Source organism: Cupriavidus sp. WGlv3 (assembly GCF_023952475.1).
Taxonomy (GTDB): domain Bacteria; phylum Pseudomonadota; class Gammaproteobacteria; order Burkholderiales; family Burkholderiaceae; genus Cupriavidus; species Cupriavidus phytorum.
In genome coordinates, this window is sequence record NZ_JALHRX010000012.1 from 55638 (window position 1) to 111317 (window position 55680).

Genomic DNA, 55680 nt, shown 5'->3' on the forward strand with positions numbered 1-55680 from the left:
GCGCTGCTGCCGTTCGTGCGGCTGCTGTACCTGGGCGCGACCGAACAGTACGGCGCCAACCCGCTCGAATTCGTCACGCGTTCGACCGGCACCTGGACCCTGGTGATGCTGTGCCTGACGCTGGCCATCACGCCGCTGCGCCGCCTCACCGGCTGGAACTGGCTGATCCGGATGCGCCGCATGCTGGGCCTGTTCGCGTTCTTCTACGGCCTGCAGCACTTCCTGCTATGGATCGGCGTGGACCGCGGCTTTGATCTGGCCTACATGATCAAGGACGTGTACAAGCGGCCCTTCATCACGGTCGGCTTTACCGCCTTCATGCTGATGGTGCCGCTGGCGCTGACCTCGACCAACGGCATGGTGCGCCGCCTCGGCGGCAAGCGCTGGCAGGCGCTGCACCGGCTGGTCTATGCCATCGCCGTGCTGGCCATCTTGCACTACTGGTGGCACAAGGCCGGCAAGAACGACTTCGGCGAGGTCTCGATCTACGCCGCGGTGGTGTTCGTGCTGCTGGGGATGCGGGTATGGTGGCGGCTGCGCAAACCAGCCGCGGGGACGCGCCAGCCCGCCGCGTAAGCAGCGGCGGGCCGGGCCTGTGGTGACTCAGTCCTGCAGCAGGCGCTCGTCGCGGAACAGGTCTTCGACCAGCTCGCGCTCGCGCACCAGGTGCACCTTGCTGCCGTCGACCATCACTTCGGCGGCGCGCGGGCGGGTGTTGTAGTTGGAACTCATGGTGAAGCCGTAGGCGCCGGCCGACATCACCGCCAGCAGGTCCCCGGGCTGCACCGCCAGGGCGCGGTCGCGGCCCAGCCAGTCACCCGATTCGCACACCGGGCCGACGATGTCGTAGGTCACGGCCGCGCCGTCGCGCAGCGCCACCGGCTCGATGCGGTGGTAGGCCTCGTACATGGCCGGGCGCGCCAGGTCATTCATGGCGGCGTCGACGATGCAGAAGTTCTTGGCCGCGCCCGGCTTGAGGAATTCCACTTGCGTCAGCAGCACGCCGGCGTTGCCCACCAGCGAGCGGCCCGGCTCGAACAGCACCTCGCGGTGGCCATGGCCGCGCGCGGCGACGCGCTCCAGCAGCGTGGTGGCGAAGCCGGTAATGTCCGGCGGGTTCTCGTCGGTGTAGGTAATGCCCAGGCCGCCGCCCACGTCGATGTGCTCCAGGCTGATGCCTTCGCGTTCGAGCGCCTCGACCACGTCCAGCACCTTGTCCAGCGCTTCCAGGTAGGGCTCGACCTCGGTGATCTGCGAACCGATATGGCAGTCGATGCCGGTTACTGCAAGGTGTGGCAGCGCGGCGGCGGCGCGGTAGGTCGGCAGCACGTCTTCGAAGGCGATGCCGAACTTGTTGCCCTTCAGGCCGGTGGAGATATAGGGATGGGTCTTGGCGTCGACGTCGGGGTTGATGCGCAGCGACACGCGCGCACGCTTGCCGACGCGGCCCGCCACTTCGTTGAGGCGATCGAGTTCGGGAATCGACTCGACGTTGAAGCAGCGCACGTCCTGCGCCAGCGCCAGTTCCATTTCGGCCGCGCTCTTGCCCACGCCCGAGAACACCACCTTGCGCGGATCGCCGCCGGCGGCCAGCACGCGCTTGAGCTCGCCGCCCGAGACGATGTCGAAACCCGCGCCCAGCCTGGCGAACACCTGCAGCACCGCCAGGTTGGAATTCGCCTTCATCGCGTACTGGACCTGCGCCTTGCGTCCCGCGCAGGCGGCGGCGTAGGCCTGGTACGCGGCGGTCAGCGCCGCGCGCGAATACACATAGGTCGGCGTGCCGAACTCGGCGGCGATGCGCGCCAGCGGCACCTGCTCGACGGCAAGCGCGCCGTCCTGGCGATGGAAGAATGCAGTCATGGTTATCGGGTGGTGGGGGCGGCGGGAGACGATGCCGGTGCGGGCGCGGCCGGTGCAGGCTGCACGGCATCGGCACGGCCCAGGCCCGGATCCGGCACGGTCGGCGGGGCTGGCTCGGCCGGCACCCGGGGCAGGGTCAGCGGCCCGCGGATACCGCATCCGCCCAGCAGGGGCATCGCAAGGGCGGCGGCAAACGCCGATACAATCGCAACACGACGCAGCATCGGGTCGTCCTTTTGGCTTGTTGGCAAGGCGTTGGATGGCCCGGCGCGATGGCCAGTCATCCGTAGGATTCTTAACAAAAAAAGCCGTTCGCGCCACGTACGCCCGGTCCGGGCAGCGGCGGCAACGGCGGTCTCGGAGTTTAGCATGCCCCCCTTGAGCGAAAGCGAGTTCCTGGCCCTGGCCACGCGCGAGCTGGACCGCATCGAAGCCGCGGTCGAGGCGGCCGCCGACGCAGCCGATGCCGACATTGAAATCAGCCGCACCGGCAATGTGATGGAACTGGAATTCGAGAACGGTTCCAAGATCATCATCAACAGCCAGGCGCCGATGCAGGAACTGTGGGTGGCTGCACGCGCGGGCGGTTTCCACTTCCGCCGCGAGGGCGAGCGCTGGGTCGATACGCGCAACGGCAGCGAACTGTACGCGGCGCTGTCGGGCTATGTCAGCGAGCAGGCGGGCGCCAGCCTCAGTCTGACCTGACGTCGGCATCCCTGGGCGCGCCCCCGAGCGCAAAAGGAAAAGCCGGCCTTGCGGCCGGCTTTGTGCTGTCTGGCGAGCGCGCTCAGGCGCCGCCGAACATTTCCAGGATCTTGCGTTTCTCGCTCTCGGTATCGACCGACGGGGTGGTGGATTCCTCCGGCTTGCCCGGCCACGGATCGCCCAGGCCCACCGACGCCACGCCGGCGCCGCCGGCGTTCTCTTCGAAGGTCCAGTCGCCGCCCACCATCAGCACGCCCTCGGGTGCGGGCCGTTCCGGAGATTCCGGCACGCCCTTGAGCGCCTTGCTCATGTAGCCGACCCAGATCGGCAGCGCCAGGCCGCCGCCGGTCTCGCGCACGCCCAGGCTCTTGGGCTGGTCATAGCCCATCCAGGCGATCGCCACCAGGTTGGGCGTGTAGCCGGCGAACCAGGCATCGACCGCGTCGTTGGTGGTGCCGGTCTTGCCAGCCAGGTCGTTGCGGCCCAGGCGCTGCTTGGCGCTGTTGGCGGTGCCGTAGCGGACCACGTCGCGCAGCATGGTGTCGGCGATAAAGGCGGTGCGGGCGTCGAGCACGCGCACGGCGTCGGTGCCGGCGCGTTGCGGACGGGTTTCAGAGATCACGTTGCCGCGCGCGTCGACCACCTTCTGGATCAGGTAGGGGTTGACGCGGTAGCCGCCGTTTGCAAATACCGAGTAGGCACCGGCCATCTGCAGCGGCGTCACCGCGCCGGAGCCCAGCGCCATCGGCAGGTAAGCGGGGTGCTTGTCGGCCTCGAAGCCGAAGCGGGTGATGTAGTCCTGCGCGTACTGCGTGCCGATCGCACGCAGGATCCGCACCGAGACCAGGTTCTTGGACTTGGCCAGCGCGCGGCGCATGGTCATCGGGCCCTCGAAGCGGCCGTCGTAGTTCTTGGGTTCCCACACCTGGCCGCCGGTATCGGGGCCGATCGTCAGCGGCGCGTCATTGATCACCGTGGCCGGTGAGAAGCCCTTTTCCAGCGCAGCCGAGTAGATGAAAGGCTTGAAGCTGGACCCCGGTTGACGCCAGGCCTGGGTCACGCGGTTGAACTTGTTGCGGTTGAAGTCGAAGCCGCCCACCATCGAGCGGATCTCGCCATCCTGCGGGTTGATCGACACGAACGCCGCCGCCACTTCCGGCAGCTGCGTCACCGACCAGTTGTTTTTCTCGTCTTGCGTCACGCGGATCACCGCGCCGGGGCGCATCTTCATCTTGGGCTGCGCGTTGGCCGACAGCGACGGCGAGATAAAGCGCAGCGCCGTGCCTTCGATGGTCGCCACTTCGCCGGACAGCAGCGTTGCCTTGACCTGCTTGGACGACACGCTGGTGACCACCGCCGAGCGCAGGTCGCCGCTGCCCGGGTGCTCGACCAGCGCATCGTCGATGGCCTGCTCGCGCTCGGCCGGGTCGGAAGGCAGGTCGATGAAGGCCTCGGGGCCGCGGTAGCCGTGCTTGCGCTCGTAGTTCATGATGCCGGTGCGCACGGCTTCGTAGGCGGCGTCCTGGTCGGTCTTGGTCAGCGTGGTGTAGACCGTCAGGCCGCGCGTGTAGGTTTCCTCGCGGTACTGCGCGTACATCAGCTGGCGCACGATCTCGGCGACGTATTCGGCGTGCGTGGAGAACTCGTTGCCTTCGGTGCGCACCTTCAGCTCCCCTTGCACGGCCTCGTCGTACTGCTCGGGCGTGATGTAGCGCAGGTCGCGCATGCGCTGCAGGATGTATTCCTGGCGCACCTTGGCGCGGCGCGGGTTGACCACCGGGTTGTACGCCGACGGCGCCTTCGGCAGCCCGGCGAGCATCGCCGCCTCGGCCGGCGTCACATCGCGCACCGACTTGCCGAAGTACACGCGCGCGGCGCTGTCGAAACCGTAGGCGCGCTGGCCCAGGTAGATCTGGTTCATGTACAGCTCGAGGATCTGGTCCTTGCTCAGGTTGGCCTCGATCTTGTACGCCAGCAGCATCTCGTAGATCTTGCGGGTGTAGGTCTTCTCGCTGGACAGGAAGAAGTTGCGCGCCACCTGCATGGTGATGGTGGAGGCACCCTGCGACAGCCCGCCGCGCAGGTTGGCCAGGCCGGCACGCATCACGCCGACGAAGTCGACGCCGCCGTGCTCGTAGAAGCGGTCGTCCTCGATCGCCAGCACTGCCTTTTTCATCACGTCCGGGATTTCGGCGATAGGCACGAAGTTGCGCCGCTCCTCGCCGAATTCACCGATCAGCACATTGTCCGCGGTGTAGATCCGCAGCGGAATCTTGGGCCGGTAGTCGGTGATGGTGTCCAGCGACGGCAGGTTGGGCGCGGCCACCAGCAGCGCGTAGCCAAGCAGCAGCGCAATCACGACGGCACCGGCGACAACCAGTCCGACCGCCCAGAACATGAGCCGCGTCCAGATCGAACGACGGGCAGGGTGGGGCGGCTTGTGTTGTGCTGTGGCCATAAGGGAAATACCTAGTCAGGGGTGCCCGCGATTATATCTTCCGGCATCGGCCCGCCCGGGCGCACAGTGGCGGGGGCGCCGCTATCGCGCTGTTACAAGATGTAAGGCCGCGGATGCCGGCGCGCAGGGCGACGTTGGCGGTGACTACGGGGGGAAGCGCGCGGCACAGGCAGGCATGGAAGGGAACCCGACGACCGTGGGGTTTTGGCAACGGATTGATGAGGGCCTTCTCAAAAACAAGTTTGGCCCAGTTCGGCACGTTGCCACCGATGCTGGATTTTGTGAGAATCGGCCAACATAAAAAGCAGACGTTTCATTCAAGAAACTAGGCTCGCCCGATTAGAGCGTTCACGCCAGGGGCGAGTTCAAAAGTCAGGGGGTCACCTTGCGTCGGGGCATTTTGTCGGGGCTTCTGCGCCGGACTACGGTCGGCGTGGATATCGGGTCGTCCAGTGTCAAGGTAGTCGAGCTCTCGGTGGGGGGCAGCAGGCAAGACTACCGGCTGGAAAAATGCGCCAGCGAACTGCTGGACCGCAATGCCGTTGCCGATGGCAACGTCATCAACATCGAGGCAGTCGGGATCGCGCTCAGGCGTGCGCTCGGCAAGGCCGGCATCCGCTCCAAGGACGTGGTGCTGGGCGTTCCCTCCATGCTGACCGAATCGCAGACGGTCAGCCTGCCGGACAACCTGTCCGAAGACGAACTCTATTCCCAGGTCGAATCCGAGGCGCATCGGCTCTATCCCCCGTCGCAGGCGGTCAACTTCGATTTCGCCGTGATCGGTCCCAGCGAGACCGAGGGCGGCATCGGCGTGCGCGTCACCGCGGCGAACAGCGATCGCGTGCAGGAGCGCGTGACCGCGGCTGAAATGGCCGGCCTCAAGCCCCAGGTGATGGATGTCGAGGAATACGCGGTGCAGCGCTCGATCGTGCAGATGCTGGGCGTACCGCAGGAGATGTCCGAAGCCGACGCGCGCGCGCTGCCGGTGGTCGCGGTGGTCCACCTGGGCGGCAGCCGCTCCAAGGCCATCTTCTACCAGGGCTGGAAAGAACTCTATGAGCAGCCGCTGAACAGCTACGGCGACCAGCTCACGCAAAGCGCGGCGCGCATGTTCACGCTCGACGCGCTCAAGGCCGAGATCAAGAAGCGCAAGAACACGCTGCCCGAGGCCTGGCGCGCGCAGTTGCTCAAGCCGTCGCTCGATGCCCTGGCCATGGAGGTGCAGTCCGCGATCGGCAACTTCATCGCCAGTTCCAGCCTCGGCCGGGTCGACGAGATTCTGCTGTCCGGCGGGCACGCATCGCTGTTCGGCGTGCAGGCAGCGATCCAGCACCAGACCAAGATCACCACCACGCTGGCGAATCCGTTCGCCAACATGGCGACCAACGCCAAGGTCAATGAGCGCTACCTGCAGCGCGACCTGCCGGCGTATATCGTCAGTGTCGGCCTGGCCCTGCGCGGCCTGCAATAACGTACCGGAGGCAAGAGATGTCAACGAACACACTGCCTTCGGTCAACCTGCTGCCCTACCACGAAGCCCGCAAGGCGGCGCGGCGCAAGAAGGTCTACACCATGCTGGGTGCAGCGGCCGCCGCCGGCGCGGCCGTGGTGCTGCTGGGCGGCCTCTATATCGACGGGCGCATCGCGTCCGTGGTGGCACTCAACCAGGTGCTGAGCGCGGAAAACGCGAGGCTCGACGGCCAGATCCGCGAGGTCAACAGCCTGAAGAAGGACATTGACGCGCTGCTGCAGCGCCAGAAGGCCGTCGAAAGCCTGCAGACCGAGCGCAACCGCCCGGTGCAGCTGCTCGAGGAACTGGTGCGACAGGTGCCCGAAGGCGTCTACCTGACCAGCCTGAAGCAGGCCGGCGAGGCCTTCACCATCGCCGGTGTGGCGCAGTCCAACGAACGTATTTCGGAACTGCTGCGCAACCTGGGCGGAGTGGCCTGGCTCGACAAGGCCGAGCTGGTCGAGTCCAAGGCGGTCACCATGACCAACAACCTGCGCGAGCAGCGCCGGCTGTTCGATTTCTCGATGCGCTTTGCGTACCGCGCGCCCGAGGCCCCGGCCGACGGCAAGAAGGCTGCCGCGGGCGCTTCGGCGCCATCCGCCGCCCCCGCACCTGCACCCGCCCCCGCGGCCGGAAAGGCCTGACCATGGCGCTCAATACCGAAATCAACCTGGCTGACCTGACCAGCCAGTTCCGCGGGCTCAACCTGAACGAGCCGGAGACTTGGCCGGCCGCGCCGCGCGTGCTGTTCGCGATCCTGGCCGCGGCGGTGGTGCTGCTGCTGGGCTGGCAGTTCTACTGGAGCGCAAAGTTCGACGAACTCGAGCGCCAGCGCCAGGAGCAGGAAAACCTGAAGCAGGCGTACCAGTCCAAGGTGGCGCAGGTGGCCAACCTCGAGGCGCTGCGCGAGCAGAAAAAACAGGTCGAGCAGCGCGTGGCGCTGCTGGAGCGGCAGCTGCCCAACAAGACGGAAATGGACGCGCTGCTGGCCGACGTCAACCATGCCGGCGTGGCGCGCGGGCTGCAATTCGAGCTGTTCAAGCCGCAGGCGGCGGTGATCAAGCCCTACTTCGCCGAGATCCCGGTGAACCTGCGCGTGACCGGGCGCTATCACGAGGTGGCGCAGTTCAACGCGGATGTCGCGGCGCTGTCGCGGATCGTGTCGATGCAGAACCTGCAGCTTGCCAATACCAAGGATGGCGGGCTGTCGATGGAAGCGGTGGCGATGGCCTACCGCGCGCTCGACGCCGAAGAACAGGCGGCGCAACGCAAGGCCGCCGCGGCTGCGGCCGCGGCCAAGGCAGGAGGCGCGAAATGAGCCGCACCGTTCGAACCCGCGCCCTGGCATGGAGCGCGTCGCGGCGCACGCTCGCGGCGGCGCTGGCGCTCGGCCTGCTGGGCGCCTGCGGCGCCAGCGACGAGGACGCGCTGCGCCAGTGGATGGATACCACCCGCAGCGCCCGCGCCAAGCCGCCCGAGCCCGTGCCCGACGCCCGCCCCTACGTGCCGCGCGAATACGCCGCGGCCAGTGCGCCCGAGCCCTTCGCGCAGGCCAAGATCGGCGAACTGAACAAGACCCTGGCCGATTCGCCCGAAGCCGGCCGGCGCCGCGAGCCGCTGGAGGACTATCCGCTCGAAAACTTCAAGATGCTAGGGATGATGAAGAAGCAGGGGGAAACCTTCGGCATCGTCCGTGTTGATAACAAGATCCACCATGTGAAGGTGGGTCAGTATCTCGGCCAGAGCTATGGCCGGGTGGTCCGCATCACCGATCAGGAGATCGTGCTGCGCGAATTGGTCCGGGAGGGGGTATCCGAGTGGAAAGAGAAAATGACCAGCCTGAAGCTGGACGCGGCGGCATGACCCCCGCGCGCTGGTATCGTGCGCGCGCGGGCGCCGCGATGAGGACCATGGCCACGGCGCTGGCGCTATGGCTTGCGCTGGCCGCACCGGAGGCGCTGGCACAAGGCAACCGGATCAAGTCGGTCGACGTCAGCACGACCGGGGAGCAGACCGTGCTGGTGGTCGAACTGGAACGGCCGCTGGCGCAGAAGCCGGCGGACTTCACCACGCAGAACCCGGCACGGCTCGCGATCGATTTCTTCGATACCGGCTTTGCCGAGCGCCGCGCGCAATATGAATATGGCGGCAAGCTGGTCAAGGCCGCCAATGTGATGCAGATCGGCGACCGCACGCGCGTGATCCTCGACCTGACGCGCAGCGCCACCTATCGTACCGACCAGCGCGGCAATGTCTTCGTGGTGTCGCTCGATAACGTGGCGCCGGCGGCCAAGAGCGCCGCGCCGACCTTCGCCCCGGCCGCGACGGCGGCTGGCGCCGCGGCGGGACGCCCGTTCGTGCGCGGTATCGACTTCCGGCGGGGCGCCGACGGCGCCGGTCGCGTGGTGGTCGACCTGTCCTCGCGCGAGTCGGGCATCAATATCGCGCAACAGGGCAAGAACGTGGTGGTCGATTTCCTCGGCACCACGCTGCCGGAGAACCTGCGGCGGCACTTCGACGTCAGCGACTATGGCTCGCCGGTGCAGGGCATGCGCGCCTCCGATGCCAACGGCAACGCGCGCCTGACCATCGAACCGCGTGGCAACTGGGAATACAGCTCGTACCAGACCGACACCCAGTTCGTGGTCGAGGTCCGGCCGGTCAAGGAAGACCCGACCAAGCTGATCAGCGGGCCGGGCTACCGCGGCGAGCGCCTGTCGCTGAACTTCCAGAACATCGACATCCGCTCGCTGCTGCAGGTGTTTGCCGACTTCACCAACCTGAACATCATCACCAGCGAAAGCGTGCAGGGCAACATCACGCTGCGGCTCAAGGACGTGCCGTGGGACCAGGCGCTGCAGATCGTGATGGATGCGAAGGGACTGGCCTCGCGCCGCAACGGCAATGTGCTGTGGGTGGCGCCCAAGGCCGAGCTGCAGACCAAGGAGAAGCTGGAGCTCGAGTCGCAGCAGCAGATCAACGACCTCGAGCCGATCCGCAGCCAGGTGTTCCAGCTCAATTACCAGCGTGCCGAGGACGTGCGCAGGATGCTGCTGGGCATGGGCGCCGGCGGCGGCGCGGCGGCCCCCATCGGCAGCGCGGGGGCGGCGGGCGCCAGCACGCGCATGCTGTCCAAGCGCGGATCGCTGACCGCAGATGCGCGCACCAACCAGCTCTTTGTCTCGGATATCGCCTCCAAGCTGGAAGAGGTGCAGAGCTTTATCGGCAAGATCGACATTCCGGTGCGCCAGGTCATCATCGAGGCGCGCATCGTCGAGGCCACCGATACCTTCAGCCGCAACCTGGGCGTCAAGCTGGGCTTCGCCGGGCAGTACAACAATGCCCGCGTCGGCAACACCTACAACAACGTGCTGCCGGGCGCGACCTCCGACAACGGCCCGTTCCTGAGCCTGCCGGCCGGCTCCATCAACGGCACCAACCCGGCCAATATCGCGGTGAGCCTGTTCAACAGCGCCGCCACGCGCTTCCTGGCGCTGGAGCTGTCGGCGCTCGAGGCGGACGGCAAGGGCAAGATCATCTCCAGCCCGCGCGTGGTCACGGCCAACAACATCAAGGCGCTGATCGAGCAGGGCACCGAGCTGCCTTACCAGGCGGCCACGTCCAGCGGCGCCACCTCGGTGCAGTTCCGCAAGGCCAACCTGAAGCTCGAGGTGACGCCGCAGATCACGCCCGAAGGCAATGTGCTGCTGGACGTCGACGTGAACAAGGACAGCGTGGGGATCCAGACCACCTCCGGCTTTGCCATCGACACCAAGCACGTGCAGACCCAGGTGCTGGTCGAGAACGGCGGCACCGTGGTGATCGGCGGCATCTACACCCAGACCGAATCCAACGATGTCGACAAGGTGCCGCTGCTGGGCGATATCCCGGTGCTGGGCTATCTGTTCAAGAGCAATGCCAAGGTCCGCAACCGGACCGAGTTGCTGGTGTTCCTGACCCCGCGCATCCTTAACGAAAGCGTGTCGCTCAGGTAGGGCCGGGGCGCCGGATACAGTAGACTGGCAGGCCGCGTCGACAGATGCGGCCTTTTTTTTTGCGCCGCGCGCCCGGCCCGGAATGCCGGCGCAACGGCAAGAAATGCGGCCTATGCCGCATTCTGCACTTGCCGGCCGCGCCACAACATAAGAAGATGATGCAGTTCCCAACCGGGGAGGACGGCCCACATGCCGCGCTCCCGAACCACAGTCCCGTGACAGCCTCAGCGACAGGGCCGGCGGCGCAGCGCCAGGCGCCGGATCGGCTCGAAGCCGAACGATCCGATGCCGACCGCCCGGAATCCGATCGACCCAACCTCTTTTTCGTCGGCCTGATGGGCGCCGGCAAGACCACCGTGGGCCGCACGGTGGCGCGGCGCCTGCACTATCCGTTTTTCGATTCCGACCACGAGCTGGAGGCGCACTGCGGCGTGCGCATCCCGGTGATCTTCGAACTCGAGGGCGAGGCCGGCTTCCGCGACCGCGAGGCCGCGATGATCCGCGAGCTGGCGCAGCGCCAGGGCATCGTGCTGGCCACCGGCGGCGGCGCGGTGCTGCGCGCCGAGAACCGCGAGGTGCTGAAGGCCCGCGGCACGGTCGTGTACCTGCGCGCCAGCCCGCACGACCTGTGGCTGCGCACCCGGCACGACCGCAACCGGCCGCTGCTGCAGACCGAGGATCCCAAGGGCAAGCTCGAGGCGTTGTACGCCGAGCGCGATCCGCTGTACCGGGAAGTCGCCGACTTCATCATCGAAACCGGCAAGCCCGCGGTGGCGCAGCTTGCTAATATGGTGTTGATGCAACTTGAAATGGCCGGTTTCCGGATCGATCCCCCGCAGCCGGCGTCCCCGCCCGCGGGCGATGGTGAGCCGCCGGCGCAGGATCCCAATCCATGATTACCCTTGAAGTCGACCTGGGCGAGCGCAGCTACCCCATCCATATCGGTACCGGCCTGCTCGACAACGCCGAGCTGCTGCGCCCGCACGTGCGCGGCCAGCACGCCGTCATCGTCACCAATGAAACCGTCGGCCCGCTCTATGCGGCGCGCGTCGAGGCCACCCTGGCCGCGCTGGGCAAGACCGTGCGCATCGTCACGCTGCCCGACGGCGAGGCCTTCAAGCACTGGGAAACGCTGAACCGGATCTTCGACGCGCTGCTGCAGGCCGGCGCCGACCGCAAGACCACGCTGGTGGCGCTGGGCGGCGGCGTGGTCGGCGACATGACCGGGTTTGCCGCCGCCTGCTACATGCGCGGCGTGCCCTTCGTCCAGATGCCGACCACGCTGCTGGCGCAGGTCGATTCGTCGGTGGGCGGCAAGACCGGCATCAACCACCCGCTGGGCAAGAACATGATCGGCGCGTTCCACCAGCCCAACGCGGTGATCGCCGACATCGACACGCTGCGCACGCTGCCCCCGCGCGAACTGGCCGCCGGCATGGCCGAAGTGATCAAGCACGGCGCCATTGCCGACGCCGATTACTTCGGCTGGATCGAGCGCAACATCCAGGCGCTGAATGCCTGCGACCCGGAGCTGATGGCGGTTGCCGTGCAGCGCTCGTGCGAGATCAAGGCGGGCGTGGTGGCGCAGGACGAGCGCGAGGGCGGGCTGCGTGCCATCCTCAATTTCGGCCATACCTTTGGCCACGCGATCGAGGCCGGCATGGGCTACGGCGCCTGGCTGCACGGCGAAGCCGTGGGCTGCGGCATGGTGATGGCCGCCGACCTGTCGCACCGGCTGGGCTTTATCGATATCGAGACGCTGGCGCGCGTGCGCACGCTGACGCAGGCGGCGATGCTGCCGGTGGTGGCGCCGGAACTGGGCGCCGACCGCTATATCGAACTGATGAAGGTCGACAAGAAGGCCGAGGCCGGCAGCATCAAGTTCATCCTGCTGAAGAAGCTCGGCGAGGCCTTCATCACCAGCGTGCCGGACGCGGATCTGCGCGCGACGCTGACCCACGCCGTCCTGAAACCTCCCACCGAGGCACCGGTCGCCTGACCGATCGGTTATGCCTCGCCATCCCGACCCAGCCACCGGACGCGCTGCATGACCGACTTTGAAAGCCACCTCGCCCCGTACGCCGCCCGCTCCGCCCAGACGCGCGGGCGCGTGCACGCCGAACCCGCGTCGCTGTCGCGCAGCGAATTCCAGCGCGACCGCGACCGCGTAATCCACAGCACGGCGTTCCGGCGGCTCGAGTACAAGACCCAGGTCTTCGTCAACCATGAGGGCGACCTGTTCCGCACGCGCCTGACGCACAGCCTGGAGGTAGCGCAGATCGCTCGTTCGATCGCGCGCAACCTGCGCCTGAACGAGGACCTGGTCGAGGCGATCTCGCTGGCGCACGACCTGGGCCACACGCCCTTCGGCCACGCCGGCCAGGACGCGCTGAACCAGTGCATGAAGAACCACGGCGGCTTCGAGCACAACCTGCAGAGCCTGCTGGTGGTGGACGAGCTGGAAGAGCGCTACGGCGGCTTCAACGGGCTGAACCTGACCTTCGAGACGCGCGAGGGCATCCTCAAGCATTGCTCGCGCGTCAATGCGTCGGGGCTGGGCGAGCTGGGCCGGCGCTTCCTGGAAGGCACGCAACCGTCGCTGGAGGCCCAGCTGGCCAACCTCGCCGACGAGATTGCCTACAACAACCACGATATCGACGATGGCCTGCGCTCCGGGCTGCTGACGCTGGAGCAGCTCGACGAGGTGCCGATGTGGGGCCGCCACCGGGCCGAGGTGGCCGAGGCCTTCCCCGGCATCAACGGCCGGCGCGCCATCAACGAAACGGTCCGGCGCATGATCAACACGCTGATCGTCGACCTGATCGAAACCACCAGCCGCAATATCGCCGACGCCAACCCGCGCAATATCGACGCGGTGCGTGCCGCCGGCCCGCTGGTCGGCTTCAGTGCGCAGATCCATGAGGAAGCCGCAGCGCTCAAGCGCTTCCTGTTCCGGCACCTGTACCGGCATTACCTGGTGATGCGCATGTCGGCCAAGGCCCAGCGCATCGTCGGCGACCTGTTCCAGGCCTTCATGTCCGATCCGCGCCTGCTGCCGCCTCAGTACCAGGCCAGCCATGGCGGCGACCAGTCGCGGCTGATCGCCCATTACATTGCCGGCATGACTGACCGCTACGCCATTCGCGAGCATCGCCGCATCTTTGCGGTCAGCGAGGGCACCGCCCCCTGAAAATTAGGGACGGATCAGGCTATGATGCGGGCATTGCAGCCCGCACGACCCTGTCATGGCCCGCCTTCCCCGTTTTTCCCCCACCGGACTGCCCGCGCTGGTGTTGCAGCGCGGCAACAATCGCCAAGCCGTGTTCCTCGGCACCGACGACTACCTGCATTACCTCGATTGCCTGCGCATGGCCGCGCGCGAGCACGACCTCGCCGTCCACGCCTATGCGCTGCGGCCCAATCATGTGCATCTGGTGGCAACGCCGAAAAGTGAGGACGCGCTTAGCCTGACCATGCAGGCGGTCGGGCGCCGCTACGCGCGCTATTTCAACCGCGTGGCGGGGCGCACCGGTACCTTGTGGGAGGGGCGCTTCCGCTCGGCCGTGTTCGATCCGGCTCAGTGGCTACTGCCGGCCATGCTCTACGTCGAGGGCAACGCGGTGCGCGCGGGAGAGGTCAACATCCCCGAGGCCGACCGCTGGAGCAGCTATCGCCATCACGCCGGCATCGAGGCCAGCCCCTTTGTCAGCGACCACGCCGCCTACTGGGAATTGGGCAATACCCCATTCGAGCGGCAATCGAACTACCGCATGCTTAGCGCCGAGGGCCTGTCCGGCAAGACTCTGGACGTCTTGCGCGCCCATGCGCATAGCGGCTGGCCCCTCGGAGACGAGGCGTTCCTGGCGCAACTGGAGCGACAGGGCACGCGGCGGGTTCAGCGGCTGCCGAAGGGGCGCCCCAAAAAGGTGCGGATCTCGGGTGAAAATGAGGTGAAAGCGCCATAAAAGTGATATGTCCCCATTTAAACTATTCACCGAAACGGTGCGTTATTTAATGTAATGCGACCCCATTTAATTTTTTTGCGAGCCGCAGGCGATTCCCATATAGTTGCTCCACCCACAGTCATTGTGCGGCGCGTCACGCTTGTGTACGCCGCTGCGGCCCGCTGACAGCTTCGTCCCCATTTCCCTTCCCGCCGGTCCACCGGTTTGGGTGGATTTCAGAAAGCGCGCGGTCCCCGTTCCGGTAGTCCAGCAGTTCGCGCAGCCTTCACCGGAATTCAGCCCGTGGACCAAATGAAGAACCCTTCGGCCCAAGCGCAGACCAGCGAGCAAATCAGCGAGTCTTCCTCCGCCCTCGACCTGCACGCACTGCGTCCGCAGGCGCAAGGCATGTACGACCCGAGCAACGAGCATGACGCCTGCGGCGTCGGCATGGTCGCGCATATCAAGGGCAAGAAGTCGCACGAGATCATTTCCCAGGGCCTGAAGATCCTGGAGAACCTGGACCACCGCGGCGCGGTCGGCGCCGACCCGCTGATGGGTGACGGTGCCGGCATCCTGATCCAGATCCCGGACCAGTTCTACCGCGAAGAAATGGCCGCGCAGGGCGTGAGCCTGCCGCCCGCCGGCGAATACGGCGTGGGCATGATCTTCCTGCCGAAGGAACACGCCTCGCGCCTGGCCTGCGAGCAGGAGCTGGAACGCACGGTCCGCCTGGAAGGCCAGGTCGTGCTGGGCTGGCGCGACGTGCCGGTCGACGCCGCCATGCCGATGTCCCCCACGGTGCGCAAGACCGAGCCGGTGATCCGCCAGATCTTCATCGGCCGCGGCCGCGACATCATGACCACGGACGCGCTGGAACGTAAGCTCTACGTGATCCGCAAGACCGCCAGCCACGCCATCCAGGCGCTCAAGCTCAAGCACGGCAAGGAATACTTCGTGCCGTCGATGTCGGCCCGTACCGTGGTGTACAAGGGCCTGCTGCTGGCCAACCAGGTCGGCGAGTACTACCTGGACCTGCAGGATCCCCGCGCCGTGTCGGCCCTCGCGCTGGTGCACCAGCGCTTCTCGACCAACACCTTCCCGGCCTGGGAACTGGCCCACCCGTACCGCATGGTCGCCCACAACGGCGAAATCAACACGGTCAAGGGCAACGTCAACTGGATCAACGCGCGTACCGGCGCGATCTCGTCGCCGGTGCTGGGCGATGACCTGCCCAAGCTGTGGCCGCTGATCTACCCGGGCCAGTCCGATACGGCATCGTTCGACAACTGCCTCGAACTGCTGACGATGGCCGGCTACCCGCTCGTCCACGCGATGATGATGATGATCCCGGAAGCCTGGGAACAGCACACGCTGATGGACGACAACCGTCGCGCCTTCTACGAATACCACGCCGCCATGATGGAGCCGTGGGACGGCCCCGCCGCGATCTGCTTCACCGACGGCCGCCAGATCGGCGCCACGCTGGACCGCAACGGCCTGCGCCCGGCACGTTTCTACGTGACCGAGGACGACGTCGTGGTGCTGGCCTCGGAAGCCGGCGTGCTGCCGTTCCCCGAGTCGCGCATCGTTGAGAAGTGGCGCCTGCAGCCGGGCAAGATGTTCCTGATCGACATGGAGCAGGGCCGCATCATCGACGACAAGGAACTGAAGGACAACCTGGCCAACGCCAAGCCGTACAAGAGCTGGATCGACGCTGTCCGCATCAAGCTGGACGAGATCGACGCCAAGCCGGAAGACGTCGCCGCCGAGAAGAAGCCGGTGGCCAAGCTGCTGGACCGCCAGCAGGCCTTCGGCTACACCCAGGAAGACGTCAAGTTCCTGATGGCGCCGATGGCGCTGGCCGGCGAGGAAGCCACCGGCTCGATGGGCAACGACTCGCCGCTGGCGATCCTGTCGTCCAAGAACAAGACGCTGTACCACTACTTCAAGCAGCTGTTCGCCCAGGTCACCAACCCGCCGATCGACCCGATCCGCGAGAACATGGTGATGTCGCTGGTGTCGTTCATCGGCCCGAAGCCGAACCTGCTCGAGCTGAACAACATCAACCCGCCGATGCGCCTCGAAGTGTCCCAGCCGGTGCTGGACTTCAAGGACATCGCCAAGATCCGCAACATCGAGCACTACACCGGCGGCAAGTTCCGTTCGTATGAACTGAACATCTGCTACCCGACCGCGTGGGGCAAGGAAGGCATCGAAGCGCGCCTGGCCTCGCTGTGCGCCGAAGCCGTGGATGCGGTGCGTTCGGGCTACAACATCCTGATCGTGACCGACCGCCCGGTGGATGCCGACCATGTCGCCATCCCCGCGCTGCTGGCCACCTCCGCGATCCACCACCACCTGGTGGAGAAGGGCCTGCGCACCTCCACCGGCCTGGTGGTCGAGACCGGCACCGCGCGTGAAGTGCACCACTTCGCGCTGCTGGCCGGCTACGGCGCCGAAGCCGTGCACCCGTACCTGGCGATGGAAACCCTGGCCGACATGGCCAGCGGCCTGTCGGGCGACCTGTCGCCGGAAAAGGCGGTCAAGAACTTCGTCAAGGCGGTCGGCAAGGGCCTGTTCAAGGTGATGTCCAAGATGGGCATCTCGACCTACATGTCGTACACCGGCGCGCAGATCTTCGAAGCCATCGGCCTGTCGCGCGAGCTGGTGCAGAAGTACTTCCACGGCACGCCGTCGAACGTCGAAGGCATCGGCATCTTCGAGGTCGCCGAGGAAGCGCTGCGCCTGCACAAGGACGCCTTCGGCAACAACCCGGTGCTCGAGAACATGCTGGACGCCGGCGGCGAGTACGCCTTCCGCATCCGCGGCGAAGAGCACATGTGGACCCCGGACTCGATCGCCAAGCTGCAGCACTCGGTGCGCGCCGACGACGGCAAGGGCGCCTACCAGACGTACAAGGAATACGCCAACATCATCAACGACCAGAGCAAGCGCCACATGACGCTGCGCGGCCTGTTCGAGTTCAAGGTCGATCCGGCCAAGGCGATTCCGCTGGAAGAAGTCGAGCCCGCCAAGGAAATCGTCAAGCGCTTCGCCACCGGCGCGATGTCGCTCGGCTCGATCTCGAGCGAGGCCCACACCACGCTGGCGCTGGCGATGAACCGCATCGGCGGCAAGTCCAACACCGGCGAAGGCGGCGAGGACGAGAAACGCTACCGCAACGAACTGCGCGGCATCCCCATCAAGCAGGGCGATACGCTCAAGGGCGTGCTCGGCGACGGCGTGATCGAGAAGGACCTGGAGCTGCAGGCCGGCGACTCGCTGCGCTCGAAGATCAAGCAGGTGGCGTCGGGCCGTTTCGGCGTGACCGCCGAATACCTGGCCTCGGCCGACCAGATCCAGATCAAGATGGCGCAGGGCGCCAAGCCGGGCGAAGGCGGCCAGCTGCCGGGCCACAAGGTCTCGGACTACATCGGCAAGCTGCGTTACTCGGTGCCGGGCGTGGGCCTGATCTCGCCGCCTCCGCACCACGACATCTACTCGATCGAGGATCTGGCACAGCTGATCCACGATCTGAAGAACGTCAACCCGTCGTCGGATATCTCGGTCAAGCTGGTGTCCGAAGTGGGCGTCGGTACCGTGGCCGCTGGTGTGTCGAAGGCCAAGGCCGACCACGTCGTGATCGCCGGCCATGACGGCGGCACCGGCGCCTCGCCGTGGTCGTCGATCAAGCACGCCGGCACGCCGTGGGAGCTGGGCCTGGCCGAAACGCAGCAGACGCTGCTGCTCAACGGCCTGCGCAACCGCATCCGCGTGCAGGCCGACGGCCAGATGAAGACCGGCCGCGACGTCGTCATCGGCGCGCTGCTGGGCGCCGACGAATTCGGCTTCGCCACGGCACCGCTGGTTGCCGAGGGCTGCATCATGATGCGCAAGTGCCACCTGAACACCTGCCCGGTGGGCGTGGCCACGCAGGATCCGCAGCTGCGCAAGAAGTTCCAGGGCAAGCCGGAACACGTGGTCAACTTCTTCTTCTTCGTTGCGGAAGAGGCCCGCGAGATCATGGCCCAGCTGGGCATCCGCACCTTCGACGAGCTGATCGGCCGCGCCGACCTGCTCGACACCAAGGCTGGCATCGAGCACTGGAAGGCGCGCGGCCTGGACTTCAGCCGCATCTTCCACCAGGTGCAGCTGGGCGCGGACGTGCCGCTGTACCACACCGACGTGCAGGACCACGGCCTGTCGGCCGAGGCCGGCAAGGCGCTGGACCACGTGCTGATCGCCAAGGCTCGTCCGGCGATCGAGAAGGGCGAACGCGTGTCGTTCATCCAGCCGGTCAAGAACGTCAACCGTACGGTGGGCGCGATGCTGTCCGGCGTGGTCGCCAAGCAGTACGGCCATGAGGGCCTGCCTGACGACACCATCCACATCCAGCTGCAAGGCACCGCCGGCCAGTCGTTCGGCGCGTTCCTGGCGCACGGCATCACGCTGGACCTGGTGGGCGACGGCAACGACTACGTTGGCAAGGGCCTGTCGGGCGGACGCGTGATCGTGCGCGCCCCGCACGAGTTCCGCGGCGATCCGACCCGCAACATCATCGTCGGCAATACCGTGCTGTACGGTGCCATCGCCGGTGAAGCGTTCTTCAACGGCGTCGCCGGCGAGCGCTTCGCGGTGCGCAACTCGGGCGCCGTGGCAGTGGTGGAAGGCACCGGCGACCATGGTTGCGAGTACATGACCGGCGGCACGGTGGTGGTGCTGGGCGGCACCGGCCGCAACTTCGCGGCCGGCATGTCGGGCGGCGTGGCCTACGTCTACGACGAGGACGGCCTGTTCGACAAGCGCTGCAACACCTCGATGGTGGCGCTGGAAGCGGTGCTGGCCTCGGCCGACCAGGAGAAGGGCCAGCCCCAGGCTTCGTGGCACAAGGTCGACGGCAAGCGCGTGCTCGATGAAACCATCCTGCGCAGCCTGATCGAGCAGCACTTCCGCTACACCGGTTCCGAGCGCGCCAAGGCGCTGCTGGCTGACTGGACCACGGCACGCCGCAAGTTCGTCAAGGTCTTCCCGACCGAGTACAAGCGCGCGCTGGGCGAGATGTACGCCAAGGAACAGGCCGCCCGTGACAGCGACCGCGAAGCCATCGCGGCCTGAGCGAGACGAGCGCAGCAAACCAACGTAGCGAAGGGCCGCGGCAAGCCGCCGCGGTCCCGACAAGATACTGACCCCACCGCAGGGCCGGCGACGCCGCCGGTCCCGCGCAGCATGACCAAGGACGCAACATGGGTAAGGCGACTGGCTTTCTCGAATTTCCGCGCCAGAATGAGGGCTACGAACCGGTAGTCAAGCGCGTGAAGCACTACAAGGAATTCGTGTTCGCGCTGTCCGACAGCGAAGCGAAGCTCCAGGGTGCGCGCTGCATGGACTGCGGCATCCCGTTCTGCAACAACGGCTGCCCGGTCAACAACATCATCCCTGACTTCAACGACCTGGTGTACCGCCAGGACTGGAAGTCGGCGATCGAGGTGCTGCACCAGACCAACAACTTCCCTGAATTTACCGGCCGCATCTGCCCGGCACCGTGCGAGGCTGCCTGCACGCTGGGCATCAACGAGCTGCCGGTGGGCATCAAGTCGCTCGAGCACGCCATCATCGACAAGGCCTGGGAAGAGGGCTGGGTCAAGCCGCAGCTGCCGCGCCACAAGACCGGCAAGACCGTCGCCGTGGTCGGCTCGGGCCCCGCCGGCATGGCCGCCGCGCAGCAGCTGGCACGCGCCGGCCATGACGTGACCGTGTTCGAGAAGAACGACCGCATCGGCGGCCTGCTGCGCTACGGCATCCCCGACTTCAAGATGGAGAAGTCGCTGATCGATCGCCGCATCGAACAGATGCAGGCCGAAGGCGTGACCTTCCGCGCCGGCGTGATGGTGACCGACGGCGACCTGCCGGCCGGCATCAAGAACTATGCGCGCGAAACCATCTCGGCCCAGGCCCTGATGGAACAGTTCGACGCCGTGGTGCTGGCGGGCGGCTCGGAAGTGCCGCGCGACCTGCCGGTGCCGGGCCGCGACCTGGCCGGCATCCACTTCGCGCTGGAATTCCTGATCCCGCAGAACAAGGAAGTTGCTGGCGACGGCGTCAACGAGATCCGCGCCGAGGGCAAGAACGTGATCGTGATCGGCGGCGGCGATACCGGCTCCGACTGCGTCGGCACGTCCAACCGCCACGGCGCCACCTCGGTGACCCAGTTCGAACTGCTGCCGCAGCCGCCGGAAGAAGAGAACAAGCCGCTGGTGTGGCCGTACTGGCCGATCAAGCTGCGCACCTCGTCGTCGCACGACGAAGGCTGCGAGCGCGACTGGTCGGTCGCCACCAAGGAATTCATCGGCGAGAACGGCAAGGTCACCGCGCTGAAGGCGTGCCGGGTCGAATGGAAGGACGGCCGCATGCAGGAAGTCGAAGGCAGCGAGTTCATCCTGCCGGCCGACCTGGTGCTGCTGGCGATGGGCTTTACCAACCCGGTGGGCTCGATGCTGGAAGCCTTCGGCGTCGACACCGACGCGCGCAAGAACGCCAAGGCCCCGACCGAAGGCGAGCGCGCCTACCACACCAACGTGCCCAAGGTGTTCGCCGCCGGCGACGTGCGCCGCGGCCAGTCGCTGGTGGTGTGGGCGATCCGCGAAGGCCGCCAGGCCGCGCGTTCGGTCGATGCGTTCCTGATGGGGCATAGCGACCTGCCGCGCTGACCGGCGTCAGCGCCGCAACAAAAAGCCCGCCTGCGCAAGCCGGCGGGCTTTTTTTGTGTGCGCGATTGCGGCGTTCAGCCGGCCAGCGTCCGCTCCATCAGCACCGCGCTGGCGCCGTATGCGGCCAGCTTGCCGGCATGCCGCGCCGCCGTCTGCGCCGGCACCGGGGCGTACCCAAGCCTGCGCCACCACGGCGCCGCGGACTGCACCGCGATCAGCCGCGAGCGCCGCAGCCCGGCGGCGTGCGCGGCCGCCTGCGCCGCCGCGTACAGGCGCGGCGCCAGGCCGGCGCCGCGGCCGCCGGGGGCCACGGCCATGTCATGCACGAACCAGGTCAGGGTGTCCGGCGCGGTATGCGGGCGCCAGCCATCGTCGAGCACGCCGTCCAGCGGCGGCAGGCTGTCTTCGGGCCAGGCGTGGGTGAACAGGTAGGCGGCGAGGGTACCGCGCTGCGCGGGCCCGTGCGCGACCCAGCAGGTGGCCGGCGACAGCGCCAGCCGGCTGGCCAGCGCCGACTCGCCTTCGAGCAGCACTTCGGTATAGCAGCTGGCCTGCACCGCCAGCACGGCCGGCAGGTCGGACAAGACCATGGGCCGCACGGTGAAATTGGTCATCGGCGGATTATAGCCACGCCTCCCGCCGCGCCCCTCCGGGGCGTATTTGGCAAGGCGCAGCAAGGCTTTCAGGGTTCTCCCGGCTATGGTTTACGTGCCTGTGGCGGCCTGGACATTGTCCTTACAATTTTCAAAAACAAATAACGGAAACTGCCTCGCCAATCCTTTTTCCCCAGAACCAGTTTGCCGTCTTCTCAGGAGACGGGCCGGAGGAAAACGATGTCCGAAGTGCGCAACTTGTCGCGGCTTTGGCGAGGTAAAGCGAAAATCGCGCCGCGCCTGCCCGCGGCCGCTGCCCGGCGCTGGCTCCCGCCCGTGCTGTGCCTGGTCGCCCTGGGATGCGCCACGCTGGCGTTCGCCGTGCCAGCCAGGCCCGCGCATGCCGGCACCCAGCCGCTTGCGCGCAGTATCTCGTTCCCGGATCGTCCGATGCGCCTGATCGTGCCGTTCCCGGCCGGCGGCGTCGCCGACGCGGTGGCGCGGATGCTGGCCGAGCACCTGTCGGCCCGGCTCGGCGTGCCGGTCGAGGTCGATAACCGTCCGGGCAGCGCCGGCACCATCGCCGGCGATGTCGTCGCCAAGGCCAGCTCCGACGGCCATACGCTGCTGTTCCACCAGGCCAACATGCTGATCCAGCCGGGGCTGGAGCCGGTGCCCTACGACGTCGTGCGCGATTTCACGCCGGTGGCGCGCGTCGCCACCACGCCACTGTTCCTGGTGATCGACGCCCGGCTGCCGATGCGCACGCCGGAGCAATGGATGACCGCGGTCAGGTCGAGTCCCGGTTCCTACAGCTACGGCTACGGTCAGCCCGGCAGCCCTTCGCACCTGTACGCCGAGTACGCGGTGCGCGGCCTGCGCGGCGGTGTGCCGCTGGTCACGGGAAAGGGCGAGGCCGCGGTGGTGCAGGAGATGCTGGCCGGCCGTATCAGCGCCTGCTTCTGTTCGTTCGCGGCAGTCCAGAGCCAGGTCAAGAACGGCGGGCTGCGGCTGGTCGGCGTGACCGGCGTGGCGCGTTCCCCGCTGGCACCGCTGGTGCCGACGCTGCAGGAATCGGGGCAGGACGGCTACGCCGCGGCGGCCTGGTTTGGCGTGATGGCGCCGGCCAAGACGCCGCGCGCCATCGTCGCGCGGCTGGCGGGCGAGCTGGACGGGGTGATGGCCGAGCGCGAGGTGCGCTCGCGCCTGCAGGCCGCCGGCCTGACGCCGCTGCGCGACTCGCCGGAGGCGTTCGCCACCGCGATCCGCTCGGAATCGATCCAATGGCAGGTCATCCTGAAAGACGTGCCGATCGCGCAGGAGCCCTGAGCGGCACTGCGGCGTGGCGGGACACGGGCCGGTTTCCAGCGGAAACCGGCCAGATTGCCTCGCAGTCAGGAGGATTCTGAGGCACCACAGGCGCGCTTCATGTGGCGCGCGACACACGGGTACCAGCAGGGCTAGGTAGTACACCTTATAATGCGCCCCTGTCCCGACCGGTGCCAACGTGACCGATTCTGCTCAAAACCTTGTCGAACTGACTGCAGTGGATTTCGCCTACGCGGACCACGGCAAGCCGATCCTGTCCGGCCTGACCATGCAATTCCCGCGCGGCAAGGTGATCGCGGTGATGGGCGGTTCGGGCTGCGGCAAGACCACGGTGCTGCGGCTGATCGGCGGCCAGGTGCGGCCGCAGGCAGGGGCGGTGCGCTTTGCCGGCACGGACATCCACCAGCTCGACACCGCCGGCCTGTACGCCGTGCGCCGCCAGATGGGCATGCTGTTCCAGTTCGGCGCACTGTTTACCGACCTGTCGGTGTTCGACAATGTCGCCTTTCCGCTGCGCGAGCACACCGATCTGCCCGAGTCGATGATCCGCGACCTGGTGCTGATGAAGCTCAACGCGGTCGGCCTGCGCGGCGCGCGCGACCTGATGCCGTCGCAGATCTCCGGCGGCATGGCGCGGCGCGTGGCGCTGGCGCGCGCGATCGCGCTGGATCCGGCGCTGCTGATGTATGACGAGCCCTTCGCCGGCCTGGATCCGATCTCGCTGGGGCTGACCGCGCGGCTGATCCGCAGCCTCAACGACGCGCTCGGCGCCACCACCATCATCGTCTCGCACGACGTGCACGAGACCTTCCAGATCGCCGACTACGTCTATTTCATTGCCGACGGGCGCATCGCCGCCGAAGGCACGCCCGAGGCCCTGCGCGCCTCCACCGATCCGTTCGTGCACCAGTTCGTCCACGCCGAGGCCGACGGCCCGGTGCCATTCCACTATGCCGGACCGTCGCTGGCCGAGGATTTCGCCGGAGGGGCGCGATGACCGGCTTCCTGACGGGCTTCTTCAGCGCCATCGGCGCGGCCGTGCGCCGCAGCATTGCCGGGCTGGGCCACGCCACGCGCATGTTCCTGGCCGTGCTGGCACTGTCGCCGGCGCTGCTGCGCCGCTTCCGGCTGGTGACCGACCAGGTCTTCTTTGTCGGCAACTTGTCGCTGGTGATCATCGCGGTGTCGGGCCTGTTCGTCGGCTTCGTGCTCGGGCTGCAGGGCTACTACACGCTCAACCGCTACGGCTCCGAACAGGCGCTGGGGCTGCTGGTGGCGTTGTCGCTGGTGCGGGAACTGGGCCCGGTGGTGACCGCGCTGCTGTTCGCCGGCCGCGCCGGCACGTCGCTGACCGCCGAGATCGGGCTGATGAAGGCTGGCGAGCAGCTCACCGCGATGGAAATGATGGCGGTGAACCCGCTGCAGCGCGTGGTCGCGCCGCGCTTCTGGGCGGGCGTGATCGCCATGCCGGTTCTGGCCGCGATCTTCAGCGCGGTGGGCATCCTGGGCGGCTACGTGGTCGGGGTGCAACTGATCGGCGTCGACGCCGGTGCCTTCTGGTCGCAGATGCAGGGCGGCGTCGATGTGCGCGCCGACGTGCTCAATGGCGTGATCAAGAGCTTTATCTTTGGCATCGCGGTGACGTTCATTGCGCTGTACCAGGGGTTCGAGGCCAAGCCGACGCCGGAAGGCGTCTCGCGCGCGACCACCCGCACCGTGGTGATCGCGTCGCTGGCGGTGCTGGGACTGGATTTCCTGCTGACGGCGCTGATGTTCAGCAACTGAGGCGGATGCCCGCCGCAACAATGCGGGCGCTACGATAACAAGACGGCAGCGACAGACACTACGGGGTTGAAGAAAGAGATTCCAATGAAAAAGAACACACTCGATTTCTGGGTGGGGCTGTTTGTGGCGGCTGGCTTCGTCGCCTTGCTCTTCCTGGCCCTCAAGGCGGGCAACATGAGCGCCTTCAGCTTCCAGGACACCTATAGCGTGCAGGCCCGCTTCGACAATATCGGCGGGCTCAAGCCGCGCGCGCCGGTCAAGAGCGCGGGCGTGGTGGTCGGCCGGGTCGCGGCGATCCGCTTCGACGACAAGACCTACCAGGCCACCGTCGAGATGAGCCTGGAGACCCGCTACCAGTTTCCCAAGGACACCTCGGCCAAGATCCTGACCTCGGGCCTGCTGGGCGAGCAGTACATCGGCCTGGAAGCCGGCGGCGACACCGCCATGCTGGCCAACGGCGCGCGCATCACCATGACGCAGTCCGCGGTGGTGCTCGAAAACCTGATCGGGCAGTTCCTGTACAACAAGGCCGCCGATGCCGGCGGCGGCTCGTCCACCGGCGCCAGCGCGCCGGCCCCGGCCGGAGATCTCAAGTGAACGCCGCCCGTCCCATCCGCAACCTCTTGGCCATGGCTGCTGCCGCCGCGGCGCTTGCCGGTTGCGCCACCGGCCCCACCGCGAATCCGAAAGACCCGCTCGAGCCGTTCAACCGCGAAGTCTCGAAGATCAATGAGGACTTCGACAAGGGCATCCTGCGCCCGGTGGCGGAACTCTATGCCGACTACACGCCGACGCCGGTGCAGCGCGCGGTGGAGAATTTCTTTTCCAATGTCAGCGACGTCTATTCGGCGGTGAACAACCTGCTGCAGGGCAAGCCGACGCGCGCCGCCGAAGACACCATGCGCGTGGCCATGAACACCGTGCTGGGCATCGGCGGCCTGATCGACATCGCGACCCCGGCCGGCCTGCCCAAGTACAAGGAAGACTTCGGCCAGACGCTGGGCGTGTGGGGCGTGCCGGCCGGCCCGTACCTGGTGCTGCCCCTGTTCGGTCCGAGCACCTTCCGCGACACCGCCGGCATGCTGGTCGACCGCCAGGCGGATCCGTCGGCATACTTCTACCCGGTTTCGCTGCGCAATTCGCTGGTCGGGGTGCGCATCGTCGCCGGCCGCGCCCAGCTGCTGGGCGCCAGCAATCTGCTGGAGCAGGCGGCACTGGACAAGTACTCGTTCCTGCGTGATTCCTACCTGCAGCGGCGCCAGTACCTGATCTACGACGGCAATCCGCCGGGTGCCGACGACGAAGCCGAGGCCGAGGCCGAGGCCGAAGGGGCAGCGCCGCCGCCAGCCGCGACTGACGCGGGTGCCGCGCCGGCACCGGCTCCGGCAGCGGAGGGCGCTTCGGCACCCGCCGCCGAGGCGCCCAAGCCGGGTGCCGCCGGCGAGACCCAGCCCGAGGGTCAGAGCATGCCGCTGCCGCCGGTGCTGCCGGGCGGCCTGCCGGGTATTCGCTTCCGCTGAGGCGGAGAAGACGTCACTGACCGCTGTGAATGCGCTGTGACCGCTGAAACAAATTGTTTGTAGGTGGCGTCGGGTGCGCTTTTGATGGCAACGCGCGCGGCGCCGCTATGTTCCAATCAGCAAGGATCCGCAGTCTCCTGGCATCTATGTAGCGCCGGCTTGCGGGTCCCGACCTCTTTGATAAAGAAGGAAATCTCACATGCTCAAGCGACTGTTGCTCCCCCTCCTGACGGCGGTTGCCTTCGCGGGGACCGCGCAGGCCCAGGTATCGGCTCAGGACACGGCCACCCCGGACGGGCTGGTCAAGGCCGTGGTCAATGACGTGATGTCGACCGTGAAGTCCGACAAGGACATGCAGGCCGGCAATATCGGCAAGATCACCGCGCTGGTCGAACAGAAGATCATCCCGAACGCCAACTTCCAGAAGACCACGCAGATCGCCATGGGCCGCAACTGGTCCAAGGCCACGCCGGAGCAGCAGAAGCAGATCACCGAGGAATTCAAGACCCTGCTGATCCGCACCTACGCCGGCGCCATCGCGCAGATCCGCGACCAGACCGTGCAATACCGCCCGTACCGCGGCACCGCTGACGATACCGATGCCACCATCCGCACCCAGGTCATCAACAAGGGCGAGCCGATCCAGATGGACTACCGCCTGGAAAAGACCGCGCAGGGCTGGAAGGTCTATGACATCAACGTGCTGGGCGCATGGCTGACCGAGGCCTACAAGGGCAGCTTCAACACCATCGTCGGCCAGCAGGGCGTCGAGGGCGTGATCAAGACGCTGCAGGACCGCAACCGCCAGCTCGCCAACGCCAAGAGCTGACGGAGCATGCTCGCGGTGCGCCGCTGCGATGCAGCACGGCGCGCCGAAGTTGCACTACAATGGCCGTTCGCGACACAGGCTCCCGCCCCGCGCGGGAGTCTTCGTTTCAAATCCCTTTTCTTCTTTCCGCATCCAGGCCACTGACGCCATGCTTTCGCCGGGTAACTCGCTGACCAACCAGAATGCCGCCGCGGTGCTGCGCGACGGGCTGGCACGCGTGGCGCAGGGAGACGTCGAAGTGGACTGCACGGGCCTGGCGCAGGTGGACTCCTCAGCCGTCGCCGTGCTGCTGGCATGGCACCGGGCCGCCGTGGCGCGCGGCCAGGCGCTGGTGCTACGCGGCGTGCCGGCGCAGCTGGCGCAACTGGCCAGCCTGTACGGCGTCGACGGCCTGCTTGGCCTGGCGCCCGCCGCCATCCCACCGGCACACCATCACCGACATTGATCCGGCATCGCCGGTCGCCAGCCAGGCGGCCGCACGCGATGCCGCGGCGACCGCTGGCGCGGCCGCCGAGCCCCCGGGGCGGATCCGGCGGGGATCAAGCGGGACCGACCCCGCATCCCCTATAATTCCGGGTTGTTCGCCCATCCCCCCGCCTGTCGCCGGCCCAAACCATGCCGGAGCAGGATATCCGGGCACGCTTTGCTCCCCATTTCCTGGCGGCCGGCGCCGAAAGAGCCGGACCCGCCACAAACAATCGGCCATGAAAGCCATTGAAATCCACGACGTTCGCAAGCGCTACCGCAACCTGCAGGCGCTCAAGGGCGTCAGCTTCACCGTCGAACGCGGCGAATTCTTCGGCCTGCTCGGGCCCAACGGCGCCGGCAAGACCACGCTGATCTCTATCCTCGCCGGCCTGAACCGGGCCGATTCCGGCCGCGTCAGTGTGCTGGGGCACGATGTCGTCGCCGATTACCGGATGGCGCGGCGTATGCTGGGCGTGGTGCCGCAGGAGCTGGTGTTCGATCCGTTCTTCACGGTGCGCGAGACGCTGCGGCTGCAGTCCGGCTATTTCGGCCTGACCCGCAACGACGACTGGATCGACGAAATCATGGCCAACCTGGACCTGACCGGGAAAGCCGATGCCAATATGCGCCAGCTGTCCGGCGGCATGAAGCGGCGCGTGCTGGTGGCACAGGCGCTGGTGCACCGCCCGCCGGTGATCGTGCTCGACGAGCCCACCGCCGGCGTCGATGTTGAGCTGCGGCAAACGCTGTGGAAGTTCATCTCGCGCCTGAACCGCGAAGGGCACACCATCATCCTGACCACGCATTACCTCGAAGAGGCCGAGGCCCTGTGCGACCGCATCGCCATGCTCAAGTTCGGCGAAGTGGTGGCGCTGGACCGCACCAGCAACCTGCTGACGCAGTTTGCCGGGCTGCAGCTGGTGCTGACCTTCGCGCGCGGCAGCCTGCCGGCCACGCTGGAGCCGCTGCGCATGCCGGCCAACCCCGGCGAGCGCGCGGTGCGGCTGCGGCTGTCGGGCTACCAGGCGGTCGAGCCGATCCTGGCCGCCTGCCGCGAAGCGGGCTGTGACATCGAAGACATGGAAATCAACAAGGCCGACCTCGAGGACGTATTCGTGCAGATCATGCGCCGCGAGGGGCATATGCCCGGTGCGCTGCCCGACCCGGCGATGGAGGCCGCGGCATGAAGCAGCCTGGCGACATCGAAATCCTCGACGACACCCGCCTCGGCCCGATGGCCGTCGGCGGCCTGGTGGGCTTCCGCACGCTGCTGTACAAGGAAGTGCTGCGCTTCTGGAAGGTAAGCTTCCAGACCGTGGCCGCGCCGGTGCTGACCGCGGTGCTGTACCTGCTGATCTTCGGCCATGTGCTGGAAGACCGGGTCAAGGTCTATGACCAGATCAGCTACACCGCCTTCCTGGTGCCCGGCCTGGTGATGATGAGCGTGCTGCAGAACGCGTTCGCCAACAGTTCCTCGTCGCTGATCCAGTCCAAGATCACCGGCAACCTGGTGTTCGTGCTGCTGCCGCCGTTGTCCCACTGGGAGATGTTCGGCGCCTACGTGGTGGCCTCGGTGATCCGCGGCCTGACCGTCGGCCTGGGCGTGCTGCTGGTGACGGCTTGGTTCGCCAACCTGCATTTCGCCAACGTCGGCTGGATCCTGGTATTTGCGCTGCTGGGCGCGGGCATCCTGGGCACGCTCGGCCTGATCGCCGGCATCTGGGCCGAGAAGTTCGACCAGCTCGCCGCGTTCCAGAACTTCCTGATCATGCCGGCGACCTTCCTGTCCGGCGTGTTCTATTCGATCCATTCGCTGCCGGCCTTCTGGCAGGCGGTGTCCCATGCCAATCCGTTCTTCTACATGATCGACGGCTTCCGCTATGGCTTCTTCGGCGTCTCGGACGTGTCGCCGCTGTTCAGTCTGGCGGTGGTCGGATCGGCGTTCGTGGTGCTGGCCGCGCTGGCGCTGCGCCTGTTGAAGTCCGGATACAAGCTGCGCCACTGAGCGGCGGCCGGCACCTGTTGAATCAAGCTGAATCACGCTGAAGAGAACCCCATGCTGCCTACACCGGAACAAGTCAGGGACTACATTGCCCAAGGACTGCCCTGCGAACACCTGCAAGTCGAGGGCGATGGCCAGCATTTCTTTGCCACCATCGTCAGCAACGAATTCGAAGGCAAGCGGCTGATCCAGCGCCACCAGCGTGTCTACGCGGCGCTGGGCGACCGCATGCGCGCCGAGATCCATGCGCTGTCGATGAAGACCCTGACGCCCGCGGAGTGGCAGGCGGACGCAGGCAAGTAGAGCACCAAGAACGCACCATGCGCCGCGCGCCTGCGCGGCTCCAGAACAATGATGCCGGGCGCGCGCCCGGAACGAACCATAGAACATGGACAAATTCCAGATTCACGGCAACGGCCCGCTCAAGGGTGAAATCCGCGTCTCGGGCGCCAAGAACGCCGCCCTGCCGATCCTGTGCGCGGGCCTGCTGACGGCCGACACCGTCGCGCTGGACAACGTGCCCAACCTGCAGGACGTGCGCACCACGCTCAAGCTGCTGCGCCTGATGGGGATGCAGGCCGAGTTCGACGGCGCGCGCGTGACCCTGAACGGCGCCGACGTCAATGTGCTCGAGGCCCCGTACGAGCTGGTCAAGACCATGCGCGCCTCGATCCTGGTGCTGGGTCCGCTGGTGGCACGCTTTGGCGAGGCCCGTGTGTCGCTGCCGGGCGGTTGCGGCATCGGCGCGCGCCCGGTCGACCAGCACATCAAGGGCCTGCAGGCGATGGGCGCCGAGATCACCATCGAGCATGGCTTTATCCATGCCCGCGCCAAGCGCCTGAAGGGCGCGCGCGTGGTCACCGACATGATCACCGTGACCGGCACCGAGAACCTGCTGATGGCGGCGACGCTGGCCGAGGGCGAAACCGTGCTGGAAAACGCCGCGCGCGAGCCCGAGGTGACCGACCTGGCCCAGCTGCTGGTCAAGATGGGGGCGAAGATCGACGGCATCGGCACCGACCGGCTGGTGGTGCACGGTGTCGAGCGCCTGCACGGCGCCAGCCACAGCGTCATCGCCGACCGCATCGAGGCCGGGACCTTCCTGTGCGCCGCGGCCGCGACGCTGGGCGACCTGGTGCTGCGCGGCGTGCAGCCCGAGATCCTCGACACCGTGCTCGACAAGCTGCGCGAAGCCGGCGCCAGCATCGAGACCGGCGCCGACTGGATCCGCCTGGCGATGCCGCACCGGGCCCGCGCGGTGAGCTTCCGCACCTCCGAATACCCCGCCTTCCCGACCGACATGCAGGCCCAGTTCATGGCCCTGAACGCGGTCGCCGAAGGCACCGCGCGCGTGACCGAGACCATCTTCGAAAACCGTTTCATGCACGTGCAGGAACTGAACCGCCTGGGCGCCGACATCACCGTCGAAGGCAACACCGCGGTGGTCAACGGCGTGCCGCGGCTGTCGGGCGCCAACGTGATGGCGACCGACCTGCGCGCCTCGGCCAGCCTGGTGATCGCCGCCCTGGTGGCCGAGGGCGAAACCGTGATCGACCGCATTTACCACCTGGACCGCGGCTACGACCGCATGGAAGACAAGCTGTCGGCAGTGGGCGCGAAGATCCGCCGCACTGCCTGAGCACCAAGGACTGAAGCCCGATGAGCCCCGCTTTCAACGCATCGCCCAACCAGCTGACGCTGGCTTTGTCCAAGGGCCGCATCTTCACCGAGACGCTGCCGCTGCTGGAAGCGGCCGGCATCCGCGTCACCGAGGATCCCGAGACCTCGCGCAAGCTGATCCTGCCGACTTCCGATCCGGCGGTGCGCGTGGTGATCGTGCGCGCCTCCGACGTGCCGACCTACGTGCAGTACGGCGCGGCCGATTTCGGCGTGGCCGGCAAGGACGTGCTGATGGAAAGCGGCATGGCCGGCCTGTATGCGCCGATCGACCTGAACATCGCGCGCTGCCGCATGTCGGTGGCGGTGCCGGCCGGATTTGACTACGCCAAGGCCGTGCGCCAGGGCGCGCGCCTGGCCGTGGCCACCAAGTACGTGCAGACCGCGCGCGAGCATTTTGCGAAAAAGGGCGTTCACGTCGACCTGATCAAGCTGTACGGTTCGATGGAGCTTGGCCCGCTGGTGGGCCTGTCCGACGCCATCGTCGACCTGGTCAGCACCGGCAGCACGCTGCGCGCCAACAATCTTGTGGAAGTGGAAGAGATCGTGCAGATCTCGTCGCGGCTGGTGGTGAACCAGGCCGCGCTCAAACTCAAGCGCGAGCGGCTGGCACCGATCCTCGACGCCTTCGAACGCGCTTCTGCGGCGCTGGCCTGAGGCCGGGTCGCCGCCTGACAGGAACAGAAGTCATGAACCCAACCGAAATGGAAAGCCTGCCGATCCGCCGGCTCGATTCCAGCGAGCCGGGCTTTGCCGAGGCACTGCGTCAGGTGCTGGCCTTCGAGGCCGGCGAGGACGAGGCCATCGATCGCGCCGCCGCGCAGATCCTGGCCGACGTGAAGTCGCGCGGCGATGCCGCGGTGCTGGAATACACCCGGCGCTTCGACCGCGTCGAGGCGGCGTCGATGGGCGCGCTCGAGGTGTCGCAGCAGCAGCTCGAAGCCGCGCTCGAAGACCTCGAGCCCAAGCGCCGCGCCGCGCTGGAGGCCGCCGCCGCGCGCGTGCGCGCCTACCACGAGAAGCAGAAGATCGAATGCGGCAGCCACAGCTGGGAATACACCGAGGCCGACGGCACCATGCTGGGCCAGAAGGTGACCCCGCTGGACCGCGTCGGCATCTATGTGCCGGGCGGCAAGGCCGCCTACCCGTCGTCGGTGCTGATGAATGCGATTCCGGCGCGCGTGGCGGGCGTCAAGGAAATCATCATGGTCGTGCCCACGCCCGGCGGCGTGCGCAATGAACTGGTGCTGGCCGCGGCGCAGATCGCCGGCGTCGACCGCGTGTTCACCATCGGCGGCGCCCAGGCGGTCGGCGCGCTTGCCTACGGCACCGCGACACTGCCGCAGGTCGACAAGATCGTCGGCCCGGGCAATGCCTACGTGGCCGCGGCCAAGCGCCGGGTGTTCGGCACCGTCGGCATCGACATGATCGCCGGCCCGTCTGAGATCCTGGTGATCTGCGACGGCACCACCGACCCCGACTGGGTGGCGATGGACCTGTTCTCGCAGGCCGAGCACGACGAACTGGCGCAGTCGATCCTGCTGTGCCCGGACTCGGACTACATCGCCCGCGTCGACGCCAGCATCCAGCGCCAGCTTGGCACCATGCCGCGCCGCGACGTGATCGCCGCTTCGATTTCCGGCCGCGGTGCGCTGGTCAAGGTGCGCGACATGGAAGAGGCCTGCGAGATCGCCAACGCAATCGCGCCGGAACACCTCGAGATCTCGACCGAGAACCCGCGCCAGTGGAGCGAGAAGATCCGCCACGCCGGCGCCATCTTCCTCGGCCGCTATACCAGCGAGTCGCTGGGCGACTACTGCGCCGGCCCCAACCACGTGCTGCCGACCTCGCGCACCGCGCGCTTCTCGTCGCCGCTGGGCGTCTATGACTTCCAGAAGCGCTCCAGCCTGATCGAGGTGAGCGAGGGCGGCGCGCAGATGCTGGGCCAGATCGCCGCCGAGCTGGCGTATGGCGAAGGCCTGCAGGCCCACGCCCGCAGCGCGGAATACCGTTTCAAGCGCAGTTGAGCTACTGAACCAACGCAGTCAAACCTGGAGTTCCCATGTCAGCCGTAGAGCCCTCCCTGATCGAACGCATCATCCGTGACGACGTGCGCGCCATGGGCGCCTACCACGTGCCGGATTCGCACGGTCTGGTCAAGCTCGACGCGATGGAGAACCCGTACCGCCTGCCGCCCGCGCTGCGCCAGCAACTGGCCGAGCGCCTGGGCGAAGTCGCGCTGAACCGCTATCCGGTGCCGAGCAGCGAAGCGCTGCGCGCCGCGCTCAAGCGCGTGATGCAGGTGCCGGCCGGCATGGACGTGCTGCTCGGCAACGGCTCGGACGAGCTTATCAGCATGCTGGCGCTGGCCGCGGCCAGGCCGGGCGCGAAGGTGATGGCGCCGGTGCCGGGCTTCGTCATGTATGCGATGTCCGCGCAGTTTGCCGGCCTGCAGTTCGTCGGCGTGCCGCTGCGCGCCGACTTCACGCTGGACCGCGCCGCGATGCTGGCGGCGATGGCCGCGCAGCAGCCCGCCATCATCTATCTGGCCTACCCGAACAACCCTACCGGCAACCTGTTCGACGCCGAAGACATGGCGGCCATCATCCGCGCCGCCCAGGGCGAGGTCTGCAACAGCCTGGTGGTGGTCGACGAAGCCTACCAGCCGTTCGCCCAGCACAGCTGGATGCCGCGCCTGACTGACTTCGGCAACCTGCTGGTGATGCGCACCGTATCGAAGCTCGGCCTGGCCGGCATCCGCCTGGGCTACCTGGCCGGCGCGCCGGAATGGCTGGCGCAGCTGGACAAGGTGCGCCCGCCCTACAACGTCAACGTGCTGACCGAGGCCGCCGCGCTGTTCGCGCTCGAGCATGTGGCGGTGCTGGACGAACAGGCCGCGCAACTGCGGGCCGAACGTACGCGCGTGGCCGACGGCATGGCCGCGCAGCCGGGGGTCACCGTGTTCCCCAGCGCCGCCAACTTCCTGCTGGTGCGCGTGCCGGATGCCGCACAGACCTTCGAGCGCCTGCTGGCGCGGAAGGTATTGATCAAGAACGTGAGTAAAATGCACCCGTTGCTGGCCAATTGTCTGCGCGTCACGGTCAGCACGCCCGAAGAAAACGCGCAGTTCCTTGAGGCATTCGCAGCTTCGCTGCAGGATTAACACCATGCGTGTTGCAGAGGTCACCCGCAATACTTCGGAAACGCAGATTCGCGTTTCCCTGAATCTCGACGGCAGCGGCCGCCAGAAGCTGGCGTCGGGCGTGCCGTTCCTCGACCACATGCTGGACCAGATCGCCCGGCATGGCATGTTCGACCTGGAGGTCGAAGCCACCGGCGACACGCATATCGACGACCACCATACGGTGGAAGACGTAGGCATTACGCTCGGCCAGGCAGTGGCCAGGGCCATCGGCGACAAGAAGGGCATCACCCGCTACGGCCACAGCTACGTGCCGCTGGACGAATGCCTGTCGCGCGTGGTGATCGATTTCTCCGGCCGCCCGGGGCTGGAGTTCCACGTTCCGTTCACGCGCGCGCGCGTGGGCAGCTTCGACGTGGACCTGACCATCGAGTTCTTCCGCGGCTTCGTCAACCATGCCGGCGTGACCCTGCATATCGACAACCTGCGCGGCATCAACGCCCATCACCAGTGCGAGACCGTGTTCAAGGCCTTTGGCCGGGCGCTGCGCATGGCGGTGGAGCTTGACCCGCGCGCGGCCAATACGATCCCGTCGACCAAGGGTACGCTCTGAGCTTGCTGAAACCGTAGGCGTGCCGGCTGGTTGCGGCGCCCGCTGACCTTCCCCGAACCCGGCCAGCGATGCTGGCGACCCGCAACCAATGGATACGCTCAAGTCGTTTATCTCGCTGCTGGCGCTGATCAACCCGATCGGGGCGATCCCGTTCTTCATCAGCCTGACCACCCAGCAGACTGAAGCGGAAAAGCGGCATACCATCAAGATCGCGTCGATCTCGGTGGCGATCGTGGTGGCGGTGTCGGCGTTGCTGGGTCAGCAGATCATCGAGTTCTTCAATATCTCGGTGGCATCGCTGCAGGTGGGCGGCGGGCTCATCATGATCATGATGGCCATGAACATGCTGAATGCGCAAACCAGTCGCACCAAGGCCACGCCGGAAGAAGAGGACGAGGCCGAGGTAAAGTCCAGCATTGCGGTGGTGCCGCTGGCGCTGCCGCTGCTGACCGGGCCGGGCTCGATCAGCACAGTGATCGTCTATGCCGGCAAGACCCAGCACTGGTACCAGTTGCTGATCCTGGTGGGCATCGGCGCGCTGCTGGGCTCCGTGGTGTATCTGGTGTTCCGCGCGGCGGACCCGATCGCCCGGGTGATCGGGCGCACCGGCATCAATATCGGCACGCGCCTGATGGGCTTGATCCTGTCGGCGCTGGCCGTGGAATTCATCGTGGACGGGCTGAAGACATTGTTGCCTGTTTTGAAATCATGACTACCATAGCAATTGTGGATTACGGCATGGGCAACCTGCGCTCGGTGGCGCAGGCGCTGCGTGCCGCGGCGCCGGAAGCCGATGTCCGGGTCGTGGATGCGCCCGAAGGCATCCGCTCGGCGGACCGCGTGGTGCTGCCGGGCCAGGGCGCGATGCCCGACTGCATGTCGGCGCTGGGCGCGTCCGGGCTGCAGCAAGCGGTGGTCGAGGCCGCCGCGAGCAAGCCGATGCTGGGCGTGTGCGTGGGCGAGCAGATGCTGTTCGAGTTCAGCACTGAAACCCGGGCCGGCACGGATCGCACCGCGGCGCTCGGCCTGATGCCCGGACAGGTGGTGCGCTTCGCGCTGGATGGCATGACCCAGCCCGACGGCTCGCGTTTCAAGGTGCCGCAGATGGGCTGGAACCGGGTGCGCCAGGCCAGGCCGCACCCGCTGTGGAGCGGCATCCCGGACGACAGCTGGTTCTATTTCGTCCACAGCTACTATGTGCAGGCGCAGGATCCGGCCCATATTGCCGGCGAAACGGAATACGGAGTCGTGTTTACCAGCGCGGTAGCGCGCGATAATATTTTCGCGACGCAGTTCCACCCCGAAAAAAGCGCGGCCATGGGCCTGCAGCTGTACCGGAACTTCGTCCACTGGAATCCCTGAAGCGCAGCTTGCCGATTCGCGAATCGCTTGTTTACCCGTTGCTCGACCGCTAACCGACCCGGCACCTGACCCGTTTCCGATCGACTATCGACCCGACCTGACCGGCACGCGCCGGTCTCGCTCAATCTCACTCACTCAACCACGCTCGTCACGCATATGTTGCTCATTCCGGCCATCGACCTGAAGGACGGTCAGTGTGTACGCCTCAAACAAGGCGACATGGACCAGGCCACCGTCTTTTCCGAAGATCCCGCCGCCATGGCACGCCACTGGGTGCAGCAGGGCGCCCGCCGCCTGCACCTGGTGGACCTGAACGGCGCGTTCGTGGGCAAGCCCCGCAACGAGGCCGCCATCAAGGCCATCATCGCCGAAGTCGGCGACGAGATCCCGGTGCAGCTGGGCGGCGGCATCCGCGACCTGAACACCATCGAGCGCTGGCTGGACGACGGGCTCTCGTACGTCATCATCGGCACCGCGGCGGTGAAAAACCCGGGGTTCCTGAAGGACGCCTGCTCGGCCTTCGGCGGCCATATCATCGTCGGGCTCGATGCCAAGGATGGCAAGGTGGCCACCGACGGCTGGAGCAAGCTGACCGGCCACGAGGTGGCGGACCTGGCGCGCAAATACGAAGACTACGGCGTCGAGGCCATCATCTACACCGACATCGGCCGCGACGGCATGCTGCAGGGGATCAATATCGATGCCACCGTCAAGCTGGCGCAATCGATGTCGATCCCGGTGATCGCCAGCGGCGGGCTGTCCAACCTGGCCGATATCGACAACCTGTGCGCGGTCGAAGGCGAGGGCGTGGAAGGGGTCATCTGCGGCCGCGCGATCTATTCCGGCGACCTCAACTTTGCCGACGCGCAGGCGCTTGCGGACAAGCTGCGCAACGGGCAATAAGCAACGGCGCCGCGGGGCGCGGCCGCCTGGCCGCTGCCGGCACGGCAGCGGTGGCGGACAAGGAATCTCATGCTAGCCAAACGTATCATCCCCTGCCTGGACGTGACCAACGGGCGGGTGGTCAAGGGCGTCAACTTTGTCGAGCTGCGCGACGCGGGCGATCCCGTGGAAATCGCGCGCCGCTATGACGAGCAGGGCGCCGACGAAATCACATTCCTGGACATCACCGCGACCAGCGACGGGCGCGACCTGATGCTGCATATCATCGAGGACGTCGCCTCCCAGGTGTTCATCCCGCTGACGGTGGGCGGCGGCGTGCGCACCGTCGAAGACGTGCGCCGGCTGCTCAATGCCGGCGCCGACAAGATCAGCGTCAATTCGTCGGCGATTGCCAATCCGCAACTGGTGTCGGACGCTACCGCGCGCTATGGCTCGCAGTGCATCGTGGTGGCGATCGACGCCAAGCGCAGCTCCGCCCCGGGCGAAGCGCCGCGCTGGGAAGTCTTTACCCATGGCGGGCGCAAGGCAACCGGGCTGGATGCGGTGCAATGGGCGCGAGAGATGGCGACCCGCGGCGCGGGCGAGATCCTGCTGACCAGCATGGACCGCGACGGCACCAAGAGCGGCTTCGACCTGGAGCTGACGCGGGCGGTCAGCGATGCGGTGCCGGTGCCGGTGATCGCCTCGGGCGGCGTCGGCGGCCTGCAGGACCTGGCCGACGGCATCACCCAGGGCCGCGCCGACGCAGTGCTGGCCGCCAGCATCTTCCACTACGGCCAACATACCGTGGGCGAAGCCAAGGCATTCATGGCCCGCGAGGGCATTCCGGTGCGGATCTGATCATGCCGAAGAAGTGGCTCAACAAGGTTAAGTGGGACGACAACGGCCTGGTGCCGGTGATCGTGCAGGAAGTCGGCTCGAACGACGTGCTGATGTTTGCGTTCATGAACCGCGAAGCGCTGCTGCGCACCGTGGAGCTGGGCGAGGCCGTGTTCTGGTCGCGCTCGCGCAAGCGCCTGTGGCACAAGGGCGAAGAATCGGGCCATGTGCAGAAGGTGCACGAGATCCGCCTGGACTGCGATGAAGACGTGGTGCTGCTGAAGGTGACGCAAATCGACAGCATCGCCTGCCATACCGGGCGCCATTCCTGCTTCTTCCAGAAATTCGAGGGCGATGCGGATGCCGGCGACTGGCAGACCGTCGAGCCGGTGCTGAAGGACCCTGCCCAGATCTACACCAAGCCATGAGCGACAACGCACTCAGCAGCAACGATGTCCTGGCGCGCCTGGCCGAGGTGCTGGAATCGCGCAAGCCCGCCAATGGCGGCGACCCCGACAAGTCCTACGTGGCGCGCCTGTTCAGCAAGGGCGACGACGCCATCCTGAAGAAGATCGGCGAGGAAGCCACCGAGACCGTGATGGCCGCCAAGGACGCGCGCGCCGCCGGCGAAAGCGGCGCCGCGGCCGGCAAGGTGGTCTATGAAGTGGCCGACCTGTGGTTCCACAGCATGGTGCTGCTGGCAAACTTCGGCCTGACGCCGGCTGACGTGGTCAACGAGCTGGCGCGGCGCGAAGGGCTGTCCGGCATGGAAGAAAAGGCCCGGCGCAAGGACTAGCCGGCGCGGGTGCCGGCCGGTTTCCCGCCTGCCGCAAGGCAGGCTTCCAACCGAGGGCGATTATGGCGAACGACTACACCGGGCAGGTCACCACTCCCAGCGGCGAACAGCTGGGGAGCCTGCGCAAGCTGCTGCACATCCTGTACGCGCTGTATGCGATCTTCTGGCTCACCGGCGGCATCACCGCCCTGATCGCCATCGTGATCGACTACGTCAAGCGCGATGACGCCCGCGGCTCGCTGTATGCCTCGCACTTCGCCTGGCAGATCCGCTCGTTCTGGTGGTCGGTGGCCTGGGGCGTGCTGGGCGGGGTGCTGTTCGCGACAGTCGTACTGATGCCGCTGGCCTTTGCCGTGTGGGGCGTGCTGTCGCTGTGGATGCTGTATCGTATCGTCAAGGGCTGGCTGTATCTGAACGACAGCAAGCCGATGTACCCGGACCAGCAGTTCTGATGTCGGGATGCCGGGCAGCCTGATGCACGAGGTGGCCATTGGTGTCGCGGCCGTCGCAATGAAATTTTCATGAACGCTCAGGATAATTGCATCTTCTGCAAGATCGTGGCCGGCCAGCTGCCGTCGAACAAAGTCTATGAAGACGACGACATGCTGGCTTTCCACGATATCCATCCCAAGGCCCCGGTACACTTGCTGGTCATTCCCAAGACACATGTCGACTCGTTGGCCGATTGCGGCGCCGGCGAAGGAGAGCTGCTTGCTAGAATGATGCTGAAGGTGCCAGAACTGGCGCGCGCGGCCGGCTGCTCCAACGGCTTCCGGACGGTGATCAACACCGGCCCGGACGGCGGACAGGAGGTCTACCACCTGCACCTGCATGTGCTTGGTGGACCGCGCCACGCCTGGAAGGGACCGCTGCCCTGACCAGGCAGCCTTGGCAGGGGAGTGTCCGCGGCGGCAACGCCCGGGCAGAAGCTGCGCCGGCAACCGTCGCCCGGCGCGGCCATCAAGGGACGGAACAACGGGTCCGGGCATCAATGATTGCGCCCGCGGCTGCATCAGGAGCAAGAAATGGGTTCGTTTAGCATTTGGCACTGGCTGATCGTGCTGGTGATCGTCATGCTGGTGTTCGGCACCAAGAAGCTGCGCAATATGGGCCAGGACCTGGGTGGCGCGGTCAAGGGCTTCAAGGACGGCATGAAGGACGGCGAGGACAAGAGCGCCCAGCCGGCCGCGTCCAAGGAACTGCGCGATTCCACCACCATCGACGTCGACGCCAAGGAAAAGTCCCGCCAGCAATAAGTCGGCGGTGTGCCGTCCCTCCCACGCAAACTTCGCTGCCGCGTGTCATTGCGCGTCCGCGCTATTCCGCATGTTGTCCGCATGATGTGTCCGCATGATTGATCTCGGCATTTCCAAGCTGGCGCTGATCGGCGCCGTGGCACTGATCGTGATCGGTCCCGAGCGGCTGCCCAAGGTCGCGCGCACGGTGGGCGCGCTGGTCGGCCGCGCGCAGCGCTACATCAACGACGTCAAGGCCGAGGTCAGCCGCGAGGTCGAACTGGAAGAACTGCGCAAGATGCGCACGGAATTCGAGGACGCCGCGCGCGATGTCGAGCGCACCATCCATAAGGAAGTCAGCGAGCAGACTCAGTCGCTCAACGAAGCCCTCGGCGGCGCCGAAACCGGCGCAGCCAGCGGCGCCGGCGGCAGCAGCGACGCCAGCGGGGGCTTCGTGCCCAGCTGGGATGCGGCGCACAAGGCGCACAACGGACGCAAGAGCTGGCGCGTCAAGCAGGGCGCGCGTCCGCTGTGGTTCAAGCGCCAGCACAATGTCCGCGTCTGGGTGCAGTCGGGCGCGGCGCGCGTCAAGCGGCACCGGCCGGCGCGCCGGCCTTCCCGTTCCTTCTTCGAATAAGCATGGCGCGCGGCGAATTCCTGCCGGCCGTGGTGGCCGCTGTCGTTGTGTCCGCCTCCCCACGCCGCCACGTTGCGGTTTCATCGATCCACTTGCCAGCCCTCCCGGCTGAGCGGTTCACGCCATGAGCGACACCCGGTCCTCCGATCCCCAAGACCCGCAAGACGAGTCGCAGCAGGAAACCTTTATCTCCCACCTGATCGAGTTGCGCCAGCGACTGGTCAAGGCGGTGGCCGGCATCATCGTGGTGTTCGTCTCGCTGGTCTACTGGGCACCGGTCATCTTCAACCTGTTCTCCGCGCCGCTGATGGAATCGCTGCCCAAGGGCGGCAAGATGATCGTCACGGATGTGACCGGCTCGTTCTTCGTGCCGATGAAGGTGACCTTGCTGGTGGCGTTCCTGATCGCGCTGCCGTGGGTGCTGTACCAGGTCTGGCAATTTGTCGCGCCCGGCCTGTACCAGCATGAGAAGCGCCTGATCCTGCCGCTGGTATCGAGCAGTTATTTCCTGTTCCTGTGCGGCGTGGCATTTGCGTATTTTCTGGTGTTTCCCACGGTGTTCCATTTCATGGCGCACTACAACGCGCCGCTGGGGGCGGAGATGTCCACCGACATCGACAAATACCTCAGCTTCGCCATGACCACGTTCCTGGCTTTCGGCATTACCTTCGAAGTGCCGGTGGTGGTGATCGTGCTGGTGCGGTTCGGCGTGGTGGAACTGGAAAAGCTCAAGCAGATCCGCCCCTATGTGATCGTCGGGGCCTTCATCATTGCCGCCATCGTCACGCCGCCGGACGTGCTGTCGCAACTGCTGCTCGCGGTTCCTCTCGTGGCGCTCTATGAACTTGGGCTGATCCTGGCCCGTTTCATCGGCCGCCCGGCAGCCCAAGAGGCCACTTCCGCAGAAACACAGCCCGACGAATCGCGCTGAAGCAGGCTTTTTCGCAGGCTGGGTACTCGAATGCACCAAAATGGGGATTTCCGACCGCATTCTTGTTGCTCCCTGACAACAAAAACCGCCAGTCAGCATGGTTTACGCCGAAAAAGCCTTCTGACGGCCGGGGGGGCTGGCACATAATACGCAGCAGACGTGAATGTAAATGCGTCGCCCAAGCACTTGGGCAACCAAGATTTCCCAATCAGTTGACAAGGAAAGTGTCGATATGAAGATGAAACTGTTTGCTGCTGCCGTCGCCGCTCTGGCCGCTGGCGGCGCTTATGCCCAATCGAGCGTAACCCTGTACGGCGTGGCTGACGTCGGTCTCGAATACGTCAGCAAGGCCAACGCTGCCGGCGACGATCTGTTCCGCATGTCGTCGGGTAACCAGTCCGGTTCGCGCTGGGGCCTGCGTGGCGTGGAAGACCTGGGTGGCGGTCTGAAGGGCGTGTTCGTCCTGGAAAGCGGCTTCGACCTGGATGACGGTCGTTCGGCCCAAGGCGGTCGTCTGTTCGGTCGTCAAGCCTACGTCGGTCTGCAAAGCAACTTCGGTTCGCTGCTGCTGGGCCGTCAACAGACCGCCTTCTACGACTTCGGTCTGATCTATGACCCGATGGCCATCTCGTCGCGCTACGGTATCCTGGCTCAGGACGCCGCTTTCGCTTCGCGCGCTGACAACACCGTCAAGTACATCGGCAAGTTCGGTGGCCTGACCGCTTCGGCCTTCTACAGCTTCAACAGCAACGGCCAGGAAGTCGCCGGCGCCTTCCGCCGCGGCCAAGAGTATGGCGCCATGCTGAACTACGCAGCTGGCCCGTTCTCGGTTGGTGCTGCTTATGACGAAATCCACGGCACGACCACCGGCCCCGCCGCTGCTCCTGTCGACGCAAGCGGTCAGCGTATCCGCCGCGCCACCGTTGGTGCCAACTACGCCTTCGGACCGGCCAAGGTCTACGCTGGCTACCGTTGGGCCAAGGCTGCTGACGGCGCGAGCCTGCCGGGCCAAATCGCGACTGCCGAAAACCCGCTGGGCGTCAACGGTACCTCCAACCTGTACTGGCTGGGTCTGGGTTACCAGCTGACCCCGGCGTTCTCGCTGTCGGGCGCTGCGTACTACCAAGACTTCCGCAAGAGCGACGCCGATCCGTGGCAGTTCGTCGTGACCGCCGACTACGCGCTGTCGAAGCGTACCGACGTGTACACCTCGCTGTCGTACGCTCTGAACGACAACGGTTCGCTGCTGGGCGTGAACGGCTTCAACACCGTCCAAGCCGGCAAGGACCAGTTCGGTGCTGTGGTCGGCCTGCGCCACAAGTTCTAATCTGACGCGGGCATCCGCCCGCTGAAGGTTGACTTGAAGAACGCCGGCATCCGCAAGGATGCCGGCGTTTTCTTTTGTGCAATCCGAGGCGAGGCAATCGATAGCAAGGCTGGTGCCTTGCGCTGCGTCCGCGTTGCCGTCAGACCACGGGATTTTTCATTTGGACTCCGTCAGGCAGTGGCACGGTCAAGCCACTCGGAGACTGGCCGCTAAGCTCAGCACGCTGACGGATCGATCGGAATGGGCTGCCATCGCCAAAGCAACCGTCTTCGTGCCGCTCTGCCGCAGCGGGACGCCAGCGGCTTCCGCTCTTGGCGCTTCTGCCAACTCACTGACGATGCAGCGATAAAAAACCCGCCATCGCTGGCGGGTTTGCTTGCTCCGGTACCGGAAAGGCCTGGGGCTTACTCTTCTTCTTCGAACGGCAGCGAGCGGCGCGGCGGCGGTGGCCGCTTGCCGATGGTGACCGTCAGGTCCGTCGGCTTGCCGCGGCGGATCACCGTCATCTTGATGTCCACGCCTGGCTTGAGCTGCGCAATGGCATTGAGAAGTGCCGTGGTGTCCGTGATCGACAAGCCATCCACCTTGGTCAGCACATCGCCCGGCCGCACGCCCGCCTTGTCGGCCGGGCCACCCTGAACCACGGCGGCGATCAGTGCGCCTTCCTTGGCATCGAGTCCGAACGACTCGGCGATCTCCGGCGTCATGTCCTGCGGCTCGACGCCGATCCAGCCACGTGTCACGCTGCCGGTCGAGATAATCGACTCCATCACCTGCTTGGCCGTCGATACCGGAATGGCGAAGCCGATACCCAGCGAACCGCCCGAGCGCGAATAGATCGCCGTGTTGATACCCAGCAGGTTGCCCTGCGCATCTACCAGGGCGCCGCCCGAGTTGCCGGGGTTGATCGCGGCATCGGTCTGGATAAAGTTCTCGAAGGTGTTGATACCCAGGTGGCTGCGGCCAAGTGCGGACACGATGCCCATGGTCACGGTCTGGCCCACGCCGAACGGGTTGCCGATGGCCAGCACCACATCGCCGACCTTCACGTTCTCGAGCCGGCCCAGCGTGATCGCCGGCAGATCCTTGAGCGTCACCTTCAGCACGGCCAGGTCGGTTTCCGGGTCGGAGCCGACCATCTTGGCGTTGGCCTTGCGGCCATCGGTCAGCGCGATCTCGATCTCGTCGGCGCCGTCGACCACGTGGTGGTTGGTTAGAATGTAACCCTCGGCGCTGACAATAACGCCGGACCCCAGGCTGGAGACCGGCTCCTGCCGCTCGGGCAGGCGGTCGCCGAAGAAGAAGCGGAACCACGGATCCTCGGCCTGCGGGTTGGGCGAGCGCTTGTTGCCGTTCTTGCTGGTAAAGATATTGACCACCGCCGGCATGGCCAGCTGGGCGGCTTCGCTGTATGACCCTTCGGCCGCAGGACCGGACACGTTGGGCACGACCTCCTTGAGCGCCACGATGGGCGAGCCGGATTGGACCGCGACGCGCCCCCTCTGCAGCCATTCAGGCTTGAGCGTTGCCACGACGAACCAGACCGCCAGCACGACGGTGACAGCCTGGGCAAAGAACAGCCAAAAGCGCCGCAACATATTGGAGTTTTGAGCAGAAAATGAAAACAAAAGAGCTTGAATTGTACTTGAACGACCTGTTGGAAGTTTCCCGCTACAAGGACTATTGTCCCAATGGGCTGCAAGTGCAAGGTCGCTCGGAGATCACACATGTGGTGACCGGGGTGACGGCAAGCCTGGCGCTGGTCGATGCCGCGGTCGAGGCGGGTGCCGACGCCATCCTCGTGCATCACGGTTATTTCTGGAAAAGCGAGGATGCGCGCGTGGTGGGGCAGAAGCATGCGCGCCTGAAGCGCCTGCTCGGGGCCGATATCAATCTGTTCGCCTACCACCTGCCGCTGGATAATCACCCGGAATTCGGCAATAACGCGCAACTTGGCCTGCAGCTCGGTTTCACGCCCACCGGCCGCTTCAGCGACGACCAGCTGGGCTGGACCGGCACGCTGCCCGCGCCGATGCCACTTGCCGCGCTGGCTGCGCATGTCGGCGGCGTGCTCGGGCGGGAACCGCTGGTGATCGGCGCGCCCGAGCAGATGATCCGCACGGTGGGCTGGTGCACGGGCGGGGCCCAAGGGTATTTCGATGCCGCGGTGGCCGCCGGCGTCGACGCCTATCTGAGCGGAGAAGTCTCGGAGCAGACCACGCACCTCGCGCGCGAGAGCGGCGTGGCGTATCTGGCAGCGGGCCATCATGCCACCGAGCGCTATGGCATTCGCTCGCTGGGCGAGCATGTGGCCGAACGCTTCGGCCTGCGCCATACCTTTATTGATATTCCGAATCCGGTGTGATCTGACAAAAAGCAAAACGGCCCCAGCGGGGCCGTTTTATCGTTCGGGACTCGATCAGCGGGCCTTCAGGCTGTCACGGATTTCACGCAGCAGCGCCACTTCCTCGGGCGGGGCGGCGGGCGGCGGCGCCGGTTCTTCGGCGCGCATCCGGTTGAAGGCGCGCACCATCAGAAAGATGATGAAGGCCAGGATGATGAAGTTGACGACGATGGTCAGGAAATTGCCATAGGCAAACACCGGTACGCCGGCCTTCTTCAGGGCATCGAGCGTGAGCGGTGTCCCGGGAGGGGGATCCGCCAGAGCAATGAACATGCTGGAGAAGTCCAGCTTGCCCACAACACGGCCCACCAACGGCATGATCAGGTCGTTGACCACCGAATCCACGATCTTGCCGAAGGCCGCGCCAATGATCACACCGACAGCCAGGTCGATGACGTTGCCGCGTACGGCGAAGGTTCTGAATTCCGAGATCATGCCCATGGGGGGTTCTCCTTCTTGTGGCTATGGACGAACGGTTTCAAGCTGGAAGCCTGCCGCATCACTCACCGGAAATCAAGCGTGCAGGCGGATTTCCGGGATGCATGTCCGATAATCGCGCGAGGCCGTGGCATTTTCTGCCTATCTAGTGCGCAGGTGTCTAAGGTACACTTTATGGTTGACGCAAAATCTAAATTGACTTCCCCTGGGGTTTGGAATGAGTGACCAGCAAGACGTGAAGAGCGTGGATAAAGGTCGCCGCAATTGGTTGATCGCGACATCCGTCGCTGGCGGCGTCGGAGGCGTAGCGGTAGCGGTTCCTTTCGTCAGTACCTTTGCACCATCAGAGAAGGCCAAGGCCGCGGGTGCCCCAGTCGAGGCGGATATCGGCGCCCTGAAGCCGGGCGAGATGATGACCGTCGAGTGGCGTGGCAAACCGGTCTGGATCATGCGGCGCACGGAGGAGCAACTGGCGTCGCTGAAGAAGACGGACGGCGAAGTGGCCGATCCCAATTCCGATATCCCGTTCACCATGCAGACGCCCGAGTACTGCAAGAACGAAACCCGTTCGCGTCCCGAGCACAAGGACGTGCTGGTGGTAGTGGGCATCTGTTCCCATCTCGGCTGTTCCCCGTCGGGCCCTTTCGCCCCCGGTGCCAATCCTCAGCTCGGCACTGATCCCGGTTTCCTCTGCCCCTGCCACGGATCGACCTTTGACCTGGCCGGGCGCGTCTTCAAGAACAAGCCGGCTCCGCAGAATCTCGATGTTCCCCCCTACCAGTTCCTGTCCGAAAGCAAGATCGTGATCGGCAAGGACGAGAAAGGAGAAGCCTGATCATGGCGGCCGAAAAACAAGTCAAGACGACCGGCCTGCTGGGCTGGATCGACGCCCGCTTTCCCGCGACCCAGTTGTGGGAAGACCACCTGTCCCGCTACTACGCGCCGAAGAACTTCAACTTCTGGTATTTCTTCGGTTCGCTGGCGCTGCTGGTGCTGGTGATCCAGATCGTCACCGGCATCTTCCTGGTGATGAACTACAAGCCCGACGCCACGCTGAACGCGGCCGGCATTCCCGTGGCCTTTGCCAGTGTGGAATACATCATGCGCGAAGTCCCGTGGGGCTGGCTGGTGCGCTACATGCATTCAACCGGCGCCTCGGCCTTCTTCGTCGTGGTCTATCTGCATATGTTCCGCGGGCTGCTGTACGGTTCGTACCGCAAGCCGCGCGAGCTGGTCTGGATCTTCGGCTGCCTGATCTTCCTGTGCCTGATGGCCGAAGCCTTCATGGGCTACCTGCTGCCATGGGGCCAGATGTCGTACTGGGGCGCCCAGGTGATCGTGAACCTGTTCTCGGCGATTCCGGTGATCGGCCAGGACCTGTCGCTGTTCATTCGCGGTGACTACGTGGTCAGCGACGCGACCCTGAACCGCTTCTTCTCGTTCCACGTCATCGCCGTGCCGCTGGTGCTGCTGGCCTTGGTCATTGCCCACATCATCGCGCTGCACGAAGTGGGCTCGAACAACCCGGACGGCGTCGAGATCAAGGCCAAGAAGGACGAAAACGGCATCCCGCTGGACGGCATCCCGTTCCACCCGTACTACTCGGTGCATGACACCCTGGGGGTGGCCGGCTTCCTGGTCCTGTTCTCGGCCGTGATCTTCTTCTTCCCGGAAGTGGGCGGGTATTTCCTTGAACATAACAACTTCTTCCCGGCCGATCCGCTGAAGACCCCGCCGCATATCGCGCCGGTCTGGTACTTCACGCCGTTCTACTCGATGCTGCGCGCCACCACGTCGAACTTCCTGCCGATCCTGTGGGTGTTCTTCGCGCTGCTGCTCGGCATGGTATTCCTGCGCAGCAAGGATGCGCGCGTGAAGATCGGCGCCGTCGCCATCGCGGTGATCCTGGCCGTGGGCTTCTACTTCATCGACGCCAAGTTCTGGGGCGTGCTGGTGATGGGCGGCTCGGTGGTGATCCTGTTCTTCCTGCCGTGGCTGGACTGCTCGCCGGTCAAGTCCATCCGCTATCGTCCCGCTTTCCACAAGACCATCCTGACCGTCTTCGTGGTGGTGTTCCTGGTGCTCGGCTATCTCGGCGTGCAACCGCCGTCGCCGGTGGGTGAGAAGGTGTCGCAGCTCGGTACGCTGCTGTACTTCGCCTTCTTCCTGACCATGCCGCTGTGGAGCCGTGTCGGCGAGTTCAAGCCGGTCCCGGAGCGTGTCACGTTCCACCCGCACTGAGCGAAGCGAACCCCGACAAGAGCACAAGGACACAAGATGAAAAAGCTGCTTTCGATCCTCGCGCTGGCCGGCGCCTGCATTGCCGGCGCGCCCGCCATGGCATCCGAGGGGGGCTTCCCCCTCGAGCCGGCGCCGGTGAACATCGCTGACCTGTCGTCGCTGCAGCGCGGCGCCAAGGTGTTCGTCAACTACTGCCTGAACTGCCACGGTGCATCGATGATGCGCTACAACCGGCTCAAGGACATCGGCCTGACCGACGACCAGATCCGCGAGAACCTGCTGTTCACCGGGGATAAGGTGGGCGAGACCATGAACATCGCCATGCAGCCGAAGGAAGCCAAGGCCTTCTTCGGCGCGCAGCCGCCTGACCTGTCGGTGATCGCGCGCGCCCGTGGCGACGACTGGCTCTACACCTACCTGCGCACGTTCTACCGCGACGACAGCCGCGCCACCGGCTGGAACAACCTGGTTTTCCCGAGCGTCGGCATGCCGCACGTGCTGTGGGAACTGCAGGGCCAGCGCGCCGCCAAGTTCACCGAAGTGGAAGAGCATGGCGAGAAGGTGCACAAGTTCGCCGGCTTCGAGCAACTGAGCCCGGGCAAGCTGAGCAAGGTCGAGTACGACCAGATGACGGCCGACCTCGTCAGCTTCCTGGACTGGATGGCCGAGCCTGCGCAGAACCACCGCAAGCGCCTGGGCGTCTGGGTGCTGCTGTTCCTGGGCGTATTCACCGTGTTCGCCTGGCGCCTTAACGCGGCGTACTGGAAAGACGTGAAGTAAGCCGTGGCAGGGCCTGATCGGGCCCTGACCAAGAAGGCCAGGGGCGGTCGCTGCGAAAAAGGCAGCGCCGCCCCTGGCTTTTTTTCAGGCGATAGTCATTAAAAGCGACGCATTTGCCACTTATTTGCTTTTCGATAGCCGACTTTGGCAGAATGGCAGACCTTACTGTCCGACCCTGTTCCGGCTAAGCCCAAGGAATCCAACCATGATGGTGTTGTATTCGGGTACGACTTGCCCGTTTTCCCAACGTTGCCGCCTTGTCCTGTTCGAAAAGGGCATGGATTTTGAAATCCGCGACGTCGACCTGTTCAACAAGCCCGAAGATATTTCGGTGATGAACCCGTACGGCCAGGTGCCCATCCTGGTCGAGCGCGACCTCATCCTGTATGAGTCGAACATCATCAACGAATACATCGACGAGCGCTTCCCGCACCCGCAGCTGATGCCGGCCGACCCGGTGCAGCGCGCCCGCGCCCGCCTGTTCCTGTTCAACTTCGAAAAGGAACTGTTCACCCATGTCTACACGCTGGAGAACGAAAAGGGCAAGGCCGCGGAAAAGAACCACGAACGCGCCCGCGCCGCGATCCGCGACCGGCTGACGCAGCTGGCGCCGATCTTCGTCAAGAACAAGTACATGCTGGGCGAAGAGTTCTCGATGCTCGACGTCGCCATCGCGCCGCTGCTGTGGCGCCTGGACCACTACGGCATCGAGCTGTCGAAGAACGCCGCGCCTCTGCTGAAGTATGCTGAACGCATTTTCAGCCGTCCCGCGTACATCGAAGCGCTGACCCCGTCCGAAAAGGTGATGCGCCGCTAACCGGCACCGGCCCGACGGCATCCGCCCTCGGGCCATCGCGGCGCCATTGGAAGCACAATGCCTGAAACCTCCACCAAGCCCTACCTGATCCGCGCCATCTACGAGTGGTGCACGGACAACGGCTTTACGCCGTACATCGCCGTCTTCGTCGACGCCAACACCAACGTGCCGCGCGAGTTCGTCAAGAACAACGAGATCGTGCTGAACGTCAGCTTCGACGCCACCAGCGGCCTGGACATGGGCAACGAGTGGATCACCTTCAGCGCACGCTTCGGCGGTGTCTCGCGCAAGATCGACGTGCCGGTCGAGAACGTGCTGGCGATCTACGCGCGCGAGAACGGACAGGGCATGGCCTTCCCGGTCGAACGCAGCGTGCCGGAGACCCAGGCCGCCACCGAACGTGAAAACAACCCGCCGCCCAAGCTCGCCCCGGTCGAAGCCGAAACCCCGGCAACCACCAGCGACACCGGCCCCGGCGACGACGACACGCCGCCTCCGGTGCCCCGCATCGGCGGCAAGAAGCCTGCACTGAAAGTGGTGAAGTAAGCCATCCCAAAGCCGACCGCAATGAAGTAGAATCGCGGTCTGCATCAATATGCCGGCTTAGCTCATCAGGTAGAGCAGTTGATTTGTAATCATCAGGTGGCGGGTTCGAGTCCTGCAGCCGGCACCAGAATTGAAAGACGGGCTACGCATTGCGTAGCCCGTTTTGTTTTTGGGGTGTCCGAGGCGTTATTCAAGAGGAGAGCCGGGCCACGGCATCCCGTAGCTTCCCCGCGAACCGCGATGTTGCGCCATGTGTCAGTACCAATTGTCTGGTAGCCCGCGTCATGGCGACGTACACCAGTCGCGCCTCATCTTCCTCCGCCTCATCATGCTTATGCGGCATCCCGATGGCCGGAATGCAAACCAGCGGAAATTCCAATCCTTTGCTGCTATGCATGGTGATCACCTTGACGCTGTCCGCGCCGGGCGTAAATCGCTTGGTGATCTGAGGGCATTCGTAGGGAATGCCTTTGCGCGTCAGTGCGCTGGTGACGTGTCCAACCGTGTCCCAATGGCGATAGAGCACCGCCATCTCTGACCACGGCGTACCAGCCCGGTTTTCGTCAGTCAGGATCTGCGCAATGCGCTCAGCTTCCGCCTCTGCAGTCGGCAATTCGATCAGCAGCGGTTTGTTGCCGCGTCGCCCCGCACCGACAGGTTGCACGGTAGGCACTTCGTCTTCGGCTGCATCGGTCGGCCGCAGCAGCTCATCCGCAAAGCTGCGCGCGACGGCCAGTATCTCCTGCGTATTGCGGTAGTTCAGCTTGAGGATGGTCGTACGGCCTCGGGCCTGGATGCCCACGCTGGCAAAGGTCATCCCGCGCTTTCTGGCGCCGCCATAAATGGACTGCGCGTCGTCGTAGAGCACCAGCAGCGAATTACTCTCCGGATTCACCATCTGGACGACCAGCTTGAACCACTCCGGCCGGAAGTCGTGCGCCTCATCGATCAGCACGGCGTCGTACTGACTGGCGGGGATCGCCTTCCGGTCCACGCCCTGGATAACCCGGTTCACCATTTCCTCAAACAGCGCGTCGCTGGGGCGGCCCTTGGGGCGGTCGATGCTGTAAGCCTCCAACTGCCGCGCGCACCACGCATGGAAGTTGTAGACGTGGACCTTCTCTTCGATGCCTTTGTCGATCATCGTCGCCGCCAGCTTGGCGGCGAGTGTTTTGTTGTAGCAGAGCACAAGCACTGGCCGCGTGGCGATCTTTGCCAGATGTTCAGCCCGGTAGCCCAGGATCATCGTCTTGCCAGAGCCGGCGACACCATGAATGACCCGATGGCCTTCGCCGAGACTGCGTGCCAGCTGCTCCTGCTGGAGATCCATGACGCGAAGGATGTCAGGCATATCCAGCGGCTCCGCGACGTCCTCCGGGAAGAGCGCGCGTTGCTCAGGCATGCGGATCTGCGGGAACAGGTGCCAGCGAATCCGCTCGATCTGCGGCAGGGAAAGCTTGAAGGTGAACTTGACCGGGAACATCTCCCACAGGCGCTGCTGAAAGCGTTCTGTGTCGACCGTTTCGTACATCTCGTCCTGGCAGATCACCAGATGCGGGGGCAGGACGTCGCCGAGGTTGGTCTTGTCGAACTGGGCCCGCGTGATATTGGAGAGCACGACGCCGCAGCCATAAGGGAAGAACGGCTTGCCCTTTAGTGAGCCACTGGGCCAGACTAGTTGCGGATCGCGCTGCAGCAGGTTGGTGACATAGATCATGTACTGCCGGGCCTGCTCGAGGGGATTCAACTCTCGTACCAGTCCGCGATCCGTCAGCAACGTGACATCCTGTTTGTCGATTTCCCGGATCGAATCCAACCGCCAGTCCTTGACCTCCAGCACCAGCAGACCGCGACTCGGATGGAAGACGATGAAATCGGGATGCCTGGTTTTCTCGCCGATGGCGACGTCATACCAACACAGGTAATCGTCTTCCAGCTTGGTCTCAAGACGCTCGGCGAAGCGTCGTTCTCCACTGGTCATGCGCGAAGTGACCGAACCCAGCGCGGGAATCAGCGTAGCCATTCTTGTAGCTCTTCTTATTGCCCGTTAGGAACTGCGCTGGCCGCTGCTTGTGTCGCGGACCCGGGGCGACGGCGGTCAGGCAGGCTTGTTATGCGGCCATTGTAGGCACAAAACCGAAACAGTGGCCATTTCGGCATTACTGGCAAATTGGAGCGCTTCCACGATCGGAAGATCGCGAAGCCGGCCAGCTACGGGCCGCCACCGACGCCTGATTCCCGTCGTTTCACGCCGCGATCCCGTCGATTCCCGGCACCCGCATATCAGCCCCCTTGGCGCGGTGGTAACCTGCGCCCAATTGCCGCCCCAACCACCACCCGTGCCTTTCCCCCATTCCCGCCTCTGGCGCGCCGCCCCCGAGCAGCGTGCCTATGAAGAAGCCCGCCACCGCGTGCGCGCGTTGCGCTTCTTCTATCTGCACGCCATGGTCTACGTGGTGGTGAACGCGATGCTGATCGGCTTCCATCTGATGGGCCCGTCGCACCGGCCCTGGGCCGGTGGTCCGCTGATGGGTTGGGGCATCGGCCTGGCGGTGCACGGCATCATGACCTGGGGCCGTGTGGGCCTGCTGGGACGGCGGTGGGAAGAGCGCAAGATTGCCGAGTACATGGCGCAGGAACAGGTGCGCACGCTGTCGACGGAGAAGCAGTTGGTCGAGGCCCGCATGAAGCTGCTGCAGGCCCAGATCGAGCCGCACTTCCTGTTCAATACGCTGGCCAACGTGGTCAGCCTGATCGAGCCCGCGCCGCAGAGGGCCACGATGATGCTGGAGCATTTCATCGCCTACCTGCGCGCCTCGCTCGCCGCCAGCCGCGCGACGCAAGGCACGGTGGCGCAGGAGGCGAAGCTGCTGCGCGATTATCTGGCGCTGATCCGCATCCGCATGGGCGAGCGGCTGCATTACACGGTAGATGTCGACGCGGAACTCGAAGCGATGCCGCTGGCGCCGATGCTGCTGCAGCCCGTGGTCGAGAATGCGATCAAGCATGGCCTGGAGCCGAAGATCGAAGGCGGGCGGCTGCTGGTCCGGCTGGAGCGGCGCGGCGCGCGCCTGCTGGCGACGATCGAGGACGATGGCATGGGGTTCCGGCCGTCGGCGGGTGCCGGGGTCGGCCTGTCGAATCTGCGCGAACGGCTGGCGGTGCTGTATGACGGCGATGCCCACGTCAGGATCGAAGAGCGCTCGCCGGGCACCGCGGTGCTGATCGATCTGCCGCTTCCGCCTGCATCCTGAACCGGAGACGCCCGATGACGGCAACCGCCCTGATCGCCGATGACGAAGAACACCTGCGTGCGTACCTGCGCGGCAAGCTGCAGCGCTTGTGGCCGGAGTTGCAGATCGTTGCCGAGGCGACCAACGGCATCGAGGCCGCCGAGGCCATCGCACGGTTGTCGCCGAACGTCGCCTTCCTCGATATCAAGATGCCTGGCCTGTCCGGACTGGAAGTGGCGCAGGGCATCGAAACCGATACGCGGCTGGTATTCGTCACGGCCTATGACGAATTTGCGCTCGATGCCTTCGAACGCGCGGCGGTGGACTACCTGGTCAAGCCAGTCAGCGAGGAACGGCTCGGCCGCACCATCGAGCGGTTGCGCAAGGCACTGCAGGAAGCGGCGCCCCTGCCCGAACTGGCACAACTGCTGAACCAGCTGACGCGTGCCCAGCCGCGCACGGAAGGCGGCGGCCAGTTGCGGTGGGTCCGTGCCAGCCGCGGCAATACTACCAGCCACGTGCCGATCCAGGAGGTGATGTACTTCCAGAGCGACGACAAGTACGTGGTGGTGCATACCCGGGATGGCGAGCACCTGATCCGCACGCCGCTGGCGGAACTGATGGCCGGCCTGGACCCGGAGGTGTTCTGGCAGATCCACCGCTCGTCCATCGTCAATATGGAGTACGTGGCCGGCACGCGGCGCGACGAGTCGGGCCGGCTCTTTGTCAGGATGCGAGATTGCGATGCCGAACTGCCGGTGTCGCGCGCCTACATGCATCGGTTCCGGCAGATGTAAGCCGGCCGGCGCCGTGCGCCGGCGGCCGGGGATCCGACTAGTGCCGGTCCATGAACTCCTGGATTTTGCGCTGTTCCCAGTCGCGGCCTCGGCGCGACAGCCGCGTCCAGACCAGCAATCCGTGCAACGCCAGTCCCAGGCCCCAGGCCAGCGTGGTGGTCAGTGGCCACGGCCAGCCGGTGGTGGCGTAATGCGACCACGGCGGCGACGGGAAGTAGAAGAAGCGGAACCACAGCCACGCATTGACCACGGCGTAGACCAGCAGGTGGATATACCAGCCGCGCAAGGCGCGCACCATGCGGCGCGCGCGCCAGTAAGCCATGGCGTTGGGGTCGTTGGGCGGGAAGGCGTGGTGCATGGGATACCTCGTCATCAGGAAGGTTGGCATGCGACAGGTATAGGCCACCACCAGGCGTCGTTCCAGGCCCATGGGCTGAATCGACGGATTTCGTTCGCGAGCGGGGTCGCGCTCAGGGTGAATGTCGCGGTGTCGCCACCTTCAGGCTTGCGCTTTCAGCGCATTCCAGACGGCTTGCACGCCTGGCAGGGGGGCCACGGCGCCTTGGCCCGTGGTGGCGAGGGCGGCCGCCACCGCCGCCCATCGCGCAGCGGACACAGCGTCATCCCCGGCTACCAGCCGCGCGAGATAAGTGCCGTCGAAGCAGTCGCCTGCGCCGGTCGCGTCGACCGCGTCGACCCGGAAGGGCGCCACCGCGGTCAGCTGTCCGCCGGCGGATACCAGGCAGCCCTGGCTGCCCAGCTTCAAGACCACATGCGGTGCGCCCATCCGGTGGCACCAGTCGACGATGCCTTCGGGATCGTCGATGCCGGCAAGCTGGCGCACGTCGTCAAGGCTGGGCAGGAACAGGTCGCACAGGGAAAGGGTAGCGAGGATGACGCCGCGGGCGCGCTCGAGGGGCCAGAGCTTGAGGCGCAGGTTGGGATCGTAGGACACCTTGGTGCCCGCCTGGCGGGCGATGCGGATGGCCTCGCGCACGGTACGCGCGGCCGAGGTGCTGATGGCCTGGCTGATTCCGGAAACGTGGAGCCACGCGGACCGCTCCAGCAATGCGACGGGCAGGTCCGCGGGTTGCAGCCGGCTCGCGGCGGAACCCGCGCGCCGATAGGTGAAGGCGTGGCCCTCCGGCCCGTGATGGACGAAGTAGAGGCCGGTAGGTGCCGATGGGTCGATGACCACGCCGCTGGTGTCGACGTGCTCGGTGCGCAGCAGGTACAGGCACATGCGGCCGAAATCATCGTCACCCACCCTG

General features: G+C 65.8%; 56 protein-coding genes and 1 tRNA gene (2 of these 57 running past the window's edge). 49 read left to right on the forward strand and 8 right to left on the reverse strand.

Annotated elements, in window-relative coordinates; all coding sequences use genetic code 11:
* Positions 1-576: the 3' portion of a protein-methionine-sulfoxide reductase heme-binding subunit MsrQ gene (msrQ, locus tag MKD38_RS19755; protein ID WP_252679144.1), read on the forward strand. The gene continues 123 nt to the left of window position 1, outside the view; only the last 576 of its 699 coding nucleotides appear in the window; its start codon lies off the left edge, out of view; its stop codon occupies positions 574-576.
* 27 nt (positions 577-603) lie between these two features.
* On the opposite strand, the gene lysA is transcribed toward msrQ, so the two are convergent.
* A complete protein-coding gene (lysA, locus tag MKD38_RS19760) occupies positions 604-1863 on the reverse strand; it encodes a diaminopimelate decarboxylase (protein ID WP_252679146.1) in 1260 nt (419 codons plus the stop codon).
* 369 nt (positions 1864-2232) lie between these two features.
* Here lysA and cyaY point away from each other — a divergent pair, with 369 nt between their 5' ends.
* Positions 2233-2568 (forward strand): iron donor protein CyaY, encoded by a 336-nt coding sequence (cyaY, locus tag MKD38_RS19765; protein ID WP_252679148.1) that lies wholly within the window; start codon positions 2233-2235, stop codon positions 2566-2568.
* 82 nt (positions 2569-2650) lie between these two features.
* Here the strand turns inward: cyaY and MKD38_RS19770 are convergent, their stop codons facing one another.
* Complete coding sequence (locus tag MKD38_RS19770) at positions 2651-5026, reverse strand: penicillin-binding protein 1A (RefSeq protein WP_252679149.1); 2376 nt, start codon at positions 5024-5026, stop codon at positions 2651-2653.
* 400 nt (positions 5027-5426) lie between these two features.
* On the opposite strand from MKD38_RS19770, the gene pilM reads away from it, so the two are divergent.
* From pilM to MKD38_RS19825, 11 genes are all read left to right on the forward strand, one after another.
* Complete coding sequence (pilM, locus tag MKD38_RS19775; RefSeq protein WP_252679443.1) at positions 5427-6497, forward strand: type IV pilus assembly protein PilM; 1071 nt, start codon at positions 5427-5429, stop codon at positions 6495-6497.
* A 17-nt stretch (positions 6498-6514) separates the two neighbouring features.
* Entirely contained in the window at positions 6515-7180 is a 666-nt protein-coding gene (locus MKD38_RS19780) for a PilN domain-containing protein (RefSeq protein WP_227313401.1), read from the forward strand.
* 2 nt (positions 7181-7182) lie between these two features.
* Positions 7183-7854: a type IV pilus inner membrane component PilO gene (locus tag MKD38_RS19785; RefSeq protein ID WP_252679151.1), complete on the forward strand. Its 672-nt coding sequence runs from the start codon at positions 7183-7185 to the stop codon at positions 7852-7854.
* Positions 7851-8399, forward strand: a complete 549-nt coding sequence (locus tag MKD38_RS19790) for a pilus assembly protein PilP (RefSeq protein ID WP_252679153.1) — start codon at positions 7851-7853, stop codon at positions 8397-8399. Before MKD38_RS19785 ends, MKD38_RS19790 begins: the two co-directional genes overlap by 4 nt.
* On the forward strand, positions 8396-10531 hold the full coding sequence (locus tag MKD38_RS19795; protein WP_252679156.1) for a type IV pilus secretin PilQ: 2136 nt from the start codon (positions 8396-8398) through the stop codon (positions 10529-10531). Before MKD38_RS19790 ends, MKD38_RS19795 begins: the two co-directional genes overlap by 4 nt.
* Positions 10532-10746: 215 nt before the next feature.
* On the forward strand, positions 10747-11427 hold the full coding sequence (locus MKD38_RS19800; RefSeq protein ID WP_371925719.1) for a shikimate kinase: 681 nt from the start codon (positions 10747-10749) through the stop codon (positions 11425-11427).
* Positions 11424-12530 (forward strand): 3-dehydroquinate synthase, encoded by a 1107-nt coding sequence (gene aroB / locus MKD38_RS19805; protein WP_252679159.1) that lies wholly within the window; start codon positions 11424-11426, stop codon positions 12528-12530. The genes MKD38_RS19800 and aroB overlap by 4 nt, the downstream gene beginning before the upstream one ends.
* A 48-nt stretch (positions 12531-12578) precedes the next feature.
* Complete coding sequence (locus MKD38_RS19810) at positions 12579-13721, forward strand: deoxyguanosinetriphosphate triphosphohydrolase (protein WP_252679173.1); 1143 nt, start codon at positions 12579-12581, stop codon at positions 13719-13721.
* A 55-nt stretch (positions 13722-13776) separates the two neighbouring features.
* Positions 13777-14496 (forward strand): transposase, encoded by a 720-nt coding sequence (locus MKD38_RS19815; RefSeq protein WP_252679188.1) that lies wholly within the window; start codon positions 13777-13779, stop codon positions 14494-14496.
* 291 nt (positions 14497-14787) lie between these two features.
* Positions 14788-19593 carry a glutamate synthase-related protein gene (locus MKD38_RS19820; RefSeq protein ID WP_371925720.1) on the forward strand — a complete coding sequence of 1602 codons (4806 nt, stop codon included), beginning with the start codon at positions 14788-14790 and terminating at the stop codon, positions 19591-19593.
* 128 nt (positions 19594-19721) lie between these two features.
* The gene (locus MKD38_RS19825) at positions 19722-21185 is read left to right on the forward strand and encodes a glutamate synthase subunit beta (protein WP_252679191.1); all 1464 of its coding nucleotides are present in this window, start codon (positions 19722-19724) and stop codon (positions 21183-21185) included.
* A 74-nt stretch (positions 21186-21259) separates the two neighbouring features.
* Here the strand turns inward: MKD38_RS19825 and MKD38_RS19830 are convergent, their stop codons facing one another.
* The gene (locus MKD38_RS19830) at positions 21260-21799 is read right to left on the reverse strand and encodes a GNAT family N-acetyltransferase (RefSeq protein ID WP_252679199.1); all 540 of its coding nucleotides are present in this window, start codon (positions 21797-21799) and stop codon (positions 21260-21262) included.
* Between the two features lie 219 nt (positions 21800-22018).
* Between MKD38_RS19830 and MKD38_RS19835 the strand changes: the two genes are divergently transcribed.
* The 27 genes from MKD38_RS19835 (at position 22019) to MKD38_RS19965 (ending at position 43153) form a co-directional block, all read left to right on the forward strand.
* A complete protein-coding gene (locus MKD38_RS19835) occupies positions 22019-23107 on the forward strand; it encodes a tripartite tricarboxylate transporter substrate binding protein (protein WP_252679202.1) in 1089 nt (362 codons plus the stop codon).
* Between the two features lie 178 nt (positions 23108-23285).
* A complete protein-coding gene (locus tag MKD38_RS19840) occupies positions 23286-24104 on the forward strand; it encodes an ABC transporter ATP-binding protein (protein ID WP_115681305.1) in 819 nt (272 codons plus the stop codon).
* An 8-nt stretch (positions 24105-24112) separates the two neighbouring features.
* Positions 24113-24892 carry a lipid asymmetry maintenance ABC transporter permease subunit MlaE gene (mlaE, locus tag MKD38_RS19845; protein WP_252679449.1) on the forward strand — a complete coding sequence of 260 codons (780 nt, stop codon included), beginning with the start codon at positions 24113-24115 and terminating at the stop codon, positions 24890-24892.
* Positions 24893-24976: 84 nt separating this feature from the next.
* A complete protein-coding gene (gene mlaD / locus MKD38_RS19850) occupies positions 24977-25489 on the forward strand; it encodes an outer membrane lipid asymmetry maintenance protein MlaD (RefSeq protein ID WP_116338052.1) in 513 nt (170 codons plus the stop codon).
* On the forward strand, positions 25486-26412 hold the full coding sequence (locus MKD38_RS19855; RefSeq protein WP_371925721.1) for an MlaA family lipoprotein: 927 nt from the start codon (positions 25486-25488) through the stop codon (positions 26410-26412). Before mlaD ends, MKD38_RS19855 begins: the two co-directional genes overlap by 4 nt.
* A gap of 199 nt (positions 26413-26611) precedes the next feature.
* Positions 26612-27241: an MlaC/ttg2D family ABC transporter substrate-binding protein gene (locus MKD38_RS19860; protein ID WP_252679204.1), complete on the forward strand. Its 630-nt coding sequence runs from the start codon at positions 26612-26614 to the stop codon at positions 27239-27241.
* Positions 27242-27269: 28 nt separating this feature from the next.
* Positions 27270-27686: an STAS domain-containing protein gene (locus MKD38_RS19865; protein ID WP_501985978.1), complete on the forward strand. Its 417-nt coding sequence runs from the start codon at positions 27270-27272 to the stop codon at positions 27684-27686.
* Between the two features lie 259 nt (positions 27687-27945).
* Complete coding sequence (locus MKD38_RS19870; protein ID WP_252679210.1) at positions 27946-28896, forward strand: ABC transporter ATP-binding protein; 951 nt, start codon at positions 27946-27948, stop codon at positions 28894-28896.
* A complete protein-coding gene (locus MKD38_RS19875; protein WP_111521342.1) occupies positions 28893-29714 on the forward strand; it encodes an ABC transporter permease in 822 nt (273 codons plus the stop codon). The genes MKD38_RS19870 and MKD38_RS19875 overlap by 4 nt, the downstream gene beginning before the upstream one ends.
* A 51-nt stretch (positions 29715-29765) precedes the next feature.
* Positions 29766-30014 (forward strand): BolA family protein, encoded by a 249-nt coding sequence (locus MKD38_RS19880; protein ID WP_018004929.1) that lies wholly within the window; start codon positions 29766-29768, stop codon positions 30012-30014.
* Between the two features lie 85 nt (positions 30015-30099).
* Positions 30100-31350, forward strand: a complete 1251-nt coding sequence (gene murA, locus MKD38_RS19885) for a UDP-N-acetylglucosamine 1-carboxyvinyltransferase (RefSeq protein WP_252679218.1) — start codon at positions 30100-30102, stop codon at positions 31348-31350.
* A 20-nt stretch (positions 31351-31370) separates the two neighbouring features.
* A complete protein-coding gene (gene hisG, locus MKD38_RS19890; RefSeq protein WP_062801929.1) occupies positions 31371-32045 on the forward strand; it encodes an ATP phosphoribosyltransferase in 675 nt (224 codons plus the stop codon).
* A gap of 32 nt (positions 32046-32077) precedes the next feature.
* Positions 32078-33415: a histidinol dehydrogenase gene (gene hisD / locus MKD38_RS19895; RefSeq protein ID WP_252679221.1), complete on the forward strand. Its 1338-nt coding sequence runs from the start codon at positions 32078-32080 to the stop codon at positions 33413-33415.
* A gap of 35 nt (positions 33416-33450) precedes the next feature.
* Entirely contained in the window at positions 33451-34551 is a 1101-nt protein-coding gene (gene hisC, locus MKD38_RS19900; protein WP_252679229.1) for a histidinol-phosphate transaminase, read from the forward strand.
* A 4-nt stretch (positions 34552-34555) separates the two neighbouring features.
* Positions 34556-35143, forward strand: a complete 588-nt coding sequence (hisB, locus tag MKD38_RS19905; protein ID WP_010812330.1) for an imidazoleglycerol-phosphate dehydratase HisB — start codon at positions 34556-34558, stop codon at positions 35141-35143.
* A gap of 88 nt (positions 35144-35231) precedes the next feature.
* A complete protein-coding gene (locus MKD38_RS19910; RefSeq protein WP_116383707.1) occupies positions 35232-35855 on the forward strand; it encodes a YchE family NAAT transporter in 624 nt (207 codons plus the stop codon).
* Complete coding sequence (gene hisH, locus MKD38_RS19915; protein WP_252679244.1) at positions 35852-36505, forward strand: imidazole glycerol phosphate synthase subunit HisH; 654 nt, start codon at positions 35852-35854, stop codon at positions 36503-36505. Before MKD38_RS19910 ends, hisH begins: the two co-directional genes overlap by 4 nt.
* Before the next feature lie 156 nt (positions 36506-36661).
* Complete coding sequence (gene hisA, locus MKD38_RS19920; protein ID WP_252679246.1) at positions 36662-37408, forward strand: 1-(5-phosphoribosyl)-5-[(5-phosphoribosylamino)methylideneamino]imidazole-4-carboxamide isomerase; 747 nt, start codon at positions 36662-36664, stop codon at positions 37406-37408.
* 69 nt (positions 37409-37477) lie between these two features.
* Positions 37478-38248, forward strand: coding sequence for an imidazole glycerol phosphate synthase subunit HisF (gene hisF, locus MKD38_RS19925; RefSeq protein ID WP_062801924.1), 771 nt, complete (start codon positions 37478-37480; stop codon positions 38246-38248).
* Positions 38249-38250: 2 nt separating this feature from the next.
* Complete coding sequence (gene hisI / locus MKD38_RS19930) at positions 38251-38655, forward strand: phosphoribosyl-AMP cyclohydrolase (protein ID WP_092317504.1); 405 nt, start codon at positions 38251-38253, stop codon at positions 38653-38655.
* The gene (locus tag MKD38_RS19935) at positions 38652-39023 is read left to right on the forward strand and encodes a phosphoribosyl-ATP diphosphatase (protein ID WP_252679249.1); all 372 of its coding nucleotides are present in this window, start codon (positions 38652-38654) and stop codon (positions 39021-39023) included. The genes hisI and MKD38_RS19935 overlap by 4 nt, the downstream gene beginning before the upstream one ends.
* A gap of 62 nt (positions 39024-39085) precedes the next feature.
* Positions 39086-39475 (forward strand): DUF4870 family protein, encoded by a 390-nt coding sequence (locus MKD38_RS19940; RefSeq protein ID WP_115705107.1) that lies wholly within the window; start codon positions 39086-39088, stop codon positions 39473-39475.
* Positions 39476-39544: 69 nt separating this feature from the next.
* On the forward strand, positions 39545-39901 hold the full coding sequence (locus MKD38_RS19945; RefSeq protein ID WP_252679252.1) for a histidine triad nucleotide-binding protein: 357 nt from the start codon (positions 39545-39547) through the stop codon (positions 39899-39901).
* 147 nt (positions 39902-40048) lie between these two features.
* Positions 40049-40279 carry a Sec-independent protein translocase subunit TatA gene (tatA, locus tag MKD38_RS19950; protein WP_252679255.1) on the forward strand — a complete coding sequence of 77 codons (231 nt, stop codon included), beginning with the start codon at positions 40049-40051 and terminating at the stop codon, positions 40277-40279.
* Between the two features lie 94 nt (positions 40280-40373).
* Positions 40374-40895, forward strand: coding sequence for a Sec-independent protein translocase protein TatB (gene tatB, locus MKD38_RS19955; RefSeq protein WP_252679264.1), 522 nt, complete (start codon positions 40374-40376; stop codon positions 40893-40895).
* A gap of 124 nt (positions 40896-41019) precedes the next feature.
* Complete coding sequence (gene tatC / locus MKD38_RS19960) at positions 41020-41826, forward strand: twin-arginine translocase subunit TatC (RefSeq protein ID WP_252679272.1); 807 nt, start codon at positions 41020-41022, stop codon at positions 41824-41826.
* Positions 41827-42058: 232 nt separating this feature from the next.
* Complete coding sequence (locus MKD38_RS19965; protein WP_252679275.1) at positions 42059-43153, forward strand: porin; 1095 nt, start codon at positions 42059-42061, stop codon at positions 43151-43153.
* 404 nt (positions 43154-43557) lie between these two features.
* Here MKD38_RS19965 and MKD38_RS19970 read toward each other — a convergent pair whose 3' ends face one another.
* Entirely contained in the window at positions 43558-44751 is a 1194-nt protein-coding gene (locus MKD38_RS19970) for a Do family serine endopeptidase (protein ID WP_112776715.1), read from the reverse strand.
* Positions 44752-44771: 20 nt separating this feature from the next.
* Here MKD38_RS19970 and MKD38_RS19975 point away from each other — a divergent pair, with 20 nt between their 5' ends.
* A complete protein-coding gene (locus MKD38_RS19975) occupies positions 44772-45518 on the forward strand; it encodes a Nif3-like dinuclear metal center hexameric protein (RefSeq protein ID WP_252679284.1) in 747 nt (248 codons plus the stop codon).
* Between the two features lie 54 nt (positions 45519-45572).
* On the opposite strand, the gene mscL is transcribed toward MKD38_RS19975, so the two are convergent.
* Positions 45573-45998, reverse strand: a complete 426-nt coding sequence (mscL, locus tag MKD38_RS19980; protein WP_305882531.1) for a large conductance mechanosensitive channel protein MscL — start codon at positions 45996-45998, stop codon at positions 45573-45575.
* 214 nt (positions 45999-46212) lie between these two features.
* Here mscL and petA point away from each other — a divergent pair, with 214 nt between their 5' ends.
* From petA to MKD38_RS20010, 6 genes are all read left to right on the forward strand, one after another.
* Entirely contained in the window at positions 46213-46830 is a 618-nt protein-coding gene (gene petA / locus MKD38_RS19985; RefSeq protein ID WP_018004948.1) for a ubiquinol-cytochrome c reductase iron-sulfur subunit, read from the forward strand.
* Positions 46831-46832: 2 nt separating this feature from the next.
* On the forward strand, positions 46833-48236 hold the full coding sequence (locus MKD38_RS19990; protein ID WP_252679293.1) for a cytochrome b: 1404 nt from the start codon (positions 46833-46835) through the stop codon (positions 48234-48236).
* A gap of 36 nt (positions 48237-48272) precedes the next feature.
* On the forward strand, positions 48273-49016 hold the full coding sequence (locus tag MKD38_RS19995; protein ID WP_252679295.1) for a cytochrome c1: 744 nt from the start codon (positions 48273-48275) through the stop codon (positions 49014-49016).
* Positions 49017-49221: 205 nt separating this feature from the next.
* Positions 49222-49833: a glutathione S-transferase N-terminal domain-containing protein gene (locus tag MKD38_RS20000; RefSeq protein WP_010812311.1), complete on the forward strand. Its 612-nt coding sequence runs from the start codon at positions 49222-49224 to the stop codon at positions 49831-49833.
* Positions 49834-49890: 57 nt separating this feature from the next.
* Positions 49891-50379, forward strand: coding sequence for a ClpXP protease specificity-enhancing factor (locus tag MKD38_RS20005; RefSeq protein WP_111521356.1), 489 nt, complete (start codon positions 49891-49893; stop codon positions 50377-50379).
* A gap of 51 nt (positions 50380-50430) precedes the next feature.
* Positions 50431-50506, forward strand: a tRNA-Thr gene (locus MKD38_RS20010).
* A gap of 63 nt (positions 50507-50569) precedes the next feature.
* On the opposite strand, the gene MKD38_RS20015 is transcribed toward MKD38_RS20010, so the two are convergent.
* Positions 50570-52402 carry a 3'-5' exonuclease gene (locus MKD38_RS20015; protein WP_252679297.1) on the reverse strand — a complete coding sequence of 611 codons (1833 nt, stop codon included), beginning with the start codon at positions 52400-52402 and terminating at the stop codon, positions 50570-50572.
* Positions 52403-52718: 316 nt separating this feature from the next.
* On the opposite strand from MKD38_RS20015, the gene MKD38_RS20020 reads away from it, so the two are divergent.
* Entirely contained in the window at positions 52719-53633 is a 915-nt protein-coding gene (locus tag MKD38_RS20020; RefSeq protein ID WP_252679299.1) for a sensor histidine kinase, read from the forward strand.
* 14 nt (positions 53634-53647) lie between these two features.
* Positions 53648-54409, forward strand: coding sequence for a LytR/AlgR family response regulator transcription factor (locus MKD38_RS20025; protein ID WP_252679302.1), 762 nt, complete (start codon positions 53648-53650; stop codon positions 54407-54409).
* Positions 54410-54446: 37 nt separating this feature from the next.
* Here MKD38_RS20025 and MKD38_RS20030 read toward each other — a convergent pair whose 3' ends face one another.
* Entirely contained in the window at positions 54447-54767 is a 321-nt protein-coding gene (locus MKD38_RS20030) for a 2TM domain-containing protein (RefSeq protein WP_025585803.1), read from the reverse strand.
* A 141-nt stretch (positions 54768-54908) separates the two neighbouring features.
* Positions 54909-55680, reverse strand: the 3' portion of a protein-coding gene (locus MKD38_RS20035; RefSeq protein WP_252679304.1) for a sugar kinase. Its footprint extends 161 nt past the window's final position; the window shows 772 of its 933 coding nt (coding positions 162-933); its start codon lies off the right edge, out of view; it ends in the stop codon at positions 54909-54911.

What these genes read in the sequence shown, in the direction of transcription:
- lysA (WP_252679146.1), bottom strand. Translation starts at nt 1,863, where the DNA reads ATGACTGCATTCTTCCATCGCCAGGACGGCGCGCTTGCCGTCGAGCAG.
- cyaY (WP_252679148.1), top strand. Translation starts at nt 2,233, where the DNA reads ATGCCCCCCTTGAGCGAAAGCGAGTTCCTGGCCCTGGCCACGCGCGAG.
- MKD38_RS19770 (WP_252679149.1), bottom strand. Translation starts at nt 5,026, where the DNA reads ATGGCCACAGCACAACACAAGCCGCCCCACCCTGCCCGTCGTTCGATC.
- MKD38_RS19780 (WP_227313401.1), top strand. Translation starts at nt 6,515, where the DNA reads ATGTCAACGAACACACTGCCTTCGGTCAACCTGCTGCCCTACCACGAA.
- MKD38_RS19785 (WP_252679151.1), top strand. Translation starts at nt 7,183, where the DNA reads ATGGCGCTCAATACCGAAATCAACCTGGCTGACCTGACCAGCCAGTTC.
- MKD38_RS19790 (WP_252679153.1), top strand. Translation starts at nt 7,851, where the DNA reads ATGAGCCGCACCGTTCGAACCCGCGCCCTGGCATGGAGCGCGTCGCGG.
- MKD38_RS19795 (WP_252679156.1), top strand. Translation starts at nt 8,396, where the DNA reads ATGACCCCCGCGCGCTGGTATCGTGCGCGCGCGGGCGCCGCGATGAGG.
- aroB (WP_252679159.1), top strand. Translation starts at nt 11,424, where the DNA reads ATGATTACCCTTGAAGTCGACCTGGGCGAGCGCAGCTACCCCATCCAT.
- MKD38_RS19810 (WP_252679173.1), top strand. Translation starts at nt 12,579, where the DNA reads ATGACCGACTTTGAAAGCCACCTCGCCCCGTACGCCGCCCGCTCCGCC.
- MKD38_RS19815 (WP_252679188.1), top strand. Translation starts at nt 13,777, where the DNA reads ATGGCCCGCCTTCCCCGTTTTTCCCCCACCGGACTGCCCGCGCTGGTG.
- MKD38_RS19820 (WP_371925720.1), top strand. Translation starts at nt 14,788, where the DNA reads ATGAAGAACCCTTCGGCCCAAGCGCAGACCAGCGAGCAAATCAGCGAG.
- MKD38_RS19825 (WP_252679191.1), top strand. Translation starts at nt 19,722, where the DNA reads ATGGGTAAGGCGACTGGCTTTCTCGAATTTCCGCGCCAGAATGAGGGC.
- MKD38_RS19830 (WP_252679199.1), bottom strand. Translation starts at nt 21,799, where the DNA reads ATGACCAATTTCACCGTGCGGCCCATGGTCTTGTCCGACCTGCCGGCC.
- MKD38_RS19835 (WP_252679202.1), top strand. Translation starts at nt 22,019, where the DNA reads ATGTCCGAAGTGCGCAACTTGTCGCGGCTTTGGCGAGGTAAAGCGAAA.
- mlaD (WP_116338052.1), top strand. Translation starts at nt 24,977, where the DNA reads ATGAAAAAGAACACACTCGATTTCTGGGTGGGGCTGTTTGTGGCGGCT.
- MKD38_RS19860 (WP_252679204.1), top strand. Translation starts at nt 26,612, where the DNA reads ATGCTCAAGCGACTGTTGCTCCCCCTCCTGACGGCGGTTGCCTTCGCG.
- MKD38_RS19865 (WP_501985978.1), top strand. Translation starts at nt 27,270, where the DNA reads ATGCAGCACGGCGCGCCGAAGTTGCACTACAATGGCCGTTCGCGACAC.
- MKD38_RS19870 (WP_252679210.1), top strand. Translation starts at nt 27,946, where the DNA reads ATGAAAGCCATTGAAATCCACGACGTTCGCAAGCGCTACCGCAACCTG.
- MKD38_RS19875 (WP_111521342.1), top strand. Translation starts at nt 28,893, where the DNA reads ATGAAGCAGCCTGGCGACATCGAAATCCTCGACGACACCCGCCTCGGC.
- MKD38_RS19880 (WP_018004929.1), top strand. Translation starts at nt 29,766, where the DNA reads ATGCTGCCTACACCGGAACAAGTCAGGGACTACATTGCCCAAGGACTG.
- murA (WP_252679218.1), top strand. Translation starts at nt 30,100, where the DNA reads ATGGACAAATTCCAGATTCACGGCAACGGCCCGCTCAAGGGTGAAATC.
- hisG (WP_062801929.1), top strand. Translation starts at nt 31,371, where the DNA reads ATGAGCCCCGCTTTCAACGCATCGCCCAACCAGCTGACGCTGGCTTTG.
- hisD (WP_252679221.1), top strand. Translation starts at nt 32,078, where the DNA reads ATGAACCCAACCGAAATGGAAAGCCTGCCGATCCGCCGGCTCGATTCC.
- hisC (WP_252679229.1), top strand. Translation starts at nt 33,451, where the DNA reads ATGTCAGCCGTAGAGCCCTCCCTGATCGAACGCATCATCCGTGACGAC.
- hisB (WP_010812330.1), top strand. Translation starts at nt 34,556, where the DNA reads ATGCGTGTTGCAGAGGTCACCCGCAATACTTCGGAAACGCAGATTCGC.
- MKD38_RS19910 (WP_116383707.1), top strand. Translation starts at nt 35,232, where the DNA reads ATGGATACGCTCAAGTCGTTTATCTCGCTGCTGGCGCTGATCAACCCG.
- hisH (WP_252679244.1), top strand. Translation starts at nt 35,852, where the DNA reads ATGACTACCATAGCAATTGTGGATTACGGCATGGGCAACCTGCGCTCG.
- hisA (WP_252679246.1), top strand. Translation starts at nt 36,662, where the DNA reads ATGTTGCTCATTCCGGCCATCGACCTGAAGGACGGTCAGTGTGTACGC.
- hisF (WP_062801924.1), top strand. Translation starts at nt 37,478, where the DNA reads ATGCTAGCCAAACGTATCATCCCCTGCCTGGACGTGACCAACGGGCGG.
- hisI (WP_092317504.1), top strand. Translation starts at nt 38,251, where the DNA reads ATGCCGAAGAAGTGGCTCAACAAGGTTAAGTGGGACGACAACGGCCTG.
- MKD38_RS19935 (WP_252679249.1), top strand. Translation starts at nt 38,652, where the DNA reads ATGAGCGACAACGCACTCAGCAGCAACGATGTCCTGGCGCGCCTGGCC.
- MKD38_RS19940 (WP_115705107.1), top strand. Translation starts at nt 39,086, where the DNA reads ATGGCGAACGACTACACCGGGCAGGTCACCACTCCCAGCGGCGAACAG.
- MKD38_RS19945 (WP_252679252.1), top strand. Translation starts at nt 39,545, where the DNA reads ATGAACGCTCAGGATAATTGCATCTTCTGCAAGATCGTGGCCGGCCAG.
- tatA (WP_252679255.1), top strand. Translation starts at nt 40,049, where the DNA reads ATGGGTTCGTTTAGCATTTGGCACTGGCTGATCGTGCTGGTGATCGTC.
- tatB (WP_252679264.1), top strand. Translation starts at nt 40,374, where the DNA reads ATGATTGATCTCGGCATTTCCAAGCTGGCGCTGATCGGCGCCGTGGCA.
- tatC (WP_252679272.1), top strand. Translation starts at nt 41,020, where the DNA reads ATGAGCGACACCCGGTCCTCCGATCCCCAAGACCCGCAAGACGAGTCG.
- MKD38_RS19965 (WP_252679275.1), top strand. Translation starts at nt 42,059, where the DNA reads ATGAAGATGAAACTGTTTGCTGCTGCCGTCGCCGCTCTGGCCGCTGGC.
- MKD38_RS19970 (WP_112776715.1), bottom strand. Translation starts at nt 44,751, where the DNA reads ATGTTGCGGCGCTTTTGGCTGTTCTTTGCCCAGGCTGTCACCGTCGTG.
- MKD38_RS19975 (WP_252679284.1), top strand. Translation starts at nt 44,772, where the DNA reads ATGAAAACAAAAGAGCTTGAATTGTACTTGAACGACCTGTTGGAAGTT.
- mscL (WP_305882531.1), bottom strand. Translation starts at nt 45,998, where the DNA reads ATGGGCATGATCTCGGAATTCAGAACCTTCGCCGTACGCGGCAACGTC.
- petA (WP_018004948.1), top strand. Translation starts at nt 46,213, where the DNA reads ATGAGTGACCAGCAAGACGTGAAGAGCGTGGATAAAGGTCGCCGCAAT.
- MKD38_RS19990 (WP_252679293.1), top strand. Translation starts at nt 46,833, where the DNA reads ATGGCGGCCGAAAAACAAGTCAAGACGACCGGCCTGCTGGGCTGGATC.
- MKD38_RS19995 (WP_252679295.1), top strand. Translation starts at nt 48,273, where the DNA reads ATGAAAAAGCTGCTTTCGATCCTCGCGCTGGCCGGCGCCTGCATTGCC.
- MKD38_RS20000 (WP_010812311.1), top strand. Translation starts at nt 49,222, where the DNA reads ATGATGGTGTTGTATTCGGGTACGACTTGCCCGTTTTCCCAACGTTGC.
- MKD38_RS20005 (WP_111521356.1), top strand. Translation starts at nt 49,891, where the DNA reads ATGCCTGAAACCTCCACCAAGCCCTACCTGATCCGCGCCATCTACGAG.
- MKD38_RS20015 (WP_252679297.1), bottom strand. Translation starts at nt 52,402, where the DNA reads ATGGCTACGCTGATTCCCGCGCTGGGTTCGGTCACTTCGCGCATGACC.
- MKD38_RS20025 (WP_252679302.1), top strand. Translation starts at nt 53,648, where the DNA reads ATGACGGCAACCGCCCTGATCGCCGATGACGAAGAACACCTGCGTGCG.
- MKD38_RS20030 (WP_025585803.1), bottom strand. Translation starts at nt 54,767, where the DNA reads ATGCACCACGCCTTCCCGCCCAACGACCCCAACGCCATGGCTTACTGG.